Below are 41512 nucleotides of genomic sequence, written 5' to 3' on the forward strand. Positions count from 1 at the left end.
GAGGACAGAGGACAGAGGACAGAGGACAGAGGACAGAGGACAGAGGACAGAGGACAGAGCAGCATACCCGCTGGTTGCTCACTGATCTCTGACTTCTGTCCTCTGTCTGAAAATCTGCGTCCATCTGCGTAATCTGCGGATCAATCTCTTCTCTTCGTCACTTCACGAACCGGTAGATCCCGCGGCCGTTGGGTGCGACGACCAGGAAGTACAGCTCGCCCTGCTCGTCCTCGCCGAACGACAGCACCGGCTTCGTCGGGTCCGGGACCGGCTTGTTGGCCGTGACCCGCTTCGCCTTGTCGTCGTACTTCAGCGCCCAGATCTTCGACGTGACGTAGTCGGCGTACAGGTAGTGCCCCTCCAGGTCCGGCAGCGCCTTGCCGCGGTACACGGTGCCACCGGTGACCGACTTGCCGACGTCGTGGCTGTACTCCCAGATCGGGTCGACGAACTCCTTCGCCGGCCCGCTCCCCTTCGCGCCGAACGGGTGCAGCCCCTCGCGGCGGTTCCAGCCGTAGTTCCCGCCCTTCTCGATGAGGTTGATCTCCTCGTACAGGTTCTGGCCCACGTCGGCGCACCAGAGCTGCCCAGTCTTGCGGTCGAACGCGATCCGCCACGGGTTCCGGAGCCCGTGCGCGTAGATTTCCGGGAGCGCGTCCTTCACGCCGACGAACGGGTTGTCCTTCGGGACGCCGTAGTTCTTCCCGTCGGCCTTGGTGTTCACGTCGATGCGGAGGATCTTGCCGAACCAGTTGCTGAGCTTCTGGCCGTTGTCGAACGGGTCGTTGCCCGAGCCGCCGTCGCCGTGGACGACGTAGAGGAGCCCGTCCGGGCCGAACGCGATGGTGCCGCCGTCGTGGTTCCAGAACGGCCGGTTCGTGTACTTGAGCAGCACCTCTTCCGAGGCCGGGTCGAGCTTCGTCGGGTCGTCCTTCGACGCCCGGAACCGCGACACCACGTTCGCCCGCTTCTCGCCCTTGGGCGTGTAGAAGACGAACACCTCGCCGGTCTTCTTGAAGTCCGGGTGCATCGCCAGCCCGAGGAGCCCCTCCTCGTTGGTCTTGTCGTCGTACTGCACGCGGTCCTGGATATCGAGCACCACCTTCGTCTCGGTCGCCTTCGGGTCGTTCGCGAAGCTGTGCAGGACCCCCTGCTGGGTGGCGACGAAGACGCGGTTGCTGCCGTCGTTGGCGTGCGTCAGCACGATCGGCCGCAGCGCGTTCACCTTGCCGGTCGCGGTCTCGGCGCTCCACCCGGTCCACTTCAGGTCCGGGAACGCGGCCTCGGTCTTGAGCGCGAACGGGGCGGTGTCGACCTCGAACCCGGGGACCTGCGCCGGGATGGCGAACACGGTGCCGGCCTTCATGTCGGGGACCAGGATGAGCTTCCCGGTCGGGTCGAGGCAACTGTCGGCGGCCGACTTGGACGCGGTCGTGAGGATCTCGACCGGCTTGTCGCCGGGGCGGTTGATGCCGAACACCGTGCCCGTCATGTTGCTCGTCACGAACAGTTGCCCGTGCTGGTTCCAGGTGATCCCGTCGGCCCCGGGCATCCCCTCGGCGAGCTTCTCGTAGCTGGAGTCGGCGAGCTTGACGCGGTACAGGGTGCCGGCCAGGAAGTCGGCGAGGAGGAGGTGCGACGCGCCGTCCATCTGCACACCGTTGGGCATCTTGAGGCCCGGGAGCTTCTTCTCGTCGATGATCGTCGAAACGAGGCCGTTCGGGGTGATGCGGTAGAGCGCCCCCTTCGACGGGTTCTCCTTGTCGCGGGTGCCCGAGTCGGTGACGTACACCATCCCGCTCTCGGGATCGACGGCGACGTCGTTCAGGAAGACCGGCGGCACCGGGAAGGCGTTCGCCGGCGCGAGGAGTTCGACCTTCGGCTCCTTCGCGGTCGCGTCGATGCGGACCACGCGGGTCTTGTCGGTGACGTAGAGGAACTTCTGGTGCGCGACGATCCCCTTGGGGTCGTCGAGGCCGGTCACGAACGGGACCGCCTTGCCGCCCGGCTCGAGCGCGACGACCGAGCCGTCGCCGTCCGTGTTGAACTCGCCGATGACGGTGACGAACACCCGGCCGCCGGGGCCGACGCACACCGACTCGGGGTTCACCAGCCCGGTGACGATGGTCTGGGGCGGGTCGGCTTTTTTCTCGGCCGCGCCCGCGGGTGCGGTCGCCGCCAGGAGCAGGGTGAGGGAGAAGACGCGCGTCATTGCGGGGGTACCTCGCGGGGGTGAGAGCGAGGATAGTGTGACCGCAACGCCGCACCGGGGCAAGGGGCCGGGGGTGATTCACCCAGGGTTGACACCCTGGGCTACGCACTGCCGTCCCTCCGGGACTCCAACCACCAAGCCCCGAAGGGGCGACAGCCAGTAGCCCAGGGTGTCAACCCTGGGTCCGCGTCAGTCCTCGTTCACCCGCGGCAGGGTCTCGCGCTCCTCGAGTTCGCGGTCGAAGTCGTCCTGCTTCTCCTCGTACCGCCGCCGCTTGACGTCGAACGAGATCACCGCCTTCGGGTCGGCCTTCGGGTCGTTCTCGACCGTCAGCCCGCGGGTGAACTCCTTGCCGTCGACGGTCAGCGTCACGCGGTACGTGCCCGCCGGCACGGTGCCGCCCTTCGGCCCGCTCAGGTTCCACTGCAACCGGTGGAACCCGGCGTCGGCCGGGGCGGTGCGGAACTCCTTCACGGTGGCCCCGAGCGCGTCGGTCACCTTCAGCGCCGCGGCCTTGCCCGGCTTCGTGACGAGGTACTCGAACGCGGCCCCGGGCGCCGGGTTGGTGCCGTAGAACTTCCGCGCGTCCTTCGAGTACGGCGACTCGCGGCCGGCCTCGAACTTCCACCGCACCGCGGTCGGCGGCGCGAACAGCGTCACCGGCTCCTTGAGCGGGTCGACGGTCCTCTCGTCCTTGCCGACGGTCTCGGTCCGCGGCGTCATCTGGCGGATGCTCGACGCGTCCAGGATCCACACGCTGCGGCCGTGCGTGCCGACGACGATGTCGCTCGCGGTCGTCGGCTGCGCGACCTCGTGGACCGCGACCGTCGGGAGGTTGTTGTTGATGTTCGCCCACGACGCGCCGCGGTTCACCGACGCCCAGAGGCCGAACTCGGTGCCGCAGTACAGCACGCTCGGGTTCGTGACGTCCTCGCGGAGCACGCGGGTCGAGCCGAACGCCGGGAGGTTCGCGGCGAGCGGCTTCCAGGTCGCGCCGTGGTCCTCGGTCACGAACAGGTACGGCCGGTCGTCGTCGGACCGGTGCGCGTCGAGGCACACGTAGCACCGGCCCTCGGCGACGCGGCTCGGCTCGATGCTCGACACCCACCGCGGCCCCGGCAGCCCGGCCGCCTTGAGCTTGTCGAGCACGCTCTCCCACTTCCCGCCGCCGTCGCGGGTGACCCACAGGTTGCCGTCGTCGGTGCCGGCCCACAGGACGTCGGCGCTCTTCGGGCTCTCGGCGATCGCGGAGATCGTCCCCTTCGCCGAGAGCGGCAACTCGGGGCTGATCGCCTTGAGGTCGCCGCCGCGGAACACCGAGCGGAACACGTACTGCGAGCCGCTGTAGAGGATCCCGGGGTTGTGGCCCGAGAGGATGAACGGGGTGTTCCAGTTGTACCGCAGCGGCTCGCCGGGCTTGACCGGCCCGCGGCCGATCCCGCGGCTCTCGCCGGTCCGCAGGTTCCGCCAGTTCATGCCGCCGTTCTGGCTCTCGGCGTACACCACGTCCGGGTCGCTCGGGTCCGCCCGCATCACGAACCCGTCGCCGCCGTTGAGGAACAGCCAGTCGTCGTTGGTCGGGCCGGTGCCGCGGAGCGCCTGGCTCGGGCCGCCCCACGAGCCGTTGTCCTGGAGCCCGCCGTACACGTTGTACGGCCGTTTGTTGTCCACCGCGACGTGGTAGAACTGGCCGATCGCGAAGTTGTTGTGGTGGTCCCACACGGCCCCGCGGTCGTAGGTGCTGTAGAACCCGCCGTCGCCCCCGAGGATCATGTGCCGGCTGTCCCGCGGGTCGATCCACAGCGCGTGGTGGTCCGGGTGGACGCCCCCGACCGGCGAACTGGCGAACTTCGCGCCGCCGTCGGCGCTCCGCCACAGTTGCAGGTCGCCGAGGACGTACACGACCTTCTCGTCGTTCGGGTCGCACCGCACCTGGCCGTAGTAGAACGGCCGCGGGTTCAGGCTGTTCACGCGGGTCCACGTCCCGCCGCCGTCCCTGCTCGCGTACACGCCGCCGGTCTGGAACCCGTCCTTGCCCTGGTCCTTCTGCACGTTCGGCTGCTGCCCGCCGACGACCGGCTGGAGCTGGAACGGCCGCGACGCCGGGACCGCCCTGGTGGCCGCCCCGAGGGTGAGTTCCAGCTCCAGCGGCTTGCCCTCGCGGGTGACGCCGAGCTTCACCTTGTCGCCGACCTTCAGCTTCGTGCGCGCCGTGGTCAGTTCCTTGTTGTCGGCGACCTTCGTGCCGCCGAGCGCGACGACCGTGTCGCCGGCCTTCACCCCGGCCTTGGCGGCCGTGCCGTCCGGGGCCACGCCGGTCACGACGAGCCCGCTCCCGAGCTGGACGCCGAGGCTCGGCGGGCCGGTCGGCCGCTCCGGGGTCTGCCGGGCCACGAGCTTCACGTCGAGCGTCAGTTCCTTGTCGCCGCGCCTCACGGTGACCTTCACCACGTCGTCCGGCTTCTTCCGCGACATCACGTCGATCAGCGTGTCGTAGTCCGGGAGCTTCGCGCCGTCGAGCGCGACGATCACGTCGCCGTCCTTGACCCCCGCCTTGCCGAGCGAGCCGTCCTCGACGACCGACTCGATCTTCACGCCGCCGCCCTTGTCGGTGTCGCTGGAGATGCCGAGGTACACGGTGAGCGGGGGCCGGCCCTTGCCGACGCTCTCGGTGTCGATGATCGCGTACACGAGCCCCTTGGTCTTCCGGGAGTAGTCGAGCCCGATGCGGCCGGTCTTCACGGTGGGCAGGCCGTTCTTGAGCTTCGCGTCGGTGAGCCTAGTCCACGTCTTCCCGGCGTCGGTGCTCTTGAACAGCCCGCCGCCGGGGCCGTAGGTCGTCTCGGGGCCGTACTGGTCCGGGCTGGGCCAGTCCTTCGCGTCGCCGAACGAGCCGTCGAACCCGTCCCGCTTCCGCTCCCACATGCCGACGAGCAGCGCGTCCGGGTCGAACGGGTCCATGCGGAGGTCGATCGCGCCGGTGCGGTCGTCGACGTACAGGACCTTCTTCCAGGTCTTCCCGCCGTCCTCGGTCTTGAACAGGCCGCGCTCCTCGTTCGGGCCGTAGAGCCGGCCGAGCGCCGCGACGTACACGGTGTTCGCGTCCTTCGGGTGGACCAGCACCTTGCCGATCTGGAACGACTGCTTCAGCCCCATGTTCTTCCAGGTCTTGCCGCCGTCGGTGCTCTTGTACACGCCGTCGCCGTAGGACACCGAGTTCCGCGGGTTGTTCTCGCCGGTGCCGACCCAGACGACGTTCGGGTCCGTCGGGGCGACGGCGACGTCGCCGATCGAGACGGTCGCCTCGCGGTCGAACAGGTGGGCGAAGGTGACGCCGTTGTTGGTGGTCTTGAGGAGCCCGCCGGACGCGGTCGCGACGTAGTACGTCGAGGGGTCGGTCTCGACGACGGCGACGGCGGTGATGCGGCCGCCCATGTTCGCCGGGCCGACGCACCGCCAGTTGAGCTTCGTCACGGCGGCCGCGGGCACGACGCCCTGCGCCGGCGGGTGCGCCGCGAGGTACTTCAGCTCCTCCAACTTCCGGCCGAGGTCGAGGATCTGCTTCTCGACGTCGGCGATCTCCTTGCGGACCTGCTCGAGTTCCGGGTCGCCGGCGCGGCCGCCGGCGGGGAGCGCGAGGATCAGCGCCGCGAGGAGGACGAACGCCGGCCGGTGGCCGGGGCGGGTGTGTGGTCGCACGGGGAACTCTCGGGGGGTGGCAGCGGGTGGCCCGGTACGCCGATTTTACGCAGTCGGTAAAGCCGGTGCCATCCGCCCCGGCTCCCGCACCCGTCCCCGACCGGGCGGCCGCGACCCGCGGGGGCCGGGTGTAACGGTTCTCCGGGTAACGAGTGGGTCGCCTTCCGGGCCGGGAGCGGGTACGCTGGGGGTGCGCCCACCTCCCGGAGCACGCCATGCGGTTCGCGTCCCTCGCCCTGCTCCTCGCGGGGCTCGCCTCCGCGGTCGCCGACCAGCCCGCCGAGCCGGGCCGAAGGGCCGGGTCGAAGGCCCGGACCGACGCCGACCTCGTCGAGGGGACGTGGCTCATCGTCGGGCTCGAGGCCGGCGGAAAGGCCGAGCCCGAGGCGAACTACCGCGGCAACACGCTCACGTTCACGAAGGACAAGGCGACACTCAAGGAGGGGAAGCACGCGCCGATCGAGTTCGCGTGGGCGCTCGACCCCACCAAGTCGCCGGGGGCGATCGACCTGACGGCCAAGGCCGTCACCATCCGCGGGGTCTACCGGTTCGACGGCGACGACCTGACGCTGTGCCTGAGCATCGGCCCGAACCGCCCGACCGACTTCGCCACGAGGGCCGGCGGCGACACCGAGGTGTTCACGCTCAAGCGGAGCCGGTGGGAGCGGTACTCCGACAAGGCGAGCGGGTTCGGCGTCGACATGCCCGGCCGGCCCGAGGAGCGGAAGCGGGACGCCACGACGGTCCAGGTGGTGAGGAGCGAGGCCGAGCGGGTGACGTACCTGGTCGCGGTGACGCCCGTCGCCGGCCCGCCCGAGGAGAAGGCGGCCGAGGCCGCGCTCGACGCCACGCGGGCCGCGCTGCTCGCCGAGGCCGCCGGCCCCGCCAAGGCGACGGTCGAGTCCGAGCGCACGTTCAAGGTCGGGCCGGCGACCGTCCGCGAGTTGACGATCGGCCTGGAAGTGGACTGGAAGGACAAGGTCGGGGCGCGGGTGCGGCTGTTCGCGGCCGGCGACCGCGCGTTCGGGCTGATGGTCGCGGGCCCCGAGGAGGGCGTCCGCGCGGCGAACACCGGCCGGTTCTGGAACTCGTTCCGCCTCGCCGGCGAGAAGAAGAAGAACTGAGTCCCGGCACACGCTGATCGTGTTCCCGCGGCACTACCACCGGCATATCGAAAGATGATTTCAGTACAGCGGCACGGGGGCAGCATGTTCTGGTCGAAACTCTGGGAAGCGCAACGCGAATTGAACAAGATCGCACCGGTTCGGCCGTACTCCTATTGGTTTGGCGGAGCCCACCTCGCGGTTGCGACCGTCGGGCTCACTCTGGCCAGGGTTGCGCAGGAAGAACTGGGGTGGGAATTGGTACCCGGTGTTGTGTTCGTACTCTTCGCCCCGAGCTTTTTACTTCAGTTCGCGATCCTTCTCTTCCTCGCCCGTCGGCTCGACCGATCCTGAACCGCCCGCATCTCGCTCCAATTTTGTGGAGATAAGGTCAACAGGTCTTTGAGCCACAGGCGGTGCCTTCGCCCGCATCACGCCAGCACGTCGCGGAGCACCTGCCCGCCGGGGACGAGGGGCACGGGCCGGCCGGCGCGGTCGGTGAGCAGCGTCTCCGGGTCGTACCCGAGCAGGTGGTACGCGGTCGCGAGCAGGTCCTTCGGCGACACCGGCCGGTCGGCGACCGTGCCGCCGATGCTGTCGGTCTTGCCGACCACGCGGCCGCGGGCGATCCCGCCGCCGGCCAGCAGCACCGAGTACGCCTGCGCCCAGTGGTCGCGGCCCCCGCCCTTCCCCGTGCTGAGCTTGGGCGTGCGGCCGTGCTCGCTCAGCACCATCACGAGCGTCTCGTCGAGCGTCCCGCGCTGGTCGAGGTCGGCAATGAGCCCCGAGAACCCGCGGTCGAACCCCGGCATCAGCTCGTTCCGCATCCGCGGGTAGTGCTCCCAGTGCGTGTCCCACCCGGAGCCGGCGAGCCCGAACTCGTCCCAGAACACCGTCACGAACTTGCTCCCGGCCTCGACCAGCCGCCGGGCCGCGAGGCAGCTCTGGCCGAACAGCATGTGGCCGTAGGCATCACGGGTCTTGGCGGCCTCACGACGAACGTCGAGCGCCTGCCGCACCTTCTCCGAGCCGATCAGCGTGTACGCCAGCTCGCGGAACGGGTCGCCCGTGTCGGTGCGGTCGCGGAGCCGGCGGGCGGCCTCCATCTGGTCGAGGAGCGACTTGCGGGTCGTCACGCGGTCGAGGGTGATGTCGGCCGCCCCCTCGCCGCCCAGCGAGAAGTAGGCGTCGGGGGCGGTGCCGGCGTAGGGCTCGTCGAACTCGACGGTGTTCGGGCTCAGCGTCTTGGTGACCTTCGCGGTCGCCGTCCCATGGAAGGTCGTGAAGTGCGGCGCGAACCGGCGGCCGAGGAACGCCGGGTACGGGCCGGCCCGCTGCACCTCGCCGGTCCGCCGGCTGCTGAACGGGAACGGGAGCGCGACGTTGTCCGGCACCGGCTTCCGGGCCGACGCCGGGCGCGCCCGCTGCTCCAGGTGCGACACGACCGACCCGATGAACGGCCAGTGCCGGGCGTCCTGCGGGCTCAGCTCCATCGCCACGTCGATGTCCTCGACGGACGTGGTCGCGTACGCGACGCCGTGGATCGGGTACTTGTGCGTGACCGACCGCACCACGGTGACGTTGTGCATCACCCGGCTCGTGTGCGGGAGCAACTCGCACACGTCGCACCCCGGCAGCGTGGACCGGATGCCCTTCAGCTCGCCCCGCACCTCGACCGGCGCGTCCGGCTTCATGTCCGCGAGTTCGAGTTGGCTCGGCGAGCCGTAGAGGAACAACAAGATGCACGACTTCGCCCGGCCGAACGAGGCGTCGCGCTTCGGCCCCGGCTCGCCGGCGCGTGCGGCCTGCTGGTGGCGGAGGAACGCGGGGAGCGACAGGCCGAGGGCGGCCCCGGCGGTCAGGAGGTCGCGGCGGGTGACGCCGTTGCAGAGCGTCTTGCGGTTGCCGAGGACGCGGAGCATGGGGGAGGCTCCTGCGGGCGCGGGCGGAACGCCCGGCGGGCGGGTACGGCAATCATCCCGCGCCCCGGCGGCGGTGCAAGGGAAAAGCGCGCGGGGATCGAGGCGAGCCGGGTTCCGGGCGAACCCCGAGCGCCCGCGAGGGGGCGGGGCACCGCCCCTTCGCGGGCGCTCACCCCAGACCGTTCTCCCGCCCCAGCCCGCTGCAACTGCGGTAAAGATTTTCGACCGCCGGAGCGTCACGGTCGCACGCTCGGCGACGGGCGCGGTTGTGTCGGTCGCGCGGCGCGGGATAAGATGGCCGTAAGAGAACTGGCGCGCCGAGCATTGAGCGGCTCGGAGCGGCACGCTACACTCATCCTAACCACTTCATCCCACTCTCCTCCCCAGGGGCTGTGACCGTGGACCCCAATCCGTTCACCGCGGTAGACCGCGACCTGCTCAAGCGGTGCCTCGGCCGCGCCCCCGGGTCGTGGAACGATTTCGTGGACCGGTTCCTGAGCCTCGTCTACCACGTCATCGGGTACACCGCCCACCTCCGCAGCACCCACATCAGCCCGGAGGACACCGAGGACATCGCCGCAGAAGTGTTGCTGAAGATCGTCGCCAACGACTTCCGCGTGCTCCGCGAGTTCCGCGGCGCGTCGAGCCTGGCGACGTACCTCACCGTCGTGTCCCGCCGCATCTGCATCCAGGAACTCGCCCGGCGGCAGAAGAACCGCGGCGCGGCCCGGCTCGAAGGGGACGAGCCGCCGGACGCCGCGCCGGCCGCGCTCAAGGGGATGGAGAGCCTCGACGAGGTCGAGCGGCTGCTGCGGGCGCTGTCCGGGAAGGAGCGCGAGATCGTGCGGCTCTACTACCTGGAGGGCCGGACCTACGAGGAGATCAGCACCGAGACCGAGGTGCCCGTGAACACCATCGGGGCCGTGCTGTCGCGGGCGCGGAAGAAGCTCCGCGAGGCCGCCGACGCCGCCGCCCCGCCCCCGAAGGCCGCCCCCAAGGGCCCGCCCCGGTCCGGGCCGCACCCGCGGAGCGGCCCGGTGCGGAAGGCCCCCGCTCCCCCGCCCGACGACGAGGCGGACGAACCCAGGGCGGGCGGGCCGCGGAGCGGGCCGGCCCGCAAGGTCGTCACCCCGGCGGGCGATCCGGCGACACCGGCCAAGCCGGTCAAGCCCGTGAAGCCGGTCAAGCCCGTGCCCGAGGACGCGGCCGACGAGTGACCGCACCGCCCCGGCGCCCCCTCCCACTCACCCGACCGCGAGCAGCAACCCGGGTCGCCCCTCGACCCGCTCGCGGGCGCTCTCGGCCCGCGACTGTACCGCCGCGGCCCGCAGCACCGACAGCGCCAGCGGCACCTCGACCGAGCACGCCCACCCGACGAGGTCCGGGTCGAGTTGCCCCCACCCCAACCGCGGCGAGCACCCGAGCCAGAAGTCCCCCGGTTGCGGGGTCGCGTGCTCGTTGGCAACGTCCAACCCCGCCGCGGTCGCGATGGTCTGAACGGCCGCCCCGAGCGTCGCCTCGTCCCGCGAGCGGAAGATGATCCGCCGCACGCCCAGGCTCACGTTCCGCCGGGCGGTCAGCAGGCGGTCCTGCCACTGGATCTGGATCATGGTTTCGCTCCGCGTTGGCTCCGAGCCGCTGCGCCGGCTGGGGTGTGGGTGGTCTGTGTTCGGCCTGGGGCCTGGGACTGATATCGACTAACATGATGAACATGATGATGAATAACAATTCCGCAGCGCGATTTCCGACTCCGCCGGGGGGCGACTTTGTCACCTCGGGGACCGGTGCGTTCCGCTACAACGATGTCACACGCTGAACCCAATCGCCCCGTCCCGAGCGGAGCCCGTGCAATGGCCGAGTCAAGTGCCGACGAGGTGGTCGCGTCCGCGTCCGAGACCGGGTGCTGCGTCGTCGGGGGCGGGCCGGCGGGCACGGTGCTGGCGCTGCTCCTCGCGCGGGCCGGGGTCGCGGTCACGCTGCTGGAGTCGCACGCCGACTTCGACCGCGACTTCCGCGGCGACACGGTCCACCCCTCGACCCTGGAGATGCTCGACCAGATCGGCCTGGCGGAGAAGCTCCACGCGATCCCGCACGGGAAGATGCGGCAGGCGCTGCTCCGCACGAAGGAGCGGGCCTACGTGATGGCCGACTTCTCGCGGCTGTCCACGCGGTTCCCCTACGTCCTCACGGTCTCGCAGGCGAAGTTCCTGGACCTGCTCGCCGACGAGGCGAAGCGGTACCCGAACTTCCGGCTCGTGCTCCGGGCGAACGTCCAGCGGCTGGTCGACGCCGACGGCCGGGTGACGGGGGTGCGGTACCGCGACGGCGCGAACCAGTGGCACGAGGTCCGCGCGCCGCTCACGGTCGCGGCCGACGGGCGGTTCTCGAAGGTCCGGCACCTGGCCGGGTTCGAGCCGGTCAAGACGGCGCCGCCGATGGACGTGGTGTGGATCCGGTTCACCAAGAAGCCGGGCGACCCGGCCGAGTGCGCCGAGATCTTCGTCGGGGGCGGGCGGTTCGCCGTGGTGCTCGACCGGGGCGACGCCTGGCAGATCGGGTACTGCATCCTGAAGGGGAGCTTCTCGACCCTGAAGACCGCGGGGATCGAGGCGCTCCGCACGGCCGTGGGCGAGCAGGTGCCGTGGCTCTCCGACCGCGTGGGCGAGATCCGCGACTGGAAGGACGCGACGGTGCTGAACGTCGAGTCGAGCCGGGTGCCGACGTGGCACAAGCCGGGGCTGCTGCTGATCGGCGACGCGGCCCACGTCATGTCGCCGGTGGGCGGGGTCGGGATCAACGTGGCGATCCAGGACGCCATCGCCGCCGCGAACCTGCTGACCGACCCGCTGCTGAAGGGCACCGTCGCCGAGGCGGACCTGGCGGCCGTGCAGGCGCTCCGGGAGCCGGGGGTCAAGGGGGTGCAGGAGTTCCAGGCGCTGGTGCAGAACAAGCTCGCCGCGCCGGGGCTGACGGGCAAGGAGTTCCGGCTCCCGTGGTTCGTGCGGCTGGCGCTCTCGCTACCGGTGGTCCGCAACGTCCCCGCGAAGATGATGGCGTACGGCCCGCACCGCGTGAAGCTGAAGCCGCGCCCGGCCGTCGCAACGGCGCCGTGACCACCCGTGGGACTGATACCAAGTCGTGCTGATTGTGAACTGTAGCCGGCCCCTGTGAGGCCGGTGCTGTGGGACTCGCACCGGCCTCACAGAGGCCGGGCCGGGTACGAATCAATCGGATCGAGAATGAGCCGCGGCGGGCCGCGAGCGGGCGCGGCTACCCCATCACTTCCGCCACCTTCTGGATCAGTGCGGCCGGCGTGAACGGCTTCTGCAGGAACGGGGTCTCGGCCTGCAAGATGCCGTGGCGGACGACCGCGTCGTCGGTGTACCCCGACACGTACAGGACCTTGACCGCGGGCCGGACCGCGACGAGCCGCTCGGCGAGCTGGCGGCCGCTCATGCCGGGCATGACCACGTCCGTCACGAGGAGGTGAATCGTGCCCCCGAACGCCTCCGCGGCGGAGAGGGCGCTCTCCCCGTTGCTCGCCTCCACGACCCGGTACCCGTGGCCGCCCAGGATCCGGCTGGCCAGCGCCCGCAGGGCCGGCTCGTCCTCGGCCAGGAGGATCGTCTGCGTGCCCGGTGCGGCCCGGGGCTTCCGGGGGGCGACGGCCCCCGACCCGGGCACGGGCTCGACGCGGGGCAGGTAGATCTTGAACGTCGTCCCGCGGCCCACCTCGGTGTACACGTCGAGGTGGCCTCCGCTCTGCTTGATGATCCCGAACACGGTGGCCAGTCCGAGCCCGGTCCCCTTCCCCGGCAACTTGGTCGTGAAGAACGGCTCGAAGATGCGGGCCCGCGTCGCGGCGTCCATCCCCGTGCCCGTGTCGGTCATGGCCAGCAGGACGTAGGGGCCGGGCCGCAGGTCGGGGCGGGTCTGGGTGTAGGTCGGGTCCAGCTCCGCGTTGGCCGTCTCGATCGTCAGCCGGCCGCCCCGCGGCATGGCGTCCCGGGCGTTGACCGCCAGGTTGATGATGACCTGCTCGATCTGACCCGGGTCGGCCCGCACGTGGCCGAGGTCCGGGGCCAGGACCGCGGACACGGAGACGTCCTCCCCGATGAGCCGCCGGAGCATCCGGTCCGTGTCGGCCACGATCGCGTTGAGGCTCAGCACCTTGGTCTCCAGCACCTGCTTCCGGCTGAAGGCCAGGAGCTGCTGGGTCAGGGCCGCCGCCCGCCCGCCCGCGCGGTTGATCTCGCGGGCGAACTCCCACGTCTCGGTGCCCTCCGGGGCCTGCGACAGGACCAGGTCGCTGTACCCGTTGATGATGGTCAACAGGTTGTTGAAGTCGTGCGCGACGCCCCCGGCCAACTGTCCGACGGCGTCCATCTTTTGCGACTGCCGCAACTGTTCCTCCAGGAGCCGCCGCTCGGTCACGTCCACCTCGGCCCCGACGAAGTGCGTGAGCCGGCCGGTCGCGTCCTGGACCGGGGAGACCGACAGCTCGTTCCAGAACGGCGTCCCGTCCTTGCGGTAGTTCAGCAGTTCCACCGTGCACGGCCGCTTTTGTTTCACGGCCTCGCGGAGCCGGGCCACCGCCCCCGGGTCGGTGGCCCTCCCCTGGAGGAACCGGCAGTTCCGCCCGAGCACCTCGTCGGCCGCGTAGCCGGTCATCTGCAGGAACCCGGGGCTGGCGTAAATGATGGGGTTGTCCGGCTGGTTCGGGTCGGTGATGAGGATCCCTTGCTTGACCGCCTGGATCGCCCTGTCCCGCAGGGCCAGCGTGACCTCGGCCCTCCGCCGCTCGGTGATGTCCTGGGCCAGCGAGAGGACCCCCTGGAACGTGTTGGCCGCGTCGAACACGGGCGTGTTGTGCCACTCGCAGGTGATGGTCCGGCCGGCCCGGGTGACGTTCTCGCTGACGCCGTGGGCGTTCATGTCGCCGGCCATCAGTCGGGCGAAGATCCCGTTCACGAGGTCGACCGACTGCGGGGGGACGACGGTGTCGCACGGGTGCCGGCCGAGCACCTCGGCCTCGAAGAACCCGAACATGCGCTCGGCGGCGGGGTTCCAGCGGGTGTACCGCATGTCCGGCCCGCTCAGCAGGTAGGCCAGCGGCATCCGCTCGATCTGGAGCTGGAGCCGGGCGAGCAGGGCGTCCCGCTCCGCCGCGAGCAGCTTCTTCTCGGTGACGTCCTCGACCACGCCGACGATCCGCACGACCCGCCCGTTCTCCCGGACCGGGGAGCCCCGCGACCACACCCACCGCACCGAGCCGTCGGGCCGGAGGACGCGGAACTCCGTGTCGATGTGGCCCGTCTCGTACATGGCGGCGTCCGCCCGCCGCCACTGGTCCAGGTCCGCCGGGTGGATGCCCTCCATGTAGGTGCGGGGGTTGTCGAGGAGGCTCTGGCAGGAGCGGCCCCACAGTTCCTCGTACCCGTCGCTGACGTACGCGACCTTGGACTCAATGGCGTCGACCACCCACAGGACCTGGTGGATGTGGGCCGTGAGCTCGCGGACCAGGCTCTCGCTCTTCTGCAGCGCCTCCTCGGCGAGCCGGCGCTCCTGGCTGAGCGTCGCGGCGCTCGCCCGGCGCTCCAGCGCCTGCGTGACCGCCAGGCCGAGCCGCCCCATCCGGTCCTTGATGATGTAGTCGCTCGCGCCGTTCTGCATGACCTGCACGGCGCGCTCCTCGCCGACGCTGCCCGAGACGAGGATGAACGGGATGTCGAGCCGGCGCTCGTGCATGACCTCCAGCGCCCGCAGCGCGTCGAACGACGGCATCGAGAAGTCGGACAGGATCACCTCGACGGACGGGCCCAGCCGGTCCCGGAAGTCGCGCTCGGTCTCGACGCACTCGCCGGTCGGGTCGTACCCGGCGCGGCGCAGGGTGTGGAGCATCAACTCGGCGTCCGAGGGGTTGTCCTCCAGGATCAGAACCCGCAGCGGCGTACCCACGTTCCACTCCTGGGGGCGGTCCGCCCCGGTGCGACCGGACTCATACCGAGTTCGATTGATTCGTGGCTGTTTTGTAGCCGGCCTCTGTGAGGCCGGGCCTCGGGGAGTCCCCCAAGCACCGGCCTCACAGAGGCCGGCTACAGGAAGCCATCAACCGAACTCGGTTTCACTCGTTCGGTTGCTTGTTGACCCGCAGCCAGTAGTAGCCGAGCTGGCGGGCGGTCTCGCTGAACTGCTCGAAGTCCACGGGCTTGACGATGTAGCTGTTGACGCCGAGCTGGTAGCTCTCGACGACGTCGCGGTCCTCGGCCGACGAGGTGAGCATGACCACGGGGACCAGGCGGGTCCGCGGGTCGGCGCGGATCTCGCGGAGCACGTCCATGCCGTCCACGAGCGGCAGCTTCTTGTCGAGCAGGATCACCCGCGGGTTCTCGAACGGGCGGTCCGCGTACGCCCCGGTGCAGAACAGGAACTCCAGCGCCTCCGCCCCGTCGCGGACCACGTGGACCTTGTTGGCCAGGTTGTGCTTCTTGAAGGCGTGGAGGGCCAGCATCTCGTCGTTGGGGTTGTCCTCGACCAACAGTATCTCGACGCTCTGCTCGTTCACGGTCGCTCCTCATTCGAGGGTGAAGAAAAAGGTGGCACCGTGGTCGACCCGGCCCTCGGCCCAGACCCGCCCGCCGTGCCGGTGGACGATCCGCTGTACGATGGCCAGGCCCACGCCCGTGCCGTCGTACTCGGTCGCGCGGTGGAGCCGCTGGAACACGCCGAACAGCTTGCCGACGTACTTCATGTCGAAGCCCGCGCCGTTGTCTTTGATGAAGTATACCGCCTCCGTGGCCCCCCCGCCCGCGGGGGCCGCCCCGCCGGCCGGGGGCCGCGGCTGGGTCCGGCACCCGACCTCGACCCGCGCCGCCGCCCGCTTCCCGGTGTACTTGAAGGCGTTCGCGATCAGGTTCATCCAGACCTGCTTGAGCAGCGTCGGGTCGGCCTGACAGGGCGGCAAGTCGCCGACGACGATGTCCAGTTGGCGGGCGGCCTGGTCGCTCTGCGTCTCGGCGAGGCACAGCCGCACGATCTTGGCCGTGTCGACGGCCTTCTTGGTCAGGCCGAGGCGGCCCAGCCGCGAGAACGCGAGCAGGTCGTCGACGAGTTGCGACATCTGGCGGGTGTTGTCGCGGACCAGCTTCAGGTAGTGCTTGCCCTCGTCGGGCAGGCCGGCGGCGAAGTCCTCGAGCACGATGCGGGAGAACCCGTCGATCGCCCGGAGGGGGGCGCGGAGGTCGTGCGAGACGGAGTAGGAGAACGACTCGAGTTCCTTGTTGGCCGCCTCCAGTTGCCCGGTCCGCTCCAGGACCCGCTGCTCCAGCTCCGCGTTGAGCTTGCGGATCACCTTGTCCGAGGCCACGAGCGTCTCGATCCGCGAGATTTCCACCGACGCGGCGAGGTTCCGGGCGTCCCGCTTGAGCCCCTTGATTTCGGCGTCCGAGGTCAGGAGGGCCTCCTCCCGCCCGGTCTCGACGGAGACCGCCAGGTCCCGCGCCTTCTGCCCCAGGGCCGCGATCTCGGTGTCCGACTGGCGCAGGGTCCGTTCCCGCCCGGTCTCGACGGAGACCGCCAGGTCACGGGCCTTCTGCCCCAGGGCCGCGATCTCCGTCTCGGACTGGAGCAGGGTCTCCTCCCGCACGGTCTCGACGGAGACCGCCAGGTCCCGCGCCTTCTGCCCCAGGGCCGCGATCTCCGACTCCGACCGGAGCCGCGTCTCCCGGCGCACGGCCTCCACGGAGACGGCCAGGTCCCGGGCCCGCTGCCCCAGCGCCTCGATTTCCGTCTCGGACTGCAGCCGCGTCTGGGTCCGCAGCGTGTCCACGAAGCTGGCGAGGTCGCGGGCCTTCTGCTCCAGGTCCTCGGTCTTGCGGTCCGCCTGCAACAGGGTCTGCTGCCGGGTGGTCTCGACGTACCGGGCGAGGTCGCGGGCCTTCTGTTCCAGGGCGTCGATCCGCTCGTTCGACTGCGCCAGGGTCTGCTGGCGGACGGTTTCAACGGAGCGGGCCAGGTCGCGGGCCTGTTGCTGCAACGATTGGATCGTCGGTTCCCCTGGCGACGGGATCGGCGGGTCAACGGGTTCGGTGCCGGGCACAGTGGGGTTCCTTGGGTAGCGCGGAGAATCGGGCGCGGGGCCGGTCGCGGTCGGGGCCCGGTCACTCTACCAGGAACACCAGGTTCGCGCTGCCGACCTGGAGCCCGGCGTCGATGGTAACCGATGCGTTGCCGGACGTGGTGACGAAGTGGACGCTGCCCGCGATGATCTGGCAGAACGTCTTCCCCGGGTCGCGGACGGTGAACTTCGACCACCGGGCGTAGAACGTGCCCTTGTAGTCGTCGTCGGCGTTGTGGAGGTAGATCTCCACGGGCCGCGCGTTCCAGCGGCGGTGGTAGAGGAGCATCCCGTAGAACGGGCTGGCGGCGTCGCCGAGGCTCGTGACCTCGGACGCGCTCGAACTGCCGGGGCTGATGTACACGTCGCCGAAGGTGGCCCCCGCGTCGGTGCCGAGCACGTTGCCGTCGTCGCGGTCGGGGGCGCCGGTGGCGGGGTCGTAGTTGCTGCCCGTGTTGTAGAACATCACACTGGTTGCGAACACCTTCCCGCCGGTGTCGATGTTGAGGGCGTGGCCCGCGGCGTTCCCGCCCCTCAGGACGTAGATGCCGGGCTGGAACGTGACGCTGCCCGGCCCCGAACCCGTGACGGTGATCGACCCGTAGATGCCGGGCGCGAGGGTGACGTTCCCGCTGCCCGCGAGGGTGGCGACGACGTGCTGGGGGGCCTGGAACGTGGCGCCGTTGGCCCCCGGGTACACGGCGAGAACGCCGGTGGCGGTGGTCGGCGTCCGCAGGTTGATGAGCGGGTCGCTGAGGGGCAGTTGGCGGGCCTTCAACCCGGGGCCGCCGTTGAGGGCCTGGTAACTGCTGGGCGTGTCCACGCCGCCCACCAGGCGCAGGGTTTCCGCCTGCACGGAGCCGCCGTTGAGGACCCGCGCGCCGTAGTTCGCGAAGCCCAGGTTGACCGCCCCGCCGGCCTTGTCCGACCCGCCCCCCTGCGAGTTCACCCAGGCCGTCCCCTTCACCTTCAGCGTGGTGCGCTCGACCGACAGCCCGGGTATCGCCGTCGGGTCCAGGGCGATGAGCGTGTCCTTGGCCGCCTTCATCTGGGGGCCGGCGACCGCGCGGGCCCGGACGGTCGGGGCGGTGGGGCCGCCCACGACCGGGATGAACCACGCCTTTGTCGTCGCCTCCACGATCACCTCGACGTAGCCCGGGTTCCCGGCGTACGCCCCCTCGAGCGGAGGGGAGTTCAGGGTGACCGTCGCGCCCGGCAGCCCGTTGTAGGACTGGACGAACGCGGTGGCCGTGACCAGCGCGGCCCCGTCGGACTGGCCGGCGACGCGGCCCAGCGCCGCGGCGAGCGCGGCGGCGTCGGCGGCGTTCTGCGCCTGCCGGCGGGTGGACATCATCACCCCGGCGTCGATCACCAGGCCGACCATCCCGCACATCGGCGGGAGCAGCAGGGCGACCAGGACGAGCACCTTGCCGCCCCGCCCGCCCCTTGCGCGTGACTGTAACATCAGTGGCCCTCGCCTCAGTGGGAGATCGGCACCGTCGAAACCGCCCGGAGCACCATCGGCCCCGATCCGAACAGCCAGGTCATGGTCGGCTGATGGGCCGTCTCCAGGGTCACCACGACCCGGGACCCCGGTTCGTTGCTCCCGTCCGGCCAGTCCACCCGGATCGTCACGCCGGACGGGTCCAGGCCGCACAGGTGCCGGCGGACCTCCGCGGGGACCGGCCCGGCACCGCTCGCCGGGACCGGGCCGACCGCGACCGGCCCCCAGGCCCCGAGCGCCTCGGCCTCGGAGCCGCGGACCGAGGCGGCCCGGGCCGCGCCGCGGACGGCGTACGACACCTGGTGCTGGCGGAGGACGGCGACGCCGAGGTCCAGCATCCCCACGACCAGGGTCAGGAACACGCCGAGGACCAGGACCGACTCGACCACGGTCGAGCCGCGGCGGCGGGGCGTCGTTCGGGATCGCATGGTGCGTGCTCCGGGCCGCGGCCGTCGCCGGGGTGAGGTCGGGGGCGTTGCCCCCAAATTCGAAACTCGAAGCACGAAATCCGAACGAAACTGACGGGTCTCAGAGGCTTTGTTCGTGCTTCGAATTTCGTGCTTCGAAGTTTGCGGCAAAGCCGCGGCCAGCCTACGGGCGGCTCATCGGCACCGCGACGACCCGCCGGAGGGTCAGCCGCGCCGGGAGGCCGGGCCACCGCCCGACGGTCTCGAACGGGTACGAGACGTCCACCTCGACCCGCGGGGCGTCGCCCGCGGTGACCCGGGCGACCGTGACGGTCAGGTGGGCGGGGTCGAAGTGCTTCAGTCCGCCCATCTCGTCGGCGACGGCCCGCCGGACGTTCTGCTCCCAGAGGTCCAGGGTGGCCGCGGTGCACGGGTGCGTGCCGCCGAACTCGGCCCCGGCCCGGGCGGCGTTGGTGACCGTGATGTTCACGTGCGAGAACCGCCCGAAGTCGACGCACCCCCCGATGAGGACGACGAGCAGGGGCAGCACGAGGGCCAGTTCCGCGGCCGCGACGGCCCGCCGGGCGGGGCCGCGGCGGCGGTGGGCGTGGGTCACTTCTTGGCCCCCGAAAACATGGCGAGGACCTGGATGATCATCGGCCCGAGCAGCACGGCGAACACGCACGGGAAGATGAACAGCAGGGTCGGGAACATGATCTTGGTCGCCGTCTTGTGCGCAGCCTCCTCGGCCCGCTGGACCCGCTGGAGGCGGAGGGTGTTGGACAGGTCCCGCATGGGCCGGGCGAGTTCCGTCCCGACCCGCTCGGACTGCCGGACCACGGAGGCCAGGCTCGTCACCTCGTCCAGGTCGGTCCGCTCGCCGCACCGCAGGAGCGCGTCGCCCATCGCCCGGCCGATCTCGACCTCGTGCTCCACCAACTTCAGCTCCCGCCAGAGGGTCGGGTACGCCGACCGGAGCTCGTCGGCCACCCGCCGCCACGCGGCCAGCAGCGACATCCCGCCCTCGACGCACAGGACGATCACGTCGAAGAAGTCCGGCAGGCCGCGGCGGAGTTCGTTCTGGCGCTTCTTCTTGCGGGCCTCGAGCCAGAGCCCCGGGGCGATCACCCCGGCCGCCGCGAGGCCCAGCCCGGCGAACGCGCCGACCTCGAGTTTCACCACCCCGGCGGCGACGGCGGCCCCGGCCGCCGCGAGCGGCGCACCGACGAGGGCCAGTCGGACGGCCCGCAGGACGCCGCTGGCGTGCGCGCCGTCGTACCCGGCCTGGGTGAGCCGGAGCCGGGTCGGGTCCGGGGCGTGGGCGTCGTTCGGGGGCGGGGGCGCGGCCATCCGGGTGAAGAACCCGCGGAGCCGCCGGCCGACCGACCCGGCCGCGACCCGTTGCCGCCCGGCCGCGGACAGGCCCCGGACCCGCTCGGCCACCCGGTCCCGGTCCCGGGACGGCGCGAGGAGCGACGCCGCCACCAGCACGCCCGCGGTGATGGAGAGGAACACCAGAATCGGAACCCAGTCGGCCGGGGCCATCCGCGTCTCCGGGGTCAGAACTTCACGTCCACGATCTTCCGGATCCACAGGATCCCGATCGCCTGCGAGACCACGATCCCGGCGAGCAACTGGGGCTGCGACAGCATGGCCCCGGCGTAGTCCGGCTTGATCAGCGTCATGACCGCGACGATGGTCGGGCACAGGCCCACGAGGATGCCGGCCTGCAGCCGCCCCTCCGCGGTCAGCGCCCGGATCATCCCCTGCACCCGGAACCGCTCGCGGACGACCGCCGCGATCCGCTCGCACACCTCGGCCAGGTTGCCCCCGGTCTGCTGCTGGACGAGGATCGCCATGGTCATGATCCGGTACTCGGTCAGCCCGGCCCGGTAGGCGAGTTCGCGGAGCGTCACCTCCAGGGGGAGGCCCAGGTCCCGCTGGCTCACGTACCGGGCGAACAGCGCCTGGCCGGGCCACTTGAGTTCCTCGCTGACGGTGCCGAGCGCCTGGCCGAGCGAGTGCCCGGACCGCAGGAACCGGGCCACCATGTCGAGCACCCCCGGGAGCTGCGCGAGCAGCTTCTGGTCCCGCTGCTTCGCCCGGTAGCGGACGTAGAGGAGGGGCAGCGCGGCCCCGAGGGCCGCGCCGGCGGCCCCAAACAGAACGCTCTGCTTGGCGAGGCCGGCGGCGGCGCCGAGCGCGCCCGCGCACACGAGCACGAGCCGCAGGGCCGCCCCCGGGGAGACCCCCAGGCCCGAGCGCTCGACCATCGCGGCGAACCGGACCCGGGGCGTCGGGGGGCCGTCGGCGGCCGGGCCGGCCGCGACCTTGTGCAGGTCCTTGAACGCGGCGAGCGCCTGGTCGGGTTCGGGCCGCCCGAACTCCTGCTTCACGCGCTTGCGGACGCGCGCCCCGGGCGTCGCCCACAGCCGGGCGACGAGCGGGGCCAGCCCCACGATCCCGGCGACGACCGCCCCCCACACCAGCCCGGCGACGAGGTAAGTGGTCACGTGGTGGCCCCCGGCCGCCCGAGGTCGCGCCGCTCGAACAGCTCGTCCCCGAGCGCCGCCCCGTGGCTCCGGAGCCGGTCCAGGCACCGCGGCCGGGCGCCGGTGGCGCGGAACTGGCCGACCGCGCGGCCCTGGGCGTCGAGGCCGGTCTGCTCGAAGACGAACAGGTCGACGACCGCGATCTCGACCCCGTCGAACCCGGTGACCTCGGACACCTTCGCGACCTTCCGCGCCCCCCCGGCGAGCCGCGCGATCTGGACCACCAACTGGACGGCGGACGCGACCTGGCGGCGGATCACCCAGATGGGCAGCTCGAACCCCGCGGCCCCGACCATGATCTCGATCCGGCTCAGCGCGTCCCGCGTGTCGTTCGCGTGGAGCGTGGTCATGCTCCCGTCGTGGCCCGTGTTCATGGCCTGGAGCATGTCGAGCGCCTCGGCCCCGCGGCACTCGCCGACGATGATCCGGTCGGGCCGCATCCGCAGGGCGTTCTTCAGCAGGTCGCGGGTGGTCACCGCCCCGGCCCCCTCGGAGTTGCCCGGCCGGGTCTCCATCCGGGCGACGTGCCGCCGCTGGAGCCGCAGCTCGGCGGCGTCCTCGATGGTCACGATCCGCTCCGCGTCCGGGATGAACGCGGAGAGCGCGTTGAGGAGCGTCGTCTTCCCGCTGCCGGTCCCGCCCGAGATGATCGTGTTCACCTTGGAGGCGACGCACGCCGTCAGGAACTCGGCCACCTCCGGGGGGAGGGCGCCGGACGCCACGAGGGCGCCCAGGGACAGGGCGTGGGCGCCGAACCGGCGGATCGACACGAGCGGGCCGTCGAGCGCGATCGGGGGGAACACGGCGTTCACGCGGCTCCCGTCCGGGAGCCGGGCGTCCACCAGGGGCGACGCCTCGTCCACCCGGCGGCCGACCCGGCCGACGATCCGCTGGACCACCTGCCGCAGGTGCCGGTCGTCCTCGAACCGGACCCCGGTGAGTTCCAGCCGCCCGTGCCGCTCGACGTAGACGGTGTGCGGCCCGTTGATCACGATGTCGGCGACGGCCGGGTCCTTCATCAGGGACTCGAGCGGCCCCAGCCCGAACGCCTCGTCCATGATCTCCTGGACCAGCCGCTCCCGCTCAACGGCGGTGGACAGCTCGGTCGAGTACCGGCACAGCTCCTCCGCGCCGCGCCGGACCTCCAGCCGCAGCTGCTCGTCGGTCATCGCCCCGACCGCGTCGACGTTCAGGGCGGTGACCAGTTTCTCGTGCAACTCGCGCTTGGTCCGCGCGAACCGGCGCTCGGGCTCGGCGTGGTCGGCGGCGCGGGGCGGTGCGGGGGGGCGGGGTGCCATGGTCCATCCGTGAAGGGGGCGGCTCACTTCTCCGCACCGGCGAGGCACGCGGCCAGGTGGCTCAGGCTCCGCGAGGAGGCGGCCCTGGGGTGCCCGAGGACGGCCGGTTCGCCCAGGTTCGCGGCGATGTTCATCGTGTTCGGGTCGTCGGGGACCAGGTGGAACAGCTTCTGCCCGAGCGCCTCCTCGACGTCGGCGGGCGCGAGCGCGTGGGGCTGGCCGTGGCGGTTGCCCACGAGCCGCACCCGGTCCCGGTCGACCTCGACCGCCTCGAGGTGCTCGAGCGCCCGCCGGGCGTTCCGGAGCGACGTGAAGTCGGGCCGGAACACCAGAAGGATCGCGTCGGCCATCCGGAGCGCCTGGGTCTGCTCGTCGCGGAACGTCGGGTTCACCTCGACCACGGTGTTCGGGCACAGGCCCCGGGCCAGGGTGATGACCTCCCGGACGGTGTCCGCGGTCACGCCCGGGCCGCTCAGGGAGGCCCGCGTGCGGATGGCGCTGGCCTGCCGGCGGGGCGAGGCGAGCAGCCGCACCCCGCTCCCGTGCGCCACGAGGGACTGCTCGAACATGTCGCGGTCCGGGCCGCCGTACCCGCCGCACAGGTCCGCGATCGTGTGCGGCGGGTTCAGGTCGAGCAGCGCCGCCAGGTCGCCGGTTTCGAGCTTCAGGTCGACGAGCGTGCAGCCCCCGTGGGTCCGGGCGAGGGCGGCGGCGACGTTGACCGCCACCGTGCTGGCCCCGCTCCCCCCTCCGGCCCCGAGGACCGCGAACGCCTTCCCCACTTCCGAACTCGACGCCCCCCTCTTGAGCCGGTCCAGGGCCCCGTCGAACTCGGTCGCGAAGTCGTCCTCGGTGACGAACTCGGCCGCACCGGCCCGCATGGTGCGGAGGATCAACTTCGGGTCGGTCCCCGGGCCGAGTGCCGCGATCGGGAACGGGACCGCCGGCCGCGCCTCGGTCAGGGCCGCGAGGGCGATCAGCCCCCGCTCGGGGTCCGGCGACAGGCAGAGCACCACCAGTTCCGGCCCGCGATCGGCGAGCTGCGGGTAGTCGGCCAGGGGGACCACGCCCTCGGCCGGGCACTCGTACCCGCGCCGCGCCAGTGCCCGCTGAACCAGTTGGGACAGGGGTTCCGAATCACTGAGAATGTACGTCCGCATCTCGTCACGCAAGCTCGCCGCAGAGCACCGGTCGTCGCAGGAGCAGGCCTCTCGGTGGGTCAGAAGAGTCGAGCTGAATGGAGTGTCTAACGGCGAGCCACGCTCGGAACACTTCAGAAGGTCGAGTTCAACCTAGTTCAAGTCACTTCTCGATGCGTTCGGAATTCAGATTTGGCGAAAACTAGGCAGCAATTCACTGGTTCTTTGAGATGAAAAATGATGTGGCAAACGACGTCTCGCCGCCAAGGCGTGCGGACGGCTCATCGCCCGCCCCGAGCGCTTTCCTCGGGTCGAACAACTCACGGCCCGACCGCCGGCCCTCCCAGGCGGCCCCCCGTGCCCGCCACGGGCGCACGATTCCGCCCCCGGCCACACTGCTCCAAATCCCACGCGGTCGTACCGGGTGACGTTTCGCCGGAGCCCATTCGAGCGTCCCCGGCTCTCAGCAACGCTGTTGCACGGGCTGCAAGCTACAATGATCGGGAGGAAGCGAGTGGGCAGAGACGAATCGTCGCGTCAGTGGCTCTCGCATACAACTTCTGTGCTGTTCCCCCCGTTGCCCTGCTCGTCAAGACCTCCCGAACCTCCGGTCGCGTGGCTTGTTGAGAAGAGGACATGGCACCCTCTCGGCTGAGATCCACCACACGCGGTACGGGGCCCCCTGAACTGGCGGCGCGGTTGCCTTGCTCTTTTCCCCACGAGGGTTGAGCCATGATCCGTCGCGGCTTTACGCTGATCGAACTGCTGGTCGTAATCGCCATCATCGCGATTCTCATCGGCCTGCTCCTTCCCGCGGTCCAGAAGGTCCGGGCCGCGGCGGCGCGGGCGAAGTGCCAGAGCAACCTCAAGCAACTGGGCATCGCGCTCCACAACCACCACGACACCGTCGGCCGGTTCCCGATGGGCCGGTACCACGCGAACCTGCAACCGGCGGACAACGGCAGCGGGAACGTGGACCGCCGGTGCTGGGTTCACCCGCTGTTCCCGTTCATCGAGCAAGCGGCCCTGAGCGCGACCGTCGAGGACTGGGCCGCCCGCGCCCACACCGGGGCCGCGCCCTACCCCTCGGAATCAACGTGGGTCCCGGACCGCTGGACGCGGGTTCCGATTCTGATGTGCCCGTCCGACCCGAACGCCGGGAAGACCCTCTCCTCCACGTGGTCGCAGTCCCCGAGTGCCACCCGCACGCCGGAGAACTCGCAGGGGTTCCACGGGAACTACCTCGCCTGCCACGGCAACGACATTATCAACCCGTCGGCCGACGCGCAGGGAGCGAACCGGAACGGCACGTTCTTCACGCGGTCCAGGGTCAAGCTCACGGACCTGTCCGACGGCACGTCGAACACCGTGCTGTTCTCCGAGACGCTCCTCGTCCCGGACGCACTGCCGAGCACCGGGACGGACATGCACGGCCGGTACTACAACGAGCAGCACGGGGCCAGCCTGTTCAGCACGAAGGAGCCGCCAAACACGCCGCTCGCGGACGTGCACCGGTACTGCATCGCTGCCCCGAAGGTGCCCTGCTCCGCCACGACGACCAACCAGGTCCTCTACGCCCGCAGCCTGCACACCGGCGGGGCGAGCGGCGCGTTCGGGGACGGGTCCGTGCGGTTCATTACGGACGAGGTTTCGGCGCCCGCGTACCGCGCGATGGGTACCCGGTCGAATTCGGACTCCGTGCAAGAGTGACGGGGGAGATCATGAGCCGGTTCGTGCCCATTACCCTGCTGATCCTGGCGGGGTGCGGCCCGACGTCGCAACGGCCCTGCGCCGTGGAAGGCGAGGTCGTGCTCGACGGCAAGCCGCTGCACGCGGGGACGATTCAGTTGTTCGACCCGGCCGGCCAACTCGCGGGCGACGGCGGCACGGTGGCGGACGGGCGGTTCGCGTTCTCGGCGTCGGCCGGCCCGAAGCGGGTCGAAATCCGGGCGTCGAAGATGATGCCGGGCCCCGTGGACTCGCAGGGCCGGCCGGACGTGCGGGAGTACCTGCCGGCGCGGTACCACGACCAGTCGAAGTTGACCGTGGACATTCATCCGGGCGGACCGAACCGTCTTCGGTTCGACCTGACCTCTTCGGACAAGCCCTGACCCGGACGGAAATCGCCCCACAGAAAGAAGAGGACGGGCGGTGAAGGTCTACGGTCTCGCCGTGCCGACGAGACGGACACAAGAGTACCTCGGTTCGGCTCGCCCGTGTCCTCGCAAAGCCGGTAAGCCGACTCAGGACCACCGGACACAACCCGCTGTAGGGCCGGCCGTAACCCGATCCCTCTGCCCTGCCTCGGCCGGCACGGCCGCCCTACAACCGGGTGCCCTCCTCCGGTCCCGAACCTGCGCTGGAGGTCAGGGGGCAACCGCGAGTGCCTCGGACAGGGTGGTGAACGTGGCCGGGTGGGTGGGCAGGTTGATGTGCCGCGTCCCACGAAGTCGGACGTTCCACGCCCCGGTCACTTCGGTCCCGTTGAACAGCAGGTTCCGCCCGGTCGGGAGGTACCCGTTCCCGACCACGTTCACCACCTGCCCGGCCCCGACCACCCGCGTCTGTGTGGTGTTCCGAAGGTAGTCCCCGCCGATGTACCCGACCACCGCCACCGGGACCCCGTCCTGGACCAGCCGGTTCGCGACGGCCCGGGCCTGGTACGCCCCGGCGCTGTACCCGATCACGGCGAAGCGGGCCGTCGGGTCTGCCGCGTGCGTGGCCCGGATCTCCCGCTCGAACGCCCGCACCTGGTACCACCCGCCGACCCGCGTACTCGGGAACCCGGCGTCGCGGAGCCGCTCGCCCAACCGGTTCGCCCCGGCCGACCCGAGCGGGTTGAGCCCGTCGAGAACGTACACGTACATGGGGCTGGCGGGGGGCGCGGCGGTCGGAGCCGGGTCGGCGGCCCCCGCTCGCGGGGAGTTAGTTGCGGCCAGCAGTGCGGCGACGGCTCCGATCAAGCGGGCGCGGACGTTCATGGTGCTTCTCAAGGAGTCAGTCAAGGGAGATTGTCGCAGTCTCAATCGGCCGCTGGCCGGAGAGACATTGGTCAGAAATGTGGGGGGCATCGAAATCCCATTTTCCCTGACAACATCGTCCGACGGTGCCTGACAGACTTCCCCGCGGAGGACAGACGCAGACACCGCTTCCCCCGCCCGGACGCGGTGCCCGCCTGACTCGCGGAGCCGTCGCAACGGATCGGTGACGATGTCCGGCCCGCGAGGGGGACGCGTGGTACTGGGCCTGGCGTGGACCGGGGTGCGCGGTCCGTTCTGTCGCCACCACGCTGCGACAGTCCGGTGGACACCGGGTGGGAACGAGCGTGCCAGCGCGTGCGAGACGCGGTGCCGGGGTGCGGCCGCGTTGTCCGGGGTCCCCGCGGGTGGGCGTCCGGAATGTCCGCGTAACGGTGCCTGCGCATCTGCTGGCACCGGACCTGCGACCTCCCGCGTGCCGCCGCGCGGCGCGGTGACTCCGGAGGCGTGTGATGGCGACGGGAACGCGCCGCAGCTTCATCCGGACCGCGGCGGTCGCGGGGGCGGCGGCCCTGACGGGGTGCCGGCGGCGGAGCCGCGGCGCGCTGGTCGGGTTCGCCCAGATCGACACCGGCGGGGTGTGGCGGGTGGCCGAGACCGAGAGCATGGTGGCCGCCGCGGCCGAGCGGGCCGGCACGTTTGAACTGGTGGTCACCGACGCCCAGGACCAGACCGTCAAGCAGATCGGCGACGTCGAGGACCTGCTCGCCCGCCGCGCGCGGGCGGTGTTCATCGCCCCCCGGGAGTACGACGGCCTGGAACCGGCCCTGGAGGCGGCGCGGCGGGCGGGGGTGCCGGTCTTCCTCATCGACCGCGAGGCCGAGGGCACCCCGGGCGTCGATTACGTTTCCTTCCTCGGCTCCGACTTCGTCGAGCAGGGGCGGCGGGCCGCCGGGTGGCTGGTCCGGGCGACCGGCGGCGCGGCCGGGGTGGTCGAGCTGACCGGCACCGCCGGGTCGTCCGTGGCCCGCGACCGGGCCGACGGGTTCCGGCAGGGGATCGCCGGCCACCCCGGGGTCCGCGTCGTCGCGTCGCAGACCGCGTCGTTCGCCCGGTCGGCGGCGCAGGCCGTGCTGGCCAACGTCCTCCAGGCGCTCGGCGGTGCCGTGACGGCCGTGTTCGCGCACAACGACGAGATGGCCCTCGGCGCGGTCCAGGCCGTTCGCGCGGCCGGGCGGCGGCCCGGGGGGGACGTGACGGTCGTCTCCATCGACGGCCAGCGGACCGCCCTGGAGGCGATCGTCCGCGGCGAACTGGGGGCGACGGTCGAGTCCAACCCGCGGTTCGGGCCGCTGGCGTTCGCCACCCTGGAGCGGCACCTCGCCGGCGAACCGGTGCCGCCGCGGATCGTCCTCCCCGACCGGCTGTTCGACGCGGGCAACGCCGCCGAGTCCCTCTCCGACGCCTACTGAGGGCCACCCATGACGACGGCCGCCGCCCCGCTGCTGAGGATGGCCGGGGTGACCAAGACGTTCGGCGCGACGACCGCCCTGGCCGGGGCCGAGTTCGCCCTCGACCGGGGCGAGGTCCACGCCCTCGTCGGCGAGAACGGGGCCGGCAAGTCCACCCTCATCAAGATCCTCACCGGCGCCTACCGCCGCGACTCCGGCACCGTCCTGCTGGACGGCGAGCCGGTCGACTTCCGCTCGCCCCAGGAGGCCCTCGGGCGCGGCGTCGCCGCGGTGTACCAGGAGGTCCAACTCCTCAACCGGCTGACGGTCGCCGAGAACATCCTGCTCGGCCGGGAGCCGGGCCGGTGGGGGCTGATCGACCGCCGCCGGCTGAACGCGCAGGCCGGCGACACGCTCACCCGCCTCGGGCTGCCGATCGACCCGGCCGCGCGGCTCGGCGGGCTCCCGCTCGCGCAGCGGCAGATGGTCGCCGTCGCCCGCGGGGTGTCGCTGGGGGCGCGCGTCCTCGTCCTCGACGAGCCGACCAGTTCGCTCGCCGCGCGCGAGGTCGAGACGCTGTTCGGGGTCGTCCGCCGCGTCCGCGCCGCCGGCACCGGGGTGGTGTACGTGAGCCACCGGTTCGACGAGCTGTACGCCCTGTGCGACCGGGTCACGGTGCTCCGCGACGGCCGGCACATCGCGACCCGGGCGCTGGCCGGGCTCGACCGCCGGCGGCTGGTCGAACTGATGCTCGGGCGCGAGGGCGGGCCGGCACCCGGGCGCGCGGAACCCGGGCCGGGCCGGGCCGCGGGCGCCCCGGCCCTTCGGGCCGCCGGCCTGCGGCGGGGCCGCGCGCTCGACGGGGTGTCCGTGGAGGTCGGCCGCGGCGAGGTCGTGGGGCTGGGCGGGCTGCTCGGGTCCGGCCGCACGGAGACGGCCCGGGCCGTCTTCGGGCTGGACCCGCCGGAGGCCGGCGAGGTCGCCGTCGGCGGGCGCCCGGTGGCGGCGGGCGACCCCCGCGCGGCGATCGCCGCCGGGGTCGGGTTCCTGCCCGAGGACCGTCGCGCCGAGGGCATCGTCCCGGACCTGTCCGTCGCCGAGAATCTGACGCTCGCCGCCCTGCCGCTGCTGACCCGGTTCGGGGTGGTGTCGCGGGCGCGGCAGCGGGCGGTGGTCGGGCGGTTCGTGGCCCGGCTGCGGATCAAGGCGTCGCCGGGCCAACCCATCCGCGAGCTGTCCGGCGGCAACCAGCAGAAGGTGCTTCTCGCCCGCTGGCTGTGCCGGAACCCCGGCCTCCTGCTGCTCGACGAGCCGACCCGCGGGATCGACGTCGGCGCGCGGGCGGAGATCCGCGCGGTGATCGGCGAGCTGGCGGCCGCCGGCCTCGGCGTCCTGTTCATCTCGTCGGAACTGAGCGAACTGATCGAGGAGTGCGGGCGGGTGGTGGTGCTCCGCGACGGCCGGACCGTCGCGGACCTGGCGGGCGCGGGCCTGACCGAGGGGAACGTCATGCGGGCGATGGCCGGCGGGGGCGAGACATGAACGGGGCGGCGCGGTGGCGGCGGGCGGTCGCCGGGGCCGGCCAGCGGTACGGGGCCTTCGCGGCCCTGGCCGCGCTGGTCCTGGCGAACGTCGCCCTCACCCCCAACTTCGCGACCGCGGGCAACCTCCGGAACGTCCTGATCCAGGCGTCCGGGCCGGTCCTCGTCGGGGCGGCGATGACGCTCGTGCTGGCGACCGGCGGGGTGGACCTGTCGGTCGGGTCGGTCATGGCGGTGGCGGGGGCCGTCGCCGCGGCGGTGATCGGCCCGGCCGGGCCGTGGGCGGCGGCGGCAGCCGGGCTGGCCGCGGCCGCGGCGGTGGGCACCGTCAACGGGCTGGTCGTCACCCGCTTCGGGGTCGAGCCGTTCATCGCGACCCTCGGAACGCTCATCGCCGCGCGGGGGGTCGCGCAGGCGGTCTGCGGCGGCGGGGGGGCCGTACCAATTTCCGACCCGGCCTTCGAGACCGCGCTGGGGAAGGGATCGGTCGGTCCCGTCCCGGTGCCCGTGCTGGCGGCCGCGGCGGCCGTCGCAATCAGCGCCTTCGTGCTCCGGGCCACGGCGCTGGGCCGGTACCTCCTCGCCGTCGGCGGGAACGCGGCCGCCGCCCGCGCCGCCGGGGTGCCGGTCGGCCGCACCGTCCTGACCGCGTTCGTCGCCAGCGGCCTGCTGGCGGGGACCGCCGGGCTGGTCGAGGCGGCCCGGCTCGGGGCGGCGGACCCCACGAACCTGGGCAGCGGGTTGGAGTTCGTCGCCATCGCCGGGGCGGTGATCGGCGGCACCCCGCTGCACGGCGGCCGGGCGCGGCCGGTCGGGACCGCCGCCGGCGTCCTCATCCTGGCCGTGGTCGGCGCGGCGTTCAACATGCTCCTCGTCCCGTTCGCCTGGGCGCTCGTGCTCCAGGCGGCGGTCATCCTCGCGGCCGTCGCCGCGCAGCGCACCCGGGTGGACTGACGATGGCACCGGGACACCCGCTCGCCCGCCTCATGGCGGCCGCCCGGAACCGACCGGCACTTGCGGTCCTGGTCGCGGCGTGCGCCGCCGCGGCGGTCCGGTACGAGACGTTTCTGACGCCCGAGAACCTGACCAACGTCCTCCGGCAGAACAGCATGGCCGGGCTCCTGGCGCTCGGGATGGGCCTCGCCATCCTGAGCGGCGGACTGGACCTGTCGCTCGGGGCGCTGCTGGCGGTCGGCGCGGTGGTCGCGGCGACCCTGTCGCCGCACGGGGCGGCGGCCGCCGTCGCCGGGGCGGTCGCGGCGGCCGGGGCGCTGGGGGTGGTGAACGGGCTGCTCGTCGCGGTCGCGCGGGTCCAGCCGTTCATCGCCACGCTGGCGGTGAACATGGCCGCCCGCGGGGCGCTCCTGGCGTGGACCGCGGAGCAGTCGGTCCGGGTGGCGCGCGACGCGGCGGACCTCAATTGGCTCGGCCGCGGGTGGGTCGGCCCGGTGCCGGTGCCGGTGCTCGTGCTGTTCGCGGCGTTCGCCCTGGCCGGCGTGGTCCTGGGCCGGACCCGGTTCGGCCGGCACGTGTACGCCGTTGGGGACAGCGAGGAGGCGGCCCGGCTGCTGGGGCTGAACGTCGGGCGGGTGCGGGTCGGGGTGTACGCGCTGTCGGGGGCGCTGGCCGGGCTGGCGGGGGCGGTCCTCGCCGCCCGCGTCGGGGTGGGCCAGCCGACCGCGGGCCTCGGGTGGGAGCTGGCGGCGATCACGGCGTTCGTCCTCGGTGCCACGTCCCTGGGCGGCCGCCCGGCCGGGGCCGGCTCCACCCTGGTGGGCGTCCTGCTGCTGGCCGTGGTGTTCAACGCGTTCAACCTGGAGGGGTCGATCAGCTCGTCGTGGCAGTGGGTGCTGCGCGGGGCGATCCTGATCGGCGTCGTCGCGCTCCAGCACCGCATCGGCCGGCCCCCGGGCTGAACCGGGACGGCGGCTCAGCCCGGGGGCCGGCCGATGCGGCTGCCGCTCCCGTTGACCTCGTCGAGGTCCGCCAGTTCCTCCTCGATGGACCGGCGGTCGATGCGGTTCTCCGTGATCACCAGGCCGACGGCGACGAGGTCGAGGACGAGTGCCGCCCCCACGGCGAGCGCCCCGGCGGTCGCGATCACGGACAGGGCGGTCACCTGGGTCCCCGTCAACTCTTCCTTCGGGGGGAAGGCGACGGCGAGGCTGGCCGCGGCGATCGCCACGATCGCGCACACCATGACCCAGCACAGCAGGCACGACGCGCGGCTCATGCAGATCAACCGATTGTGGTACGCGTGGATCTGCTCCCGGAGCGACCCGCGGCGCCGGGTCTGGTCCTTGTACCCGCGCAGCTCGCCGGTGAGCGCCCGGTACCGGTCGAACGCGGGCACGTACCGCGCGGTGACCCACGACTGGAAGATGGCGGTGGCGATGATCAGCCCGACGGCCGACCCGGCCACCCCGGCGATCTTCGGCAGGTCAATCTCTGGCAGGGACATCGGACCCTCGGCGAAATAATTGGGTGTGCGGCCGCGGCCCAGTCCGCGGCACCGCTCAGGTGGCGGGACCGAACGGCTCGGGCTGGACCGGAGCGAAGTGCGGGACGAGGCGCGTGGTGAGGGCGACCGCGACGGCGAACAGACCGAACGCGACGTGGGGCACCCACACCTTGCCCGCGAACCCGAACAGCCACGGCGAGGCGGCCAGGAGCGCGCCCGCCGCGACGTCGAGTTGGAGGTGCATCCGCATGGGGATGACGCTCCGCACGCCGCACTCGTACTCGGTGAACAGGCTGTAGAAGATGGCCCCGAAGCCGATGGCCACCGGGACCATCGCCTCGGCCCACATCGAGCCGAAGCCGCCGGCCCACGGGGCCGCGACCAGTGACGCGCCCCACAGGTAGTCCAGAACGCCGTGGACGCGGGTCGGTATGAATCGCACGGAAAGTCCCTCCCACTTGATGCGGTGATCTTCACGTCGGGCGACGAATGCAATTGCACCTCCCGTGCCGGCACCGCACGGCGGATAAACACCCAACTCTTGCGTGACCGGTTCGAGGCGCCAGTCGCCACCTGCCGGGGCCGCCACGCAGCACAGTTGGCGACGGCCGGTTCGCCCATCCCGGCCGGCTCGAACAATCGCCGGTGATCGCGAAGTGCCACACCGTGCGGATTGCGATCGCCCCGGAAACTGCCGTCAGCCCGACTCGCGAGTCGGGTACCGCCCGCACGGACCGTCGGGCTTTCCCGAGAGTTGCTCTCTCGGGACCGGGCGGCCCCCGGGTTGCACCACTCCGATTCGCGCTCGCTCGCGGCGTGCCCGCGAACCCCGTCCGACAATGGAGTTCCCGCGCGGCTGAAAATCACCGCACCACCGGCGAGAATCCGAACGAGCAGAACCAGAACGAGGACCGCCAGAATCGAGGCGCGTGGCGCGTCGAGTGCCCGCCGCGGCCCCTGTCCCGCTGGCGGGGACTGCTTTCGTTCGCGCGGGAAGGCCCAGCAGGGGAAACCGTGGACCAGCGCGCCGAGCGGCTCCGGAAGGAGGGCACCGGGCGCGACGGGGCCGCGAACGAGCCGGCCCCGAGCGGGGTCTGGGGCAACGACGCCGAGGCGGTGCAGGTGGCCGCGACTCAACCCGCACTCACACTCCCGGAGCTGTCCCCGGCACGCGGCGGGCGCCGGGGACCACCGAACGAGGGCCGACCGTGAGAATCGACTGCCACGTCCACGTCCTGGCGACCACGCCCGGTCACGGGCACCTGTCCGGGTCCCTCCGCAGGCGCCCCAACGTGGTGTTCACCCGCCTGCGGCTGGGCCTCCCCCTGTTCGGCAGCGACGAGGCGCTGGAGCGGGCGTTCGAGGACAGGCTGGTCCGCACCGTCGACGGGACGCCCGAACTGGACGCCGCCGTCGGGCTCGCGTTCGACGCCGTGTACGCCGAGGACGGGCGGCTCGACGACGCGAACACGCACCTGTACGTGACCAACGGGTACGCGGCCGAGTTGGCCCGGCGGCACCCGAAGGTGCTGTTCGGAGCGTCCGTCCACCCGTACCGCCCGGACGCGCTGGCCGAGTTGGACCGGTGCGTCGCCGCCGGGGCGGTGCTCGTGAAGTGGCTGCCGCTCGTGCAGGGAATGGACCCGGCGTCCGAGCGGTGCCTCCCGTTCTACGAGGCGCTGGCGCACCACCGGGTGCCGCTGCTGTGCCACACCGGCGGGGAGCTGTCGCTGCCGCAGCGATTCCCCCAGTACGCCTCCCCCGAGTTGCTCCTGCCGGCCCTCCGGTGCGGGGTGACGGTCATCGCCGCCCACTGCGGCACCCGGTCCACCCCGCTCGGCACCGACTACCTCCCGACCTTCGTGCGGATGGCGAAGGAGCACGAGCGGCTCTACGGCGACACTGCCGCGCTCGACAACCCGAGCCGGTCCTATGCGTTCCCGGTGCTGCTGGGCGACGCCGGGGTGCGGCGGAAGGTGGTCCACGGCAGCGACTGGCCGATCCCGTCGGTGCCGACGCTCAAGGCCGGGGCGGGCACCGCCCTGCGGCTCCTCGTCACGGAAGGGAACGGGAACTGGGTGCGGCGGGACGTACTGGCCAAGCGAGCAGTCGGGTTCGACGACGACTACTTCCACCGGGCCGCCGACGTCCTCCGGCTGCCCGAGGGGCGGCGCATACCCGCACCGGCAGCGGCCGCCGTCGCACATGCGTGACGCCGAGAGGTGTCGGGCGCGGGCTCCGGACGCCCCCGGACCCGGCGAGCCGGCTCGCCCCACCCGGTAGGAACGGGCGGCGGACGACACTTGAGTGAGGGAGGGGCCGGTCCCCGTGGCCGGGTTGGCCCTCCGCGCACGGGGCGCGGACCTGGTCCGGAGGAACGCGACCTTGACGCACCGGGTGCGCACCGGGCCGTCAACCGGGCCGCGGGGTAAACTCACCCGAACCCGGAACCCTACCGAAAGGTCGCCATGTCCCTCTCTCGAATCGTGCTCGTGTCGGTCGCGCTCGTCCTCTTGTCGCCAGTCGCACCGGCCCAGGACAAGAAGCCGCTCGTCTCCCGCGAGCGGGTACAACTGAACCTCGCCGGTGCCGAGACGGTGCTCGAGGCTGCGAAGAAGAAGGCCGCGGAGTTGGGCCTGGCGTGCAACATCGCAGTCGTGGACGACGGCGGGCACCTGCTGTCGTTCGCCCGCATGGACGGGGCACGGCCCGCGAGTGCCGCCACCGCCCTCACCAAGGCCGTCTCGGCCGCGACGTTCCGCCAGGAGACCGGCCCGCTCCCGCCGAAGGGCGAGCCGGACGTGCTCCTGAGCCTGAGCATCCAGAACGCGAGCGGGGGGAAGGTCACGACTCTCAAGGGCGGCGTTCCCATCGTCATCGACGGCCAACTGATTGGTGCGGTCGGCGTCGGCGGCGGGACCGGCGAACAGGACGCCGAGGTGGCGCGGGCCGGAATCCGGGTGCTGCTCGACGCCGTGCGCGAGAAAAAGTAGGACCCCGAATGGACCGCGGCGCGGGACCGGCGAACCACACCGCCGGATCGGCCGGCCCCGCCCGGTTGGTTCCGAACGCAGCCGAGCCGATCAACGCCCAGAACACGCCGGCCCACCCCCGGAAGCCGTGCTCACACAGATCCTCCTCCGCCCGCCGCTGGCCATCGTCATCACGGTGATCCTGCTGTTCCTGGGGGTGCTGGCGATCGGGGTGGTGGACGACGCCATCGTGGTCGTCGAGGCCGTCCAAGCCAAGATGCACGCCCGGCACCTGTCGCCGTACCGGGCGACGATGGAGGTGCTCCACGAGGTCAGCGGCACGGTCATCGCCATCACCCTGGTGATGACGGCCGTGTTCGTGCCGGTGACGTTCGTCCCGGGGCCGGTCGGCACCTTCTACCGGCAGTTCGGCATCACCCGTGGCGACGTCCATCGTCCTGTCTGGGGTGGTGACCGCGGACGCGCCTGCGGTCCAACCACCCCCGCCGTTGCCCCTCCCGGTCCTGCCCCCGCCGCGGGTGGTCCCCAGGCTGCTCCACCCGAACCGCTCCCGAAGCTCGGTAAACTGCCCTGAACCCGCTCCCGAGTTACCCGGTGCCGCCACCGCTCCCGCGGGGCGCGTCTCGCAGCGCCCGAGCCGGGACGAGACGCCCATCAACGACACAACGCGGGGACGGCGGGCATGCGGACCCGTGCGAGCGCCTCGAGGGCGGAGCGGCCCGGGGGTCGGCGTCCCGGAGCCGGTGCCAGCACGCCGACCCCGGCTTCACAGGACGGTGTTGTCCGCCACGGTGTTGCCGCCCTCGACCTGGAGGGCGGGGCCGATGTTGGCCGCGAGGACGTTGCCCACCACGGAGTTGCCCGTCGCGCCGTCGGCGACCCACACGCCCGCGGCCCCGTTCCCGACGTTGGTCCCCCGGGTCCCGCGGCCGATCCGGTTCCCGCGGATGACGTTGCCCCGGGTGCCGGTGCCCTCGACGTGGACGCCGTCGAGCCCGTTGCCCGAGATGATGTTGCCGGCCGCGACCGTGGCGCCGCCGATCAGGTTGCCGGAGGCCCCGTTGAGCAGGTAGATGCCGTGCTCGAAGTTGCCCAACTCCGCGGTGCCGCTCGCGTCGGTGCCGATGTAGTTGCCCTGGATCGTGTTGCCGGGCGAGCCGTCAATGACCACCCCGTACACGGTGTTCGCCGAGATCAGGTTCCCCGCCCCGGGGGCGGTGCCCCCGATCAGGTTCCCGAAGGCCCCGCCCTGGATCCGGACGCCCGCGCCGTCCGTGGGGGTGGGGGTGTCGATCACGCCGTTGCCGATGAACTCCGTGCCGTTCGAGCCCGTCCCGAAGTGGTTGCCCGCCACCACGTTCCCGGTCGTCGCGGCCCCCGCGATCAGCACGCCGTTGGCGTCGTTGCCGGAGATCAGGTTGCGCGCCGCGGGGTTCACGCCCCCGATGATGTTCCCGGTGGCCGCGGCGTAGATGCGGACGCCGTTGCCGGCGTTGCTCAGCTCCTCGGCTCCGGTGAACAGGACCCCGATGTGGCACGCCCGGACGCGGCAGTTGTCCGCGTTGATGCGGATCGCGTCGCCGTTGAACTGGTTGACCCCCAGCCCGGTGATCACCGACCCGGACCCGCCGCGCTCGATCGTGAGGCCGGTGGCCCCAACCCCGGCCCCGGCCCCGTTCACCAGTACGAGCGGCAGGCCCGCGTACCCGGGCTGGCTCCGGCCGTTGATGTTGACCCGGTCGGTGATGGCGGGCAGAGGGGTGGTCATGACGCGGATCTGCTGGAGCCCGGTGCCGATCGCGAAGGTGATGGTGTCGGCCCCGGGGGTCGCGTTGGCCCGGATGATGGCGTTGCGGAGGGTGCCCTCGCCCACATTGTCGACCGACGTGACGGTGAACGTGGCCGGCGCGAGGCGGTCCTCGAGGGGCTCGACCGCGAGGCGGGGGCGGGGGGCGGGCTGGGAACTCATCGGGTGTCCATGGTGAATGGGGTGGAGGGCGAGAGCCGAAGGCCGGCGGTGGGCGCGTGACGCGCGGGGCGTCGCCGACCGCTCGTGCCGGGTGCGGCGGGTGGGTGCAAGAGCCGTGCCGCCGGCGCCCGGCTGTTCAGCGGCCGACCGCCAGCGCAGGGCGGGTGAATCGAGCGGCGCTCCCGGCCGGTTTAACAGCAACTCGCGGTCTGCTGCGGTACCCGGAGACGCCAGCGACGGGACGGGGTGGGGCCGAATCGTGCGTAAGATTAACGGCGGCCGGGCCCGCGCGAGTCCGGCACGCCCGGCCTCACAGAGGCGGGCGACAGAGCGGAGCCCGATCACGGCGATTCGGGGGACCGGCCTACTTCGGAAAGTGATGCGACCGCGGCGCTGTTGAGAAGTGTCCCGGACCCACCTCGCCGCCGGTCGCTGAGGAGCGGGCGCGTCGCGACGAGCGAGGCGCGACGCACATGCTGAGCACCGCGACCCGCTCCCCGCGGCCGCGGCTCGCCAGAAGGTGGCACCCAACTACGGTGCGGCGGCGTCAGTACACGTCGCGCTGGTACCGCTTCTCTTTGCTCAGCTTCCGCACGTACTCCTTGGCGTCGTCGGCCGACAGGCCGCCCTGCTGGGCCACGATCGCGTGCAGCGCGTGGTCCACGTCGAGCGCCATTCGGCGGGCGTCGCCGCACACGTAGAAGTGCGCCCCGTTCTGGAGCCAGTCCCAGAGTTCGGCCGCGTTCTCCAGCATCCGGTTCTGGACGTACACCTTCTCGGTCTGGTCGCGGGAGAACGCGGTGCCGAATCGGGTCAGCACCCCCGAGTTCTGGTAGCCCTCGAGTTCGTACCGGTAGAGGAAGTCGGTGTCGCGGCGCTGGTCGCCGAAGAACAGCCAGTTCTTCCCCGTCGCGCCGGTCGCGGCCCGCTCCTGGAGGAACGCCCGGAACGGCGCGATGCCGGTGCCGGGGCCGACCATGATGATCGGCACGTCGCCGCTCGCGGGCACGCGGAACCCGGGCGAGTGGTGGACGAACACCCCCGCCTTCTGCCGGGTGCGGAGCGTCTCGGTGACGAAGTTCGACGCGACCCCCTTGCGGACCCGCGAGCCCTGGGTGTACCGGACCACGCCGACGGTCAGGTGGACTTCGTCCGGGTGCGCCTTGAGCGACGAAGAGATCGAGTACAACCGCGGCTGGAGCGGCGCGAGCGCGGCGACCATGTCGGCGACCGGGGCGCGGGCCGACGGGAACTGTTCGAGCAGGTCGAGCACGTCCCACGCGGCCGGGACGCCCTCCACGTCGTCCTGAACGAGCGTCTTCAGGGTGCCGGACTCGGACGGGTCGCTGGCGCTGTCGGCGAGCAGGGCCGCGAGCCGCTCGCTCACCTTGGTGATGACGAAGTGCTTGGCGAGCGCGTCGTAGGCGTGGACGTGCGGGCCGGTGGGGGCCGGCACCAACTCGTCGCCCCGCGCGCCCATCGCCTTGAGCACCGCCTCGACCAGCTCGGGGTCGTTCTCGGGCATCAGCCCGAGCGCGTCGCCGACCTCGTACGTGAGCCCGCTGCCGCGGAGCGAGAACGAGACGAACCGCACGTCCTTCTGCGACCCGCCGGACGTCAGCTTCTGGCACTCCAGGAGCGGCGCGAGGAACGGGTTCTTGCGGTCGTACGGGCCGTGCGCGCCGCCGGTCCCGTTGGTGCCGCTGGTGCCGTTCACCGACGGCTTCGCGGCCACGCCGTTGGTGCCGGGGTGGTGGCCGTTGGCCTCGACGACCGGCAGCGCCTTGCGGGCCGCCAGCAGTTCCTTGAGCTTCTTCGAGGTCTCCTTGCCGCCCGGCGAGCACTTCGACAGGTCGGTGTCCTCGCCGCGGGCGATCGCCTCGGAGTACGACTTGCACACGTACCCGCACGCGCCGCAGTCGAGCTGCGCCATCGCGGCCATCAGCACCCGCTCGAACGGCTTCCCGTCCGCGAGCTTCAGCCGCTCGTCGAGCTTCAGGGCGGGGTCGTGCCACGGGTAGTCTTCCTCGGCGGGCGCGGCGGCCGGGGCGTGCCCGTTCGAGCCGTGCCCGCTCGGGGCGGACCCGTTCGCGGAACCGTCGATGCCGAGCAGGCCGGCGAAGAACCCGTTCAGCCACGCCCGCTGCGGGCCGGAGAACGGGGCGCTCTCGGGGAGGACCGGGATGGCCATGGGTGCGTCGCTCGTACCAGGTGTGATTGATTCGGGTCCGGTCCGAGCCCGAGCGCCGAGAGCGGGTTCACGCTCACCCCTCGCTCGACGCTCGGGCGCGGACCGGACCCCGCTCGTTACACGAGGGCCAGTTGGGGTTGCTCGAACCAGGCCTTCAGTTCGGCGGTCGGGTGCTTGCGGACGAAGTCGGTGAACGAGGCGTCCGGGGAGTCGCGGTGGTCGAGGTACGCGCGGAGCATCCGCTCGATGGCCGCGGGCACCTCGGTCGCGGGGACGCTGCGGAGCACCTCGCGGCCGATGTCCTGGTCGTCGCCGTACCCGCCGCCGACGAAGACGTGATAGCCCTCGACCATCTCGTCCCCGACCTCGACGCCGGTGCCGAGTAGTCCGATGTCGCCGAGGTAGTGCTGCGCGCACGAGTTCGGGCACCCGGTGACGTGGACGTTCAGCGGGTGGTCGAGCGTGAGCCGCGGTTCCAGGTAGTCGGCGATCGCCAGGGCGTGCTTCTTGGTGTTCGCGGCGGCGAACTTGCACCCGGCGTTCCCGGTGCAGGCGACCAGCGCGCCGCGGACGTTGGAGGCGTCCCAGTGGAGCCCGAGCGCCTCGATGCCGGCCTGCACCGCGGGCACGTCCTCGCCGGCGATGTCGGAGATCAACAGGTTCTGCCACACGGTGAGCCGGATGGTGCCGCTGCCGTACGTGTCGGCGAGGGCGGACAGGCCGCGGACCTGGTCGGTCGTGAGCCGGCCGACGGGGAGCAGCACGCCGACGTAGAACACCCCGGGTTGCCGCTGCGGGTGGACGCCGAGGTGCCCGTGCTTCTGCACCGCGGGCCGCGGCTCGCACTCGGCCAAGGGGAACCGCGTGAGCGGGAACGGCAGCAGCTTCTCGGTCTCGGCGACGTACTTCTCGTGCCCCCACCGGTCGAGGACGTACTTGAGCCGGGCCTTCTTGCGGTCGGTGCGGTCGCCGTTTTCGATGAACACCCGCACCACGGCGTCCGCGACGGGCACGCACTGCTCGGGGGTCAGCAGCACGCCCTCGTCCTTGGCGAAGTCCTTGTGGCCGCTGATGCCGCCGAGCTGGAGCCGGAAGTAGACGCCGGCCGGGACCGCCCTGCCCTCGCCGACGCGGACGGCGGTGAACCCGATGTCGTTGGTGTCTTCGAGGGCGCTGATCGCGCCGCCCCCGTCGAACGCGATGTTGAACTTCCGCGGCAGGCCGTACATCTCGCGGTGGTTCAGGATGTGGTGGTGCATCGCGCGGGCGAGCGGCCGGGTGTCGATCAACTCGTGCGGGTCGATGCCGGCCGTCGGGCTCCCGGTGACGTTGCGGATGTTGTCGGCCCCGGACCCGCGGGTGACGATTCCGATGTCCTGCAGCGCCGTGACCACGTCCGGCCCGTGCGCCGCGGGGATCTCGCGGATCTGGAGGTTCGCCCGGGTCGTCACGTCCGCGTACCCGCCGCCCCACGTGTCGGCGACCGCGGCGACGCCCCGGAACTGGTGCGACGTGAGGATGCCGCCGGGCATCCGCAGCCGGCACATGTAAGAGTCCTGCGCCGGGGCGACGTAGAACAGCCCCTGGTACTTGAACGCGAGCACGTCGTCCCCCTTCGGGAACCGCTCCTCGGCCGCGTGCTTCACGAGGTCGTCCCACATGTCGAGCGGGTGCCGCTTCCGCTTCGCCTCTTCTTGCGGGGTGAGCTTCTTCCCCTCGGCGATGGACCGGTTCTGTGCGAGGACGTGTACGGCGTCCGGTCCGGTGGGCACCGTGTCGCCGGCGGGCTTGCCGGTGCCCGGCGGGAGCCCGAGCGTCGCGGCGAACGTCGGCAGGCCGCGGACGGTCCGGGTGACGTCCGCCCCGCTCGCGAACCCCTGGAGGTACTGCTTCTGGTCGTCGGTCAACTCGTCGCTCATGTCGTTCTCCTTCTCGGGCCACCTGCCGTCCGAGCCCGAGCGCCGAGCGAGGGTTCA

General features: G+C 71.9%; 33 protein-coding genes and 1 pseudogene. 14 read left to right on the forward strand and 20 right to left on the reverse strand.

What is annotated here, in order from left to right:
- Positions 1 to 157: 157 nt before the first annotated feature.
- Both ACTIGN_RS27590 and ACTIGN_RS27595 read right to left on the reverse strand, forming a co-directional pair.
- Positions 158 to 2212, reverse strand: a complete 2055-nt coding sequence (locus ACTIGN_RS27590) for a PQQ-dependent sugar dehydrogenase (RefSeq protein ID WP_439629944.1) — start codon at positions 2210 to 2212, stop codon at positions 158 to 160.
- Between the two features lie 189 nt (positions 2213 to 2401).
- Positions 2402 to 5911, reverse strand: coding sequence for a PDZ domain-containing protein (locus ACTIGN_RS27595; protein ID WP_439629945.1), 3510 nt, complete (start codon positions 5909 to 5911; stop codon positions 2402 to 2404).
- A gap of 215 nt (positions 5912 to 6126) precedes the next feature.
- Here ACTIGN_RS27595 and ACTIGN_RS27600 point away from each other — a divergent pair, with 215 nt between their 5' ends.
- Together ACTIGN_RS27600 and ACTIGN_RS27605 are read left to right on the forward strand one after the other, a co-directional pair.
- A complete protein-coding gene (locus tag ACTIGN_RS27600) occupies positions 6127 to 7035 on the forward strand; it encodes a TIGR03067 domain-containing protein (protein ID WP_439629947.1) in 909 nt (302 codons plus the stop codon).
- A gap of 84 nt (positions 7036 to 7119) precedes the next feature.
- Positions 7120 to 7368, forward strand: coding sequence for a hypothetical protein (locus ACTIGN_RS27605; RefSeq protein ID WP_439629949.1), 249 nt, complete (start codon positions 7120 to 7122; stop codon positions 7366 to 7368).
- Between the two features lie 77 nt (positions 7369 to 7445).
- Here ACTIGN_RS27605 and ACTIGN_RS27610 read toward each other — a convergent pair whose 3' ends face one another.
- Positions 7446 to 8936, reverse strand: a complete 1491-nt coding sequence (locus tag ACTIGN_RS27610; protein WP_439629951.1) for a DUF1501 domain-containing protein — start codon at positions 8934 to 8936, stop codon at positions 7446 to 7448.
- 398 nt (positions 8937 to 9334) lie between these two features.
- Here ACTIGN_RS27610 and ACTIGN_RS27615 point away from each other — a divergent pair, with 398 nt between their 5' ends.
- A complete protein-coding gene (locus ACTIGN_RS27615) occupies positions 9335 to 10153 on the forward strand; it encodes an RNA polymerase sigma factor (RefSeq protein WP_439629953.1) in 819 nt (272 codons plus the stop codon).
- A gap of 27 nt (positions 10154 to 10180) precedes the next feature.
- Here ACTIGN_RS27615 and ACTIGN_RS27620 read toward each other — a convergent pair whose 3' ends face one another.
- Positions 10181 to 10546, reverse strand: a complete 366-nt coding sequence (locus tag ACTIGN_RS27620; RefSeq protein ID WP_439629955.1) for a hypothetical protein — start codon at positions 10544 to 10546, stop codon at positions 10181 to 10183.
- 240 nt (positions 10547 to 10786) lie between these two features.
- Here ACTIGN_RS27620 and ACTIGN_RS27625 point away from each other — a divergent pair, with 240 nt between their 5' ends.
- Positions 10787 to 12049: an FAD-dependent oxidoreductase gene (locus ACTIGN_RS27625; protein WP_439629957.1), complete on the forward strand. Its 1263-nt coding sequence runs from the start codon at positions 10787 to 10789 to the stop codon at positions 12047 to 12049.
- A gap of 157 nt (positions 12050 to 12206) precedes the next feature.
- On the opposite strand, the gene ACTIGN_RS27630 is transcribed toward ACTIGN_RS27625, so the two are convergent.
- From ACTIGN_RS27630 to ACTIGN_RS27675, 10 genes are all read right to left on the reverse strand, one after another.
- The gene (locus ACTIGN_RS27630) at positions 12207 to 14894 is read right to left on the reverse strand and encodes a PAS domain S-box protein (protein WP_439629959.1); all 2688 of its coding nucleotides are present in this window, start codon (positions 14892 to 14894) and stop codon (positions 12207 to 12209) included.
- A gap of 166 nt (positions 14895 to 15060) precedes the next feature.
- Positions 15061 to 15501 (reverse strand): response regulator, encoded by a 441-nt coding sequence (locus tag ACTIGN_RS27635; RefSeq protein ID WP_439629961.1) that lies wholly within the window; start codon positions 15499 to 15501, stop codon positions 15061 to 15063.
- A gap of 9 nt (positions 15502 to 15510) precedes the next feature.
- Positions 15511 to 17034 (reverse strand): sensor histidine kinase, encoded by a 1524-nt coding sequence (locus tag ACTIGN_RS27640; RefSeq protein ID WP_439629963.1) that lies wholly within the window; start codon positions 17032 to 17034, stop codon positions 15511 to 15513.
- Positions 17035 to 17095: 61 nt separating this feature from the next.
- Positions 17096 to 18517 (reverse strand): pilus assembly protein TadG-related protein, encoded by a 1422-nt coding sequence (locus tag ACTIGN_RS27645; protein ID WP_439629965.1) that lies wholly within the window; start codon positions 18515 to 18517, stop codon positions 17096 to 17098.
- Positions 18518 to 18531: 14 nt separating this feature from the next.
- Complete coding sequence (locus ACTIGN_RS27650; RefSeq protein WP_439629969.1) at positions 18532 to 18984, reverse strand: TadE/TadG family type IV pilus assembly protein; 453 nt, start codon at positions 18982 to 18984, stop codon at positions 18532 to 18534.
- Between the two features lie 163 nt (positions 18985 to 19147).
- Complete coding sequence (locus ACTIGN_RS27655) at positions 19148 to 19579, reverse strand: TadE/TadG family type IV pilus assembly protein (RefSeq protein ID WP_439629971.1); 432 nt, start codon at positions 19577 to 19579, stop codon at positions 19148 to 19150.
- Positions 19576 to 20508, reverse strand: coding sequence for a type II secretion system F family protein (locus ACTIGN_RS27660; RefSeq protein ID WP_439629973.1), 933 nt, complete (start codon positions 20506 to 20508; stop codon positions 19576 to 19578). The genes ACTIGN_RS27655 and ACTIGN_RS27660 overlap by 4 nt, the downstream gene beginning before the upstream one ends.
- A 14-nt stretch (positions 20509 to 20522) precedes the next feature.
- Entirely contained in the window at positions 20523 to 21476 is a 954-nt protein-coding gene (locus tag ACTIGN_RS27665; RefSeq protein ID WP_439629975.1) for a type II secretion system F family protein, read from the reverse strand.
- Positions 21473 to 22813: a CpaF family protein gene (locus ACTIGN_RS27670; protein ID WP_439629977.1), complete on the reverse strand. Its 1341-nt coding sequence runs from the start codon at positions 22811 to 22813 to the stop codon at positions 21473 to 21475. The genes ACTIGN_RS27665 and ACTIGN_RS27670 overlap by 4 nt, the downstream gene beginning before the upstream one ends.
- 23 nt (positions 22814 to 22836) lie before the next feature.
- Positions 22837 to 23973 (reverse strand): hypothetical protein, encoded by a 1137-nt coding sequence (locus ACTIGN_RS27675; RefSeq protein ID WP_439629979.1) that lies wholly within the window; start codon positions 23971 to 23973, stop codon positions 22837 to 22839.
- Between the two features lie 711 nt (positions 23974 to 24684).
- On the opposite strand from ACTIGN_RS27675, the gene ACTIGN_RS27680 reads away from it, so the two are divergent.
- Together ACTIGN_RS27680 and ACTIGN_RS27685 are read left to right on the forward strand one after the other, a co-directional pair.
- The gene (locus tag ACTIGN_RS27680) at positions 24685 to 25662 is read left to right on the forward strand and encodes a DUF1559 domain-containing protein (protein ID WP_439629981.1); all 978 of its coding nucleotides are present in this window, start codon (positions 24685 to 24687) and stop codon (positions 25660 to 25662) included.
- A gap of 11 nt (positions 25663 to 25673) precedes the next feature.
- Positions 25674 to 26063, forward strand: a complete 390-nt coding sequence (locus ACTIGN_RS27685) for a hypothetical protein (protein WP_439629983.1) — start codon at positions 25674 to 25676, stop codon at positions 26061 to 26063.
- A 255-nt stretch (positions 26064 to 26318) separates the two neighbouring features.
- Here ACTIGN_RS27685 and ACTIGN_RS27690 read toward each other — a convergent pair whose 3' ends face one another.
- A complete protein-coding gene (locus tag ACTIGN_RS27690; protein ID WP_439629985.1) occupies positions 26319 to 26933 on the reverse strand; it encodes a hypothetical protein in 615 nt (204 codons plus the stop codon).
- Between the two features lie 509 nt (positions 26934 to 27442).
- On the opposite strand from ACTIGN_RS27690, the gene ACTIGN_RS27695 reads away from it, so the two are divergent.
- Genes ACTIGN_RS27695 through ACTIGN_RS27710 form a run of 4 tightly spaced genes read left to right on the forward strand, consistent with a single transcriptional unit; the run spans position 27443 to position 31838 of the window.
- Positions 27443 to 28402 carry an ABC transporter substrate-binding protein gene (locus ACTIGN_RS27695; protein WP_439629987.1) on the forward strand — a complete coding sequence of 320 codons (960 nt, stop codon included), beginning with the start codon at positions 27443 to 27445 and terminating at the stop codon, positions 28400 to 28402.
- Positions 28403 to 28411: 9 nt separating this feature from the next.
- Complete coding sequence (locus tag ACTIGN_RS27700) at positions 28412 to 29923, forward strand: sugar ABC transporter ATP-binding protein (RefSeq protein ID WP_439629989.1); 1512 nt, start codon at positions 28412 to 28414, stop codon at positions 29921 to 29923.
- On the forward strand, positions 29920 to 30876 hold the full coding sequence (locus ACTIGN_RS27705; RefSeq protein ID WP_439629991.1) for an ABC transporter permease: 957 nt from the start codon (positions 29920 to 29922) through the stop codon (positions 30874 to 30876). The genes ACTIGN_RS27700 and ACTIGN_RS27705 overlap by 4 nt, the downstream gene beginning before the upstream one ends.
- A gap of 2 nt (positions 30877 to 30878) precedes the next feature.
- Entirely contained in the window at positions 30879 to 31838 is a 960-nt protein-coding gene (locus ACTIGN_RS27710) for an ABC transporter permease (protein WP_439629993.1), read from the forward strand.
- 14 nt (positions 31839 to 31852) lie between these two features.
- Here the strand turns inward: ACTIGN_RS27710 and ACTIGN_RS27715 are convergent, their stop codons facing one another.
- Both ACTIGN_RS27715 and ACTIGN_RS27720 read right to left on the reverse strand, forming a co-directional pair.
- Complete coding sequence (locus ACTIGN_RS27715; RefSeq protein ID WP_439629995.1) at positions 31853 to 32383, reverse strand: DUF2721 domain-containing protein; 531 nt, start codon at positions 32381 to 32383, stop codon at positions 31853 to 31855.
- A 55-nt stretch (positions 32384 to 32438) separates the two neighbouring features.
- On the reverse strand, positions 32439 to 32825 hold the full coding sequence (locus ACTIGN_RS27720) for an SPW repeat domain-containing protein (protein WP_439629997.1): 387 nt from the start codon (positions 32823 to 32825) through the stop codon (positions 32439 to 32441).
- A gap of 572 nt (positions 32826 to 33397) precedes the next feature.
- On the opposite strand from ACTIGN_RS27720, the gene ACTIGN_RS27725 reads away from it, so the two are divergent.
- From ACTIGN_RS27725 to ACTIGN_RS27740, 4 genes and pseudogenes are all read left to right on the forward strand, one after another.
- Entirely contained in the window at positions 33398 to 33595 is a 198-nt protein-coding gene (locus tag ACTIGN_RS27725; RefSeq protein ID WP_439629999.1) for a hypothetical protein, read from the forward strand.
- Positions 33592 to 34596, forward strand: a complete 1005-nt coding sequence (locus ACTIGN_RS27730; protein WP_439630001.1) for an amidohydrolase family protein — start codon at positions 33592 to 33594, stop codon at positions 34594 to 34596. Before ACTIGN_RS27725 ends, ACTIGN_RS27730 begins: the two co-directional genes overlap by 4 nt.
- 255 nt (positions 34597 to 34851) lie before the next feature.
- Entirely contained in the window at positions 34852 to 35376 is a 525-nt protein-coding gene (locus tag ACTIGN_RS27735; RefSeq protein ID WP_439630003.1) for a GlcG/HbpS family heme-binding protein, read from the forward strand.
- A gap of 169 nt (positions 35377 to 35545) precedes the next feature.
- Positions 35546 to 35828 (forward strand): annotated as a pseudogene (locus tag ACTIGN_RS27740) (efflux RND transporter permease subunit); the annotation flags it as partial.
- Between the two features lie 314 nt (positions 35829 to 36142).
- On the opposite strand, the gene ACTIGN_RS27745 reads toward ACTIGN_RS27740, so the two are convergent.
- The 3 genes from ACTIGN_RS27745 to ACTIGN_RS27755 form a co-directional block, all read right to left on the reverse strand.
- Entirely contained in the window at positions 36143 to 37345 is a 1203-nt protein-coding gene (locus ACTIGN_RS27745; RefSeq protein WP_439630005.1) for a hypothetical protein, read from the reverse strand.
- A 547-nt stretch (positions 37346 to 37892) separates the two neighbouring features.
- The gene (locus ACTIGN_RS27750; protein ID WP_439630007.1) at positions 37893 to 39536 is read right to left on the reverse strand and encodes a sulfite reductase subunit alpha; all 1644 of its coding nucleotides are present in this window, start codon (positions 39534 to 39536) and stop codon (positions 37893 to 37895) included.
- Between the two features lie 116 nt (positions 39537 to 39652).
- Complete coding sequence (locus tag ACTIGN_RS27755; protein WP_439630009.1) at positions 39653 to 41455, reverse strand: NirA family protein; 1803 nt, start codon at positions 41453 to 41455, stop codon at positions 39653 to 39655.
- Positions 41456 to 41512: the final 57 nt, after the last annotated feature.

Origin of the sequence: Gemmata sp., assembly GCF_051859125.1 — a bacterium.
In the GTDB taxonomy this organism is placed as follows: Bacteria; Planctomycetota; Planctomycetia; order Gemmatales; family Gemmataceae; genus Gemmata.

Excerpts from the sequence above, each read along its gene's own strand:
- ACTIGN_RS27590 (WP_439629944.1), bottom strand. The coding sequence starts at position 2,212 with ATGACGCGCGTCTTCTCCCTCACCCTGCTCCTGGCGGCGACCGCACCC.
- ACTIGN_RS27675 (WP_439629979.1), bottom strand. The coding sequence starts at position 23,973 with ATGCGGACGTACATTCTCAGTGATTCGGAACCCCTGTCCCAACTGGTT.
- ACTIGN_RS27610 (WP_439629951.1), bottom strand. The coding sequence starts at position 8,936 with ATGCTCCGCGTCCTCGGCAACCGCAAGACGCTCTGCAACGGCGTCACC.
- ACTIGN_RS27660 (WP_439629973.1), bottom strand. The coding sequence starts at position 20,508 with ATGGCCCCGGCCGACTGGGTTCCGATTCTGGTGTTCCTCTCCATCACC.
- ACTIGN_RS27755 (WP_439630009.1), bottom strand. The coding sequence starts at position 41,455 with ATGAGCGACGAGTTGACCGACGACCAGAAGCAGTACCTCCAGGGGTTC.
- ACTIGN_RS27620 (WP_439629955.1), bottom strand. The coding sequence starts at position 10,546 with ATGATCCAGATCCAGTGGCAGGACCGCCTGCTGACCGCCCGGCGGAAC.
- ACTIGN_RS27670 (WP_439629977.1), bottom strand. The coding sequence starts at position 22,813 with ATGGCACCCCGCCCCCCCGCACCGCCCCGCGCCGCCGACCACGCCGAG.
- ACTIGN_RS27745 (WP_439630005.1), bottom strand. The coding sequence starts at position 37,345 with ATGAGTTCCCAGCCCGCCCCCCGCCCCCGCCTCGCGGTCGAGCCCCTC.
- ACTIGN_RS27705 (WP_439629991.1), top strand. The coding sequence starts at position 29,920 with ATGAACGGGGCGGCGCGGTGGCGGCGGGCGGTCGCCGGGGCCGGCCAG.
- ACTIGN_RS27685 (WP_439629983.1), top strand. The coding sequence starts at position 25,674 with ATGAGCCGGTTCGTGCCCATTACCCTGCTGATCCTGGCGGGGTGCGGC.
- ACTIGN_RS27715 (WP_439629995.1), bottom strand. The coding sequence starts at position 32,383 with ATGTCCCTGCCAGAGATTGACCTGCCGAAGATCGCCGGGGTGGCCGGG.
- ACTIGN_RS27650 (WP_439629969.1), bottom strand. The coding sequence starts at position 18,984 with ATGCGATCCCGAACGACGCCCCGCCGCCGCGGCTCGACCGTGGTCGAG.
- ACTIGN_RS27600 (WP_439629947.1), top strand. The coding sequence starts at position 6,127 with ATGCGGTTCGCGTCCCTCGCCCTGCTCCTCGCGGGGCTCGCCTCCGCG.
- ACTIGN_RS27735 (WP_439630003.1), top strand. The coding sequence starts at position 34,852 with ATGTCCCTCTCTCGAATCGTGCTCGTGTCGGTCGCGCTCGTCCTCTTG.
- ACTIGN_RS27680 (WP_439629981.1), top strand. The coding sequence starts at position 24,685 with ATGATCCGTCGCGGCTTTACGCTGATCGAACTGCTGGTCGTAATCGCC.
- ACTIGN_RS27710 (WP_439629993.1), top strand. The coding sequence starts at position 30,879 with ATGGCACCGGGACACCCGCTCGCCCGCCTCATGGCGGCCGCCCGGAAC.
- ACTIGN_RS27690 (WP_439629985.1), bottom strand. The coding sequence starts at position 26,933 with ATGAACGTCCGCGCCCGCTTGATCGGAGCCGTCGCCGCACTGCTGGCC.
- ACTIGN_RS27605 (WP_439629949.1), top strand. The coding sequence starts at position 7,120 with ATGTTCTGGTCGAAACTCTGGGAAGCGCAACGCGAATTGAACAAGATC.
- ACTIGN_RS27695 (WP_439629987.1), top strand. The coding sequence starts at position 27,443 with ATGGCGACGGGAACGCGCCGCAGCTTCATCCGGACCGCGGCGGTCGCG.
- ACTIGN_RS27750 (WP_439630007.1), bottom strand. The coding sequence starts at position 39,536 with ATGGCCATCCCGGTCCTCCCCGAGAGCGCCCCGTTCTCCGGCCCGCAG.
- ACTIGN_RS27700 (WP_439629989.1), top strand. The coding sequence starts at position 28,412 with ATGACGACGGCCGCCGCCCCGCTGCTGAGGATGGCCGGGGTGACCAAG.
- ACTIGN_RS27645 (WP_439629965.1), bottom strand. The coding sequence starts at position 18,517 with ATGTTACAGTCACGCGCAAGGGGCGGGCGGGGCGGCAAGGTGCTCGTC.
- ACTIGN_RS27625 (WP_439629957.1), top strand. The coding sequence starts at position 10,787 with ATGGCCGAGTCAAGTGCCGACGAGGTGGTCGCGTCCGCGTCCGAGACC.